General features: G+C 34.4%; 61 protein-coding genes, 1 tRNA gene and 6 pseudogenes (1 of these 68 running past the window's edge). 22 read left to right on the top strand and 46 right to left on the bottom strand.

Annotated elements, in window-relative coordinates:
* The first annotated feature begins 60 nt into the window (after window positions 1-60).
* Window positions 61-1,113: a dihydroorotate oxidase gene (locus GYW75_RS01900; protein WP_085164072.1), complete on the top strand. Its 1,053-nt coding sequence runs from the start codon at window positions 61-63 to the stop codon at window positions 1,111-1,113.
* A 177-nt stretch (window positions 1,114-1,290) separates the two neighbouring features.
* On the opposite strand, the gene GYW75_RS12670 is transcribed toward GYW75_RS01900, so the two are convergent.
* From GYW75_RS12670 to GYW75_RS01775, 23 genes and pseudogenes are all read right to left on the bottom strand, one after another.
* Window positions 1,291-1,428 carry a DUF454 family protein gene (locus GYW75_RS12670; RefSeq protein ID WP_411578473.1) on the bottom strand — a complete coding sequence of 46 codons (138 nt, stop codon included), beginning with the start codon at window positions 1,426-1,428 and terminating at the stop codon, window positions 1,291-1,293.
* Window positions 1,429-1,557: 129 nt separating this feature from the next.
* A pseudogene (locus GYW75_RS12665) lies at window positions 1,558-2,600 on the bottom strand (IS3 family transposase); the annotation flags it as partial.
* A gap of 91 nt (window positions 2,601-2,691) precedes the next feature.
* Entirely contained in the window at window positions 2,692-2,913 is a 222-nt protein-coding gene (locus tag GYW75_RS01875; protein WP_174798215.1) for a DUF6246 family protein, read from the bottom strand.
* A complete protein-coding gene (locus GYW75_RS01870; RefSeq protein WP_174798214.1) occupies window positions 2,914-3,396 on the bottom strand; it encodes a phage tail tube protein in 483 nt (160 codons plus the stop codon).
* Window positions 3,397-3,407: 11 nt separating this feature from the next.
* The gene (locus GYW75_RS01865) at window positions 3,408-3,791 is read right to left on the bottom strand and encodes a phage tail termination protein (RefSeq protein WP_091346942.1); all 384 of its coding nucleotides are present in this window, start codon (window positions 3,789-3,791) and stop codon (window positions 3,408-3,410) included.
* The gene (locus tag GYW75_RS01860) at window positions 3,788-4,165 is read right to left on the bottom strand and encodes a hypothetical protein (protein WP_202983898.1); all 378 of its coding nucleotides are present in this window, start codon (window positions 4,163-4,165) and stop codon (window positions 3,788-3,790) included. Before GYW75_RS01860 ends, GYW75_RS01865 begins: the two co-directional genes overlap by 4 nt.
* 23 nt (window positions 4,166-4,188) lie before the next feature.
* Window positions 4,189-4,542, bottom strand: a complete 354-nt coding sequence (locus GYW75_RS01855) for a hypothetical protein (protein WP_174798212.1) — start codon at window positions 4,540-4,542, stop codon at window positions 4,189-4,191.
* A pseudogene (locus tag GYW75_RS01850) lies at window positions 4,535-4,874 on the bottom strand (DUF7370 family protein). Before GYW75_RS01850 ends, GYW75_RS01855 begins: the two are co-directional and overlap by 8 nt.
* Before the next feature lie 38 nt (window positions 4,875-4,912).
* On the bottom strand, window positions 4,913-5,092 hold the full coding sequence (locus GYW75_RS01845) for a hypothetical protein (protein WP_065636185.1): 180 nt from the start codon (window positions 5,090-5,092) through the stop codon (window positions 4,913-4,915).
* A 3-nt stretch (window positions 5,093-5,095) separates the two neighbouring features.
* Window positions 5,096-6,166 (bottom strand): major capsid protein, encoded by a 1,071-nt coding sequence (locus GYW75_RS01840; RefSeq protein WP_174798211.1) that lies wholly within the window; start codon window positions 6,164-6,166, stop codon window positions 5,096-5,098.
* Window positions 6,167-6,175: 9 nt separating this feature from the next.
* On the bottom strand, window positions 6,176-6,604 hold the full coding sequence (locus tag GYW75_RS01835) for a hypothetical protein (RefSeq protein WP_174798210.1): 429 nt from the start codon (window positions 6,602-6,604) through the stop codon (window positions 6,176-6,178).
* Window positions 6,604-7,674, bottom strand: coding sequence for a DUF2213 domain-containing protein (locus tag GYW75_RS01830; RefSeq protein WP_342366950.1), 1,071 nt, complete (start codon window positions 7,672-7,674; stop codon window positions 6,604-6,606). The genes GYW75_RS01835 and GYW75_RS01830 overlap by 1 nt, the downstream gene beginning before the upstream one ends.
* A gap of 160 nt (window positions 7,675-7,834) precedes the next feature.
* Entirely contained in the window at window positions 7,835-8,008 is a 174-nt protein-coding gene (locus GYW75_RS01825) for a hypothetical protein (protein WP_174798208.1), read from the bottom strand.
* Window positions 8,005-9,651 (bottom strand): phage minor head protein, encoded by a 1,647-nt coding sequence (locus GYW75_RS01820; RefSeq protein WP_174798207.1) that lies wholly within the window; start codon window positions 9,649-9,651, stop codon window positions 8,005-8,007. Before GYW75_RS01820 ends, GYW75_RS01825 begins: the two co-directional genes overlap by 4 nt.
* The gene (locus GYW75_RS01815; RefSeq protein WP_174798206.1) at window positions 9,593-11,041 is read right to left on the bottom strand and encodes an anti-CBASS protein Acb1 family protein; all 1,449 of its coding nucleotides are present in this window, start codon (window positions 11,039-11,041) and stop codon (window positions 9,593-9,595) included. Before GYW75_RS01815 ends, GYW75_RS01820 begins: the two co-directional genes overlap by 59 nt.
* 2 nt (window positions 11,042-11,043) lie before the next feature.
* Entirely contained in the window at window positions 11,044-12,273 is a 1,230-nt protein-coding gene (locus GYW75_RS01810; protein WP_174798205.1) for a PBSX family phage terminase large subunit, read from the bottom strand.
* Window positions 12,274-12,278: 5 nt separating this feature from the next.
* Window positions 12,279-12,674 carry a DNA-packaging protein gene (locus tag GYW75_RS01805; RefSeq protein ID WP_174798204.1) on the bottom strand — a complete coding sequence of 132 codons (396 nt, stop codon included), beginning with the start codon at window positions 12,672-12,674 and terminating at the stop codon, window positions 12,279-12,281.
* Window positions 12,675-12,685: 11 nt separating this feature from the next.
* Window positions 12,686-13,411 carry a KilA-N domain-containing protein gene (locus tag GYW75_RS01800; RefSeq protein WP_174798203.1) on the bottom strand — a complete coding sequence of 242 codons (726 nt, stop codon included), beginning with the start codon at window positions 13,409-13,411 and terminating at the stop codon, window positions 12,686-12,688.
* A 221-nt stretch (window positions 13,412-13,632) separates the two neighbouring features.
* Complete coding sequence (locus GYW75_RS01795; protein ID WP_174798202.1) at window positions 13,633-14,097, bottom strand: hypothetical protein; 465 nt, start codon at window positions 14,095-14,097, stop codon at window positions 13,633-13,635.
* Between the two features lie 131 nt (window positions 14,098-14,228).
* The gene (locus tag GYW75_RS01790) at window positions 14,229-14,570 is read right to left on the bottom strand and encodes a hypothetical protein (protein ID WP_174798201.1); all 342 of its coding nucleotides are present in this window, start codon (window positions 14,568-14,570) and stop codon (window positions 14,229-14,231) included.
* An 82-nt stretch (window positions 14,571-14,652) separates the two neighbouring features.
* Entirely contained in the window at window positions 14,653-14,913 is a 261-nt protein-coding gene (lysC, locus tag GYW75_RS01785; RefSeq protein ID WP_174798200.1) for an Rz1-like lysis system protein LysC, read from the bottom strand.
* Between the two features lie 237 nt (window positions 14,914-15,150).
* A complete protein-coding gene (locus tag GYW75_RS01780; RefSeq protein WP_174798199.1) occupies window positions 15,151-15,594 on the bottom strand; it encodes a D-Ala-D-Ala carboxypeptidase family metallohydrolase in 444 nt (147 codons plus the stop codon).
* Entirely contained in the window at window positions 15,578-15,892 is a 315-nt protein-coding gene (locus GYW75_RS01775; RefSeq protein ID WP_174798198.1) for a phage holin, lambda family, read from the bottom strand. Before GYW75_RS01775 ends, GYW75_RS01780 begins: the two co-directional genes overlap by 17 nt.
* Before the next feature lie 485 nt (window positions 15,893-16,377).
* Between GYW75_RS01775 and GYW75_RS01770 the strand changes: the two genes are divergently transcribed.
* Entirely contained in the window at window positions 16,378-16,566 is a 189-nt protein-coding gene (locus GYW75_RS01770) for a ribbon-helix-helix protein, CopG family (protein WP_174798197.1), read from the top strand.
* A 17-nt stretch (window positions 16,567-16,583) separates the two neighbouring features.
* Here GYW75_RS01770 and GYW75_RS01765 read toward each other — a convergent pair whose 3' ends face one another.
* From GYW75_RS01765 to GYW75_RS01755, 3 genes and pseudogenes are all read right to left on the bottom strand, one after another.
* Window positions 16,584-17,162: an endonuclease gene (locus tag GYW75_RS01765; protein ID WP_174798196.1), complete on the bottom strand. Its 579-nt coding sequence runs from the start codon at window positions 17,160-17,162 to the stop codon at window positions 16,584-16,586.
* Window positions 17,163-17,251: 89 nt separating this feature from the next.
* Entirely contained in the window at window positions 17,252-17,554 is a 303-nt protein-coding gene (locus GYW75_RS01760) for an addiction module antidote protein (RefSeq protein ID WP_065561131.1), read from the bottom strand.
* Window positions 17,555-17,556: 2 nt separating this feature from the next.
* Window positions 17,557-17,849, bottom strand: a pseudogene (locus GYW75_RS01755) (type II toxin-antitoxin system RelE/ParE family toxin).
* Window positions 17,850-17,991: 142 nt separating this feature from the next.
* Here GYW75_RS01755 and GYW75_RS01750 point away from each other — a divergent pair.
* A complete protein-coding gene (locus tag GYW75_RS01750; protein ID WP_202983895.1) occupies window positions 17,992-18,240 on the top strand; it encodes a helix-turn-helix domain-containing protein in 249 nt (82 codons plus the stop codon).
* Between the two features lie 84 nt (window positions 18,241-18,324).
* Here GYW75_RS01750 and GYW75_RS01745 read toward each other — a convergent pair.
* The 3 genes and pseudogenes from GYW75_RS01745 to GYW75_RS01735 all read right to left on the bottom strand — a co-directional run bounded on the left by GYW75_RS01745 (window position 18,325) and on the right by GYW75_RS01735 (window position 20,259).
* Window positions 18,325-19,086 (bottom strand): annotated as a pseudogene (locus GYW75_RS01745) (IS5 family transposase).
* A gap of 37 nt (window positions 19,087-19,123) precedes the next feature.
* Window positions 19,124-19,936 carry an IS3 family transposase gene (locus tag GYW75_RS01740; protein ID WP_342366957.1) on the bottom strand — a complete coding sequence of 271 codons (813 nt, stop codon included), beginning with the start codon at window positions 19,934-19,936 and terminating at the stop codon, window positions 19,124-19,126.
* Between the two features lie 23 nt (window positions 19,937-19,959).
* Window positions 19,960-20,259: a transposase gene (locus GYW75_RS01735; RefSeq protein ID WP_174798194.1), complete on the bottom strand. Its 300-nt coding sequence runs from the start codon at window positions 20,257-20,259 to the stop codon at window positions 19,960-19,962.
* A gap of 167 nt (window positions 20,260-20,426) precedes the next feature.
* Here GYW75_RS01735 and GYW75_RS01730 point away from each other — a divergent pair, with 167 nt between their 5' ends.
* The 7 genes and pseudogenes from GYW75_RS01730 (at window position 20,427) to GYW75_RS01705 (ending at window position 23,262) form a co-directional block, all read left to right on the top strand.
* Window positions 20,427-21,056 carry a KilA-N domain-containing protein gene (locus tag GYW75_RS01730; protein WP_174798193.1) on the top strand — a complete coding sequence of 210 codons (630 nt, stop codon included), beginning with the start codon at window positions 20,427-20,429 and terminating at the stop codon, window positions 21,054-21,056.
* A 3-nt stretch (window positions 21,057-21,059) separates the two neighbouring features.
* Window positions 21,060-21,227 (top strand): hypothetical protein, encoded by a 168-nt coding sequence (locus GYW75_RS01725; protein ID WP_174798192.1) that lies wholly within the window; start codon window positions 21,060-21,062, stop codon window positions 21,225-21,227.
* A 51-nt stretch (window positions 21,228-21,278) separates the two neighbouring features.
* Complete coding sequence (locus GYW75_RS01720) at window positions 21,279-21,482, top strand: hypothetical protein (RefSeq protein ID WP_174798191.1); 204 nt, start codon at window positions 21,279-21,281, stop codon at window positions 21,480-21,482.
* A 56-nt stretch (window positions 21,483-21,538) separates the two neighbouring features.
* On the top strand, window positions 21,539-21,934 hold the full coding sequence (locus GYW75_RS01715) for a hypothetical protein (RefSeq protein ID WP_174798190.1): 396 nt from the start codon (window positions 21,539-21,541) through the stop codon (window positions 21,932-21,934).
* A gap of 78 nt (window positions 21,935-22,012) precedes the next feature.
* Window positions 22,013-22,162, top strand: a pseudogene (locus GYW75_RS12660) (helix-turn-helix domain-containing protein); the annotation flags it as partial.
* A 68-nt stretch (window positions 22,163-22,230) separates the two neighbouring features.
* Complete coding sequence (locus tag GYW75_RS12420) at window positions 22,231-22,425, top strand: hypothetical protein (RefSeq protein WP_238786375.1); 195 nt, start codon at window positions 22,231-22,233, stop codon at window positions 22,423-22,425.
* A 72-nt stretch (window positions 22,426-22,497) separates the two neighbouring features.
* Window positions 22,498-23,262, top strand: coding sequence for a tyrosine-type recombinase/integrase (locus GYW75_RS01705; protein WP_174798188.1), 765 nt, complete (start codon window positions 22,498-22,500; stop codon window positions 23,260-23,262).
* A gap of 49 nt (window positions 23,263-23,311) precedes the next feature.
* Here the strand turns inward: GYW75_RS01705 and GYW75_RS01700 are convergent.
* Both GYW75_RS01700 and dnaQ read right to left on the bottom strand, forming a co-directional pair.
* A tRNA-Asp gene (locus GYW75_RS01700) sits at window positions 23,312-23,388 on the bottom strand.
* A gap of 116 nt (window positions 23,389-23,504) precedes the next feature.
* A complete protein-coding gene (dnaQ, locus tag GYW75_RS01695; RefSeq protein ID WP_244178508.1) occupies window positions 23,505-24,239 on the bottom strand; it encodes a DNA polymerase III subunit epsilon in 735 nt (244 codons plus the stop codon).
* A 179-nt stretch (window positions 24,240-24,418) separates the two neighbouring features.
* On the opposite strand from dnaQ, the gene rnhA reads away from it, so the two are divergent.
* The 3 genes from rnhA to GYW75_RS01680 all read left to right on the top strand — a co-directional run bounded on the left by rnhA (window position 24,419) and on the right by GYW75_RS01680 (window position 26,982).
* Window positions 24,419-24,892: a ribonuclease HI gene (gene rnhA, locus GYW75_RS01690; protein ID WP_065589823.1), complete on the top strand. Its 474-nt coding sequence runs from the start codon at window positions 24,419-24,421 to the stop codon at window positions 24,890-24,892.
* Window positions 24,893-24,977: 85 nt separating this feature from the next.
* Complete coding sequence (gene gloB, locus GYW75_RS01685; RefSeq protein ID WP_174798187.1) at window positions 24,978-25,706, top strand: hydroxyacylglutathione hydrolase; 729 nt, start codon at window positions 24,978-24,980, stop codon at window positions 25,704-25,706.
* A gap of 40 nt (window positions 25,707-25,746) precedes the next feature.
* Window positions 25,747-26,982 carry a transglycosylase SLT domain-containing protein gene (locus tag GYW75_RS01680; RefSeq protein WP_065639678.1) on the top strand — a complete coding sequence of 412 codons (1,236 nt, stop codon included), beginning with the start codon at window positions 25,747-25,749 and terminating at the stop codon, window positions 26,980-26,982.
* Here GYW75_RS01680 and GYW75_RS01675 read toward each other — a convergent pair.
* From GYW75_RS01675 to rlmC, 3 genes are all read right to left on the bottom strand, one after another.
* Window positions 26,963-27,742, bottom strand: coding sequence for an endonuclease/exonuclease/phosphatase family protein (locus GYW75_RS01675; RefSeq protein WP_174798186.1), 780 nt, complete (start codon window positions 27,740-27,742; stop codon window positions 26,963-26,965). The two genes, GYW75_RS01680 and GYW75_RS01675, sit on opposite strands and share 20 nt — an antisense overlap.
* Entirely contained in the window at window positions 27,735-29,303 is a 1,569-nt protein-coding gene (gshA, locus tag GYW75_RS01670) for a glutamate--cysteine ligase (RefSeq protein WP_174798185.1), read from the bottom strand. The genes GYW75_RS01675 and gshA overlap by 8 nt, the downstream gene beginning before the upstream one ends.
* Window positions 29,304-29,555: 252 nt before the next feature.
* Window positions 29,556-30,698 (bottom strand): 23S rRNA (uracil(747)-C(5))-methyltransferase RlmC, encoded by a 1,143-nt coding sequence (gene rlmC / locus GYW75_RS01665; protein ID WP_085164076.1) that lies wholly within the window; start codon window positions 30,696-30,698, stop codon window positions 29,556-29,558.
* Window positions 30,699-30,919: 221 nt separating this feature from the next.
* Between rlmC and map the strand changes: the two genes are divergently transcribed.
* Window positions 30,920-31,708: a type I methionyl aminopeptidase gene (gene map / locus GYW75_RS01660; protein ID WP_174798184.1), complete on the top strand. Its 789-nt coding sequence runs from the start codon at window positions 30,920-30,922 to the stop codon at window positions 31,706-31,708.
* Between the two features lie 251 nt (window positions 31,709-31,959).
* Here map and GYW75_RS01655 read toward each other — a convergent pair whose 3' ends face one another.
* Window positions 31,960-32,829 carry a co-chaperone YbbN gene (locus tag GYW75_RS01655; protein WP_174798183.1) on the bottom strand — a complete coding sequence of 290 codons (870 nt, stop codon included), beginning with the start codon at window positions 32,827-32,829 and terminating at the stop codon, window positions 31,960-31,962.
* A gap of 27 nt (window positions 32,830-32,856) precedes the next feature.
* Window positions 32,857-33,627 carry an SDR family oxidoreductase gene (locus GYW75_RS01650; protein ID WP_174798182.1) on the bottom strand — a complete coding sequence of 257 codons (771 nt, stop codon included), beginning with the start codon at window positions 33,625-33,627 and terminating at the stop codon, window positions 32,857-32,859.
* 98 nt (window positions 33,628-33,725) lie between these two features.
* Between GYW75_RS01650 and GYW75_RS01645 the strand changes: the two genes are divergently transcribed.
* Window positions 33,726-34,418 carry a 5'-methylthioadenosine/adenosylhomocysteine nucleosidase gene (locus tag GYW75_RS01645; RefSeq protein WP_174798181.1) on the top strand — a complete coding sequence of 231 codons (693 nt, stop codon included), beginning with the start codon at window positions 33,726-33,728 and terminating at the stop codon, window positions 34,416-34,418.
* A gap of 27 nt (window positions 34,419-34,445) precedes the next feature.
* On the opposite strand, the gene rnd is transcribed toward GYW75_RS01645, so the two are convergent.
* Both rnd and GYW75_RS01635 read right to left on the bottom strand, forming a co-directional pair.
* Window positions 34,446-35,528: a ribonuclease D gene (gene rnd / locus GYW75_RS01640; RefSeq protein ID WP_174798180.1), complete on the bottom strand. Its 1,083-nt coding sequence runs from the start codon at window positions 35,526-35,528 to the stop codon at window positions 34,446-34,448.
* Window positions 35,529-35,556: 28 nt separating this feature from the next.
* A complete protein-coding gene (locus GYW75_RS01635) occupies window positions 35,557-36,702 on the bottom strand; it encodes a metallophosphoesterase (protein ID WP_143422002.1) in 1,146 nt (381 codons plus the stop codon).
* 72 nt (window positions 36,703-36,774) lie between these two features.
* Between GYW75_RS01635 and cmoA the strand changes: the two genes are divergently transcribed.
* From cmoA to argE, 4 genes are all read left to right on the top strand, one after another.
* On the top strand, window positions 36,775-37,506 hold the full coding sequence (gene cmoA, locus GYW75_RS01630; protein WP_065561420.1) for a carboxy-S-adenosyl-L-methionine synthase CmoA: 732 nt from the start codon (window positions 36,775-36,777) through the stop codon (window positions 37,504-37,506).
* 37 nt (window positions 37,507-37,543) lie between these two features.
* Complete coding sequence (gene cmoB / locus GYW75_RS01625) at window positions 37,544-38,512, top strand: tRNA 5-methoxyuridine(34)/uridine 5-oxyacetic acid(34) synthase CmoB (RefSeq protein WP_174798179.1); 969 nt, start codon at window positions 37,544-37,546, stop codon at window positions 38,510-38,512.
* Window positions 38,513-38,744: 232 nt separating this feature from the next.
* Complete coding sequence (locus GYW75_RS01620; protein WP_174798178.1) at window positions 38,745-44,765, top strand: alpha-2-macroglobulin family protein; 6,021 nt, start codon at window positions 38,745-38,747, stop codon at window positions 44,763-44,765.
* A 239-nt stretch (window positions 44,766-45,004) separates the two neighbouring features.
* Complete coding sequence (gene argE, locus GYW75_RS01615; protein ID WP_208610420.1) at window positions 45,005-46,168, top strand: acetylornithine deacetylase; 1,164 nt, start codon at window positions 45,005-45,007, stop codon at window positions 46,166-46,168.
* A gap of 57 nt (window positions 46,169-46,225) precedes the next feature.
* Here the strand turns inward: argE and rnz are convergent, their stop codons facing one another.
* Window positions 46,226-47,143, bottom strand: coding sequence for a ribonuclease Z (gene rnz, locus GYW75_RS01610; RefSeq protein WP_174798177.1), 918 nt, complete (start codon window positions 47,141-47,143; stop codon window positions 46,226-46,228).
* Window positions 47,144-47,149: 6 nt separating this feature from the next.
* Complete coding sequence (locus GYW75_RS01605; RefSeq protein WP_034910542.1) at window positions 47,150-47,377, bottom strand: YccJ family protein; 228 nt, start codon at window positions 47,375-47,377, stop codon at window positions 47,150-47,152.
* A 73-nt stretch (window positions 47,378-47,450) separates the two neighbouring features.
* Between GYW75_RS01605 and yaaA the strand changes: the two genes are divergently transcribed.
* Together yaaA and GYW75_RS01595 are read left to right on the top strand one after the other, a co-directional pair.
* Entirely contained in the window at window positions 47,451-48,224 is a 774-nt protein-coding gene (gene yaaA / locus GYW75_RS01600) for a peroxide stress protein YaaA (protein ID WP_174798176.1), read from the top strand.
* Between the two features lie 7 nt (window positions 48,225-48,231).
* The gene (locus GYW75_RS01595; protein ID WP_034910537.1) at window positions 48,232-49,188 is read left to right on the top strand and encodes an AEC family transporter; all 957 of its coding nucleotides are present in this window, start codon (window positions 48,232-48,234) and stop codon (window positions 49,186-49,188) included.
* A 13-nt stretch (window positions 49,189-49,201) separates the two neighbouring features.
* Here GYW75_RS01595 and GYW75_RS01590 read toward each other — a convergent pair whose 3' ends face one another.
* From GYW75_RS01590 to GYW75_RS01575, 5 genes and pseudogenes are all read right to left on the bottom strand, one after another.
* The gene (locus tag GYW75_RS01590; protein WP_174798175.1) at window positions 49,202-50,059 is read right to left on the bottom strand and encodes a carboxylate/amino acid/amine transporter; all 858 of its coding nucleotides are present in this window, start codon (window positions 50,057-50,059) and stop codon (window positions 49,202-49,204) included.
* Between the two features lie 213 nt (window positions 50,060-50,272).
* Window positions 50,273-51,055 carry an AraC family transcriptional regulator gene (locus tag GYW75_RS01585; RefSeq protein WP_085164084.1) on the bottom strand — a complete coding sequence of 261 codons (783 nt, stop codon included), beginning with the start codon at window positions 51,053-51,055 and terminating at the stop codon, window positions 50,273-50,275.
* Between the two features lie 25 nt (window positions 51,056-51,080).
* Window positions 51,081-51,635, bottom strand: coding sequence for a YbhB/YbcL family Raf kinase inhibitor-like protein (locus GYW75_RS01580; RefSeq protein ID WP_065589802.1), 555 nt, complete (start codon window positions 51,633-51,635; stop codon window positions 51,081-51,083).
* 101 nt (window positions 51,636-51,736) lie between these two features.
* A pseudogene (locus GYW75_RS12655) lies at window positions 51,737-51,823 on the bottom strand (riboflavin synthase); the annotation flags it as partial.
* Window positions 51,824-52,092: 269 nt separating this feature from the next.
* Window positions 52,093-53,853 carry a hypothetical protein gene (locus tag GYW75_RS01575; RefSeq protein WP_085164085.1) on the bottom strand — a complete coding sequence of 587 codons (1,761 nt, stop codon included), beginning with the start codon at window positions 53,851-53,853 and terminating at the stop codon, window positions 52,093-52,095.
* Between the two features lie 739 nt (window positions 53,854-54,592).
* Here GYW75_RS01575 and GYW75_RS01570 point away from each other — a divergent pair.
* The gene (locus tag GYW75_RS01570; protein ID WP_174798174.1) at window positions 54,593-56,185 is read left to right on the top strand and encodes an ABC-F family ATPase; all 1,593 of its coding nucleotides are present in this window, start codon (window positions 54,593-54,595) and stop codon (window positions 56,183-56,185) included.
* A 102-nt stretch (window positions 56,186-56,287) separates the two neighbouring features.
* On the opposite strand, the gene GYW75_RS01565 is transcribed toward GYW75_RS01570, so the two are convergent.
* Window positions 56,288-57,671, bottom strand: partial view of a hypothetical protein gene (locus GYW75_RS01565; protein WP_174798173.1) — the 3' portion only. 50 nt of this gene lie beyond the right edge of the window; the window shows 1,384 of its 1,434 coding nt (coding positions 51-1,434); its start codon lies beyond the right edge, outside the window; its stop codon occupies window positions 56,288-56,290.

The following is a 57,671-nucleotide window of genomic DNA, read 5'->3' as shown; positions in this document are numbered from 1 at the left end:
ATTTTTATTACAACTTAATACCCAACTTCACTTTAAGAACATGCATGACCAGGAGATAGTATGGAATCTTTAACACCTTTTTATAATCCTTCTATAAGCTACGAAGATAATTATGCTCAAGGACCATTTGGTCTTTTTACACAATTAGATAAAGCTGAGCAAATCCCAACAAAATCTTCAAAATTTTTAAACCATGACGTTAATTTACCATTTGGTATACCGGCAGGTCCTTTATTAAATGCAAACTACATTAAAGCCGCATTTGCCTATGGATTTGATTTATGCGTATATAAAACAGTTCGAACAAAACTACATAAATGCCATCCATTACCGAATGTGTTATCAGTTCATCCTAAAGGTAAATTATCGTGTAATTTAGATACAGTATTAGCAGATACTGCTTACAATCAACCTCTATCAATTACCAACTCTTTTGGGGTTCCTTCTTTTTCTCCAGATATTTGGCAACCAGATATGGCTGATGCAGTAAAATCTGCAGGTCATGGGCAATATGTAATTGGTAGTTTTCAGGGGACGCAAAGCAATGAAGCAATAGAAATCGATTATGCTTTAGCTGCAAAATTAGTTAGAGAAACCAATGCGCCTATTCTTGAAGCAAATTTAAGTTGCCCAAACGAAGGAGCAAGTAAACTACTTTGCTTTGATATAGATAAAGTCGAACGAATTGTTAACGCTATTAAAACAGCTGTTCCTGATCGCCCACTTATTTTAAAACTAGCCTATTTCCCTGATGATGAAAGGATCGTTTCTTTATTGACTCGTGTCGGTTCTATTATCGACGGCTTAAGTACAATTAACACACTGTCCGCTAAACCAGTTGATGCTAAAGGTAATCCTGCCTTAGGGGAAAATAGAAAAGAAGGCGGTGTCTGTGGAGATGCAATTCGTTGGGCTGGTTTAGATATGGTAAGTAGATTAGCTAAATATCGAAAAGAAATGGATCTAAAATTTGTTATTGTTGGTGTTGGTGGTGTTAGTTCTAGTGAGCATTATCGTCAGTTTATCGATAATGGCGCAGATGCGGTCATGAGTGCTACGGGTGCCATGTGGAACCCAATGCTTGCTATAGAAATTAAGAAAAATCTTAAATAAAATTATTTACAGTTAGGCTCACATTTGTTACAGGGTAACTTACCCTGTAATTTTTTACTGCCTATATACCCTACTGCATTCTTAATTTTTCCTAAAATAATAAAATAAAAAGTATTTACAATACAATTAAGGCCATTGCTAACATTTCAAACAAATTTATTTTTGTTGCTTTCTTTTTTATATATAAGTTTGATAGTAATGATTATCAGTAAAATAGCTATAAAGACGATCTGAGATATTGTTCAAAAAATAGGTCGTTAATAAATAAAAAAGCACTGTTGGTAGGAGCGGCACGAAAATACTAACTGTCCCAATAAAAATGAAGCACTACCTATAATTATAAAAAACCATTTTTTAAACATTATAAAATGTAACTTAGAAAGGTTTCATTATTCAATTCAATATGTAAATACCCCAAACTTAGTACACAACTCACGTAGAAAATCATGCTGCCTGTTTTAGTGTTTTATACTCAATCGGTGTCATGTTATTTAATACCTCATGCGGTCTTTCGGTATTATAAATCGTTAACCATTCTTCGGTTATTCTCCTTGCTTGTGCTAAGTTGTTAAAAAGATATAAATCGAGTACTTCAGTACGATAGGTACGATTAAATCGTTCAATATACCCGTTTTGATATGGGCTGCTGGGGTTGATGTAATCTATAGTTATACCATGTGATTTTGCCCAATTAGTAAACGTGTTTCTAGTGAATTCCGGTCCATTATCTACTCGTATTTTGAGTGGATAACCATGATATTCGGCCAGTTTATCCAGATAACGGGTAATCCTGCCAGCTGGTAAGCTTACTGCAATATCAATGCCTAGCGCCTCACGATTAAAGTCATCAATCACATTGAAAGTTCTAAAGCGTCGTTGATTGCGACTGCTGTCACTCATAAAATCCATTGACTAGCATTCACCTTGTTTATTGGGTACTGATAGTCTTTCCGGGCTTCATGGAGGAATGCGTTGTTTACGCTTTACCCTGAGATTAAGCTTCAATTCACAATACACCCGATACACACGTTTATGATTCCATTTATAGCCGAGCTTTCTGATGCGATTATAACACTTGGGAAAGCCACAGCGTAAATGCTTATCGGTGATCGCACTGAGTACCGACCTAATTACTGAATCATCTGGTAACTTGGGCTGATAATAGTAAGCACAGCGGCTTAAGCCAACAATAGCGCAGCTCATGGTAATAGTAACAGGATGATTTTCTTGTAACTCCAAAGCCCATGCTTTACGTGCCTTGGTAGGTACTATAGCTTTTTTATGATTTCCTCCTGAAGTTGAGATTTTAAACTGAGCTCAGCAAACACCTGCTTAAGCTTGCGGTTTTCAGCCTCCAGCTGCTTTAAACATTTGATATCGGAGGTTTCCATACCACCGTATTTATCACGCCATTTATAGAAAGTTGAATTCCCCATACCATATTTACGGCAAAGTTCTTTGACAGGAATACCGGCTTCAACTTTTTTTTAAAATAGCTACGAATTGATATGGTGTTATCTATTTCATGTTTAAATCCTCTGTTGGTTAATGAAGAGAATTTTCTACTTTTTTGCTGTACTATTTTAGGGGATAGTTACACGCTTCAAGTATTTTGTCAGCGCATTCTATGACAGATGTGAAATCGTCATTATTCATTTCGCCAAAAATGATAGAAAAAATCTCAACTATTTCATCTGGTTTACCTATCTTTGTCATATTAAGAAAAGATGGAATAAATAAATAATCAATTTCCTTATGATGAATTATAAATTCCCCAATGTCCTTTATTACTGGTTTCATCTACGGTTTTCCTGAGACTGGGATAACAGTTCTTGTTACATTGCCTGCACTTGTCCCCTCAATTGACCACGTGCAAACATCATCGTATGGGTATTCTTCCGTTAATGAAGACAATAAATAACAACCCTCAATCACCCTATTAATAATAGGATTTACAATTTTAATCCAAACATAAGGCTGTCCGTCAGTATCTTGCGATGGGCTTTCGATGTGGTCCAGCAAAACTCCTTGGTTTTGAATGTCATCACCACGGGATACACCATCAAACGATACTGTTTTTTCTTTAGTTGTAACCATTGATTCAGTTGTACCATCTTCAGATGTGTCGGCTGTAACATCAATGGTGTTCCAGTTCACGCCTCGTGACTTACCCCGAATCATTCCCAACCGCTTATAATCCTTTTCCGTAGGTCTTGTATCAGGGTTACCTATTTTGTAATAGACGGCAATTTTCCGTCCTGTTCCTGCATTACTTTTAGCCATAAATGTACCTCTTATCTTGATATAATCATTTGAGCGGTAAATTCGAAAATAAACCGCCCCTCTTCTGTATTTGCTTGGGTTATTCCTCCGACTGGACTCATTGAAATAACATTGTTGGATTCAAAATCATCTAGCATAAATTGCCTGATTTCATCTGCTTTATCATTAACCGCTACAACGTCCGAATCATTAATCGCTGAAATAATTACAATCCTAAAATAATCTCGCGTTATCGCCTCACTAGCATTACCGCCTCCAGCAGGGACAATTACAATATATCTATTGGATTTTGTGTTTTTTACTTCAACCCATTTCCGAAATTGTAAAATGTAATCATCAAGTAAATTATGTGAATTCAGCCAGCTTTTTATTGAGTTATATGTATCAGAAATCATATTTTGTAACTCTCCCTAATAACCTGCTGTATGACATCCTTACCGTCCCGTTCAAACCCTTTTTTGATAAAATCAGGCTCAGCATTAGGAGACCAGTAATTACCCTTTGATTTTTTACCCGTTCTCGGTTTCCCTCTTAATTTTGCTTTAGCGCTATTAACGAAAGCAGCATAATTAGCCGTATAACCAACTCGACCAACCCAACCTTTTGGGATTGGTTTTAGCTCTCTATACTGCGAATTAATAAGATTGGACGTGTCGATTGGAGTAAGTGAAGCAACAAAAGACATACCAACAATCATAACTTGCTGGATAATCCTTTGAGTTCTGATGTTGGCAATTTCATTAGTTATCCTGTGAATATTTCTATTCACCTTTGAAACGCCTTTAATCGCCATTAGGTAACCACCTCATAATCAGGGATTTCACCAAAAGCGCTCATATCATATTCAAGCACAAACTCCACTTTTTCAGCGTTTGAAGCTTCTAACGATAACGAAGTTTTATCACCTTTTGCTATGAAGTCGCCCTGTTTAATTCGGTTATCTTCGGTGTAAAAAGTTGTTTTTCTTACCCTTTCAACACCTAGAGAATCAATGTAAGCACCCAGTGCGTTTGGTGCTTCATCTTTCCATGTGCATTTCACCAAATAAGGTTGACCGTAAGTATCAACATTGTTTTCTCCGTCGTATCCCATGTGAGGATATACTGTTGCAACATTTGTATAGCTCCAATTCGCTGTATTACTCATCCCTACCTCCAACAACTAAAAAAAATGGTTTCTTTGAGCAAGAAATACCTAGACAATCAGTACATCCGTGAACGTCAAGATTTTTTAGTAATGAGTACATAGATTTAAAGCCCACATCATCATATTTAAATGACCTTGACGCACCGCTTGGTGCTGATTGTGATGCGATTTTTCTTGCTCCCTGCATTTGAGCCAGTAAACAAGCTGAGTAAATCAGTATCAAAAGCTGGTCGGCTTCTGAATAACCATGAGCAACCACTGATTGAATTCACCTTGTTAAGGATTGCGTTAATAACAATGCTCGGTACAGAATAACCAAGCTCTGATAACATTTGATTAACGTCTTCTGCGGTTACCTGTACTGACATGATTATTTACCCTTTTTCTTTTTGTCTGCTTCAACTTCAACAGATTGCTGCTCTAACACAATTACACGCCCAATAAAAGCAGTAGGAATGTCTGTAGCATGGAATTCATACCCAATAGGTAGTTCAGTTACCGCGCCATCAATGCGGCCGAAACAGCCGCGTTTAGTTACCCGTAATTTCATCAATTATCCCCGAGCGTTAAAGACTTTGCTTTTACCGTTAAAGTCACGTTTGATTTGCAAACCAAATGCCGACCAGACCAATGTTTGATAGTTGTCATGTGGGTTAATTCGTTGTTTCATGAATGAGCCAATCGGTGCAGCAATACGGGTTTTAATGTACTGAGCATTGCGAACGTAACCAATGAAGTGGTTGCCTTTTAACTCAAATGTTTTAGTGAATGAACCAATGTGCGCTGAGTAACGTAAAATATAGTCTTTTACTGTCCCCTCTTTAAATCCATTTGAATTAGAGTAAGGAAGATTTAAACGGCGCTCAATTTCGGGAGAGATAAAGACTTTTAATTGTTCTGACACTAAATTAGCATCAAGAATAACAACAAGGTCTTTTGTGAAGAAATTAATAATATCGTCGTTACTTGTGGCTGTTGATGTTAAATCAATATTCAAACCAGACGCACTTAAATCCACTTGATTGGTATGTGGATGGTTAGTGATACCTTTGCCTTCAAAGTTTTGTACTTTGATTTTTTCATCACCTGTTAAAATGTATTGCGCCATATCTTGGCGTAATGCTGCCACTGCCGCTTCTTGGTCATCTGACATTGCGTCGATGTTTTCAGTTTGCAAACCTAACCATTCACGCCATTCACGAGCATAACCTGTTTTAAAGATTGGCACAGGGTCGCCGTAATGGTCATAAACAACCTTATCTAGCGTTTCTGGCTCTTGCCCTGACATTGAACGATTAACATATCCTGCATCGCTTGAAACACGGTATAGCGCAGCTGTTTTACCAATGGAGATAGGCGTACCTAATGATAATAAATCATCAAGTAATGGTGCGCCTTCATCATCACGGATAACACGGGTGGTTACGTTATCCACTTCACGCCAGTAATCTTGGGTTAAGATTGCGGCTTGATTAACTTCAATAGCATTACCATGCGTTGCACTCATTTGGTTTTGAGCATTGTTAAAGATTTGACGGCTTGCTTTTAACTGATTCCAAGCCTGTGCTACTTGAGCGGAATTGGTAATTAATTTTTTATTAAAAATAATCTTTTCGTTCTTCATTATTGCTCCTTAAGCTTTACGAACTCGAACTTGTTCAGCGGTCGCGCCAACGGTATAGGTTTCAAATGCATAGAACAGCACCGCATCAGTACCGCTTGCTTTTTTTAGTGTTCCGTCACCGTTAGATGCTAATTTGTCACCAACTGTTAACGCTTCACCTGCTTTTACTAAAACATGGTAAGTAACATCATCTTCACAAATAATGGCGATACCTGATGTGTCATTCGGTACATTGTCACGGATATCATGACCACCTAGATAATCATTTGTGATGACTAAGGCTTGGGTTTGCTCACCTGCTGCCGAATGTTTCATTAACTTATTGTTAACCACAGCAACCAAAGAGCATGGCGCAATCGCTTCACCTGTTTTTAAGTCAATTGTTTGTAGGTCGTTTTTGCGTGCAGGACCGCCAATCACGGTTTTAAATCGAATCATTACTCTGGAGCCTCCATGTTTAATAGTGAATTATCTGAATTATTAGCAAAACCACCGCTAATAGGCGCTGTTTTAACGCACTGTGCGTATAAGGCATCTAATGGCTCACCAGATAGCGCATTGACTGCGGTTTGTGTCATGTTGAACTTGGCTTTTACCGCTTCTCGTTTAACGGAGAGCTCTTTTTCTGTATTTGCATTTACCGCTAATTCCAGACTTGTAACCTTGTTCATTAACGCCTTGGCCCACGCTGGTGCATCTTCGGCATTAGTTGCGTTTTTCTTCTCCTGTTCAGCTTTTTTCTTTTCTTCTTCCTCAGAAGTTTTCTTTTTTTCAATCGCTTCTTTGGCTGTTTGCTCGTTATAAGCTTTTAACAGTTGCTCATCTGATAAGCCGTCAGTCTTAATACCTGCAGCATTTAGAGCTAGTAAGATTTTTTCTTTCATTAAGTCTTCTTCCTCTTTTTGATTAAATTTAAATACGCTTAAAACCTCTTTAATGGTTTTACTAATTACATTGCTTATTGAATCTTCTGAACACTCAACAAGACTTACGTTTTCAATTGGCGATTTTTCACCATTAGAGTTAACAAAAATACCGACCCCGTCATCTGGCGTGGCTGCACCTTGTTTATCTGGAAGTATTGCGACATGATCGAACTTCATGTTTCGAGCTATTGAGTTGTAGCGTTTGCCTTTTGATGTACCTGATTGATTATCGGGCGTGTAAGTTAGCCCTGTTGATACATGAATTGGTGTGGTATTTTTCCCACTCATCATGTCATCAAGCCGATTCACAAGCATTCGCCCCTTTTCGGTACTTTCAGCAAATTTTCTATCGATATAGGCATCCATTAAGACTTTATCGTTAGATTTACGAACATTTCTGCCCCAAGCACCAATATAGAAGTTATTAATAGCTTGTGGATTTAATGCGGAAACGTGCTCGTTATTTATGCGCGGATGGTCAAGCGGCATTAAATTATCATTCAATGTCATGTACGATTTATTAATTTCATCTGCCGGATAGAAAATGCCATTCATGACAATATCATCCACGATAGGGACCACATCATTGATAACAATGTGCTCTTTACCGTCGATGATTTGCGTTGATATTTTGGATTTACTATTAACGACAGATAAAACATTTACACTTTTAAGTGTCATGCTTTACCTCGAGTGAATTTTAGATATAAAAAAACCGCCAGAGGGCGGTTCAGTGAATTAATTACTCATTCCTTATAACAAACAGAGATTCAGCAAAACTCGCTAACATGCGCCTTTCCGTTTTGTCGGCAGCTTGGTCGATAATTTGTTGCAATTGTTCCTCTGCGTCATCAGGAAGTGGCTCGGTGTTAATCAGTTTAGTTGCTTGCTCAACTAATAAATCAAACTTATTCATTTAATGCCCTTATCTAACGATTGGAAAAATTTAAATAGTTCTGCATGTAGTCTTTTTTTAGCTTCTATGCGATTTTCAATATACAACGAAAACGCCTCAGCGACAAATTCTCGTTTGTTACGTTGAGCATACTTGCTAATTGCGTGCGCCCAACCTCGTCCCCACAATTTCTTAATGATATTATCAATTTCTTCCTGGTGTTGATAATGTAATGCGTGTCCCATCTCATGAGCATAAACGCCTCTTGGAGTTGATACCGCTATCCACGGGATGTAATCCATTTCATGAATTATTTTAGCTAATTCTTCGTTATTAGTCTGACCAATCATATTTATAGAGCTTCGTTTATATCCATTTGCTTTACTTTTTAAATCCTCTTCTAACAACGCTTTTTTATCAACGCTATCAGATGTAATAAGCAATGCATTAGCTTTATGTGAATAAGCAGCCAACATCTCTTTTGGAGATTCTGGATATTTATAAATATCACCTGTTATTGTTCCAGCATACCTAAATTGAGGTAAATCAAATCGTTTCTGTATTTCTGATACCAACTGTAAGCAAGGAGCCAACTCTTTGGTATCAATATCCTGTGGTAGGTTTGAGGTTTCAGTAATGTGTTTCCTTGCCCATTCATTAGCATCTTCAACAGAATTTAAACTTTGTTGTTTCGGTCTGTTTTGCTCACGCCAGTCATCAGATTCTTTTAATAATCTATCAATACTAGCTTGATTATATGGCTCACCTTTTTCATTAAGCAGTACCGTTACTTGAGCGCAATAACAATTAAATCGGTTGCCATTCTCTTCATACCAATCTGCCACTTGCTCAACAGTATAAACCTTACCGTGCCTATCGACATGTGTTGACCTAGAATTAGGCTTTAAAGCAGACATATGTAACAAGCCTGTTTTTAACCCTAACTCCTCTTGTGTGCGTTTAGTTTCATCCCACGTTGCTTGACGAAGTGCACCTACTTGTTCAGTTTGCGCTATGGCTTTAGCTCTGCTATATGAAACATCAATACGCTTACTGATAATATCGGCCGTTTCTCGTGGATTAATCCCTCGGGCTACAGCGCTACTTAAAACCGTACCTAAATCACTCTTTAGATTATCTGCAAGCCCTTTCCAGTCGTTGAATGTTGCTGTATATGCAAGCCCAATTCGACGAATGTAAGCATCACTAAATAACAGTGATTCCAATGATGTAGCTTGTGAATAAAGTGGTGATTGAGTGGATAGATTATGAAAAGTGCGATTAGTCCCCATTTGATACATATCAGCAACAAACTTACCTGCCCAAAACTTCTCAATACCGCCATCAATTAAGTTTTCATCAACAATTTCTTGAATGCGAGTTAACACCCTAGCAAGTTGATTGCCGTCAACAGTGTAATTAACACTAGCATTAACGACATAGAGTGTATTATCAACGAATATCGCTGTTTTAATCGGCTCTTTAGCATAGTAGCCTAAGCTTAATTCGATATGCTCAATAATTGATTGTTTGATTGTTTTGTAGCGTTTTTGTATTTCGCTACGCATTTGGAGAATTTGTTTGTTGGTGAGTGTAGGGTTGTTTTTACTTTTCGGTAGTATCGGATTCTTTGGAATCGGCTTTATTATCTTCGGTCTTTTCAATATCGATATCCTCTAAATCAGGATCGGGCTCATAACCACCAGCTTCTCGTATTTCATTTGGTGTAAACACAGGAATACCCATCGATTGCTGCGCTTTAACATTAACATCTGACATCTTGAGCATAAGCTCAATTCGTTCAGCTTGACTTGGCGCTAATAAGTCGGACCATTTAAGTGTGAGCGTGCCGTTAACTAGTGGCTGAATAACTTTTAGCGTAATAAGCTGATTAACAAACTCTTTGATTAATGTGCTCAAAAAACCATTACGTCGAGACATTCCTCGTTTTGCGTAATCTGTCTTATCTTCATCTGATGCTAACCGCCCCGTTTGTTGGCCAAAAATAATGGTAAATGGTATTCTGACCGATGCTGCAAAACTATTGGCGGATACTGACCATCCTGAACTCGGATCGGCAGGAGCAACAGATAAAATATTCGCTGTCGCACCTGCTGTAATTAGCGCGCTGTCTGTACCTGAGTTTAACAATGCGATTTGTCGGTTTAATGCATCAGCAGGCTTTTCAAAGCCTCGCTTTCTTAACTCTCGCTCCAGTTCTTCCATGTCTGTATCAGCGTCATAATTCAGATGAACTTGCCTACTAGCATTCTTTAGGAAGCCCTCTGCGCTACCGCCTGAGTATTTCATCATATCGATTAAATCGTTATAACCAACTTCAAGCTGTGATTCGCCATCATCCATTGAATTAATCACAGATGTCTCATTTAGAATGATTACGCGATCAGGATGTATCCTGCGAGAGATATTGGGCTTACCTGACTTGTCACCTACCGCTATTTCATTAAACTGGTACATTGTGACTTGGCCATAGTTTTCGTCGGCTACGTCATTATTCCATTCGCAAGCCGTTAACTGAGCTTCCCAAGCAGGGATTAGCTTAACAATGGCATCTTTTGGTTCAAGTCGGTTCAATACGACCGTATCAACTGGTTCTTCCCATTTTCTGCTATCTCGTAATTGAATAATGAGTCCTGAATATCTACCCACAATTCCACGCTTATCCGCTTCGGTGATAGCTGACCACAATTTATCGTTAAATAAATCAGTAACTATTTGCTCCCAAGTTGTTAGCTTTGAGTCTTGTTCTCGAATATCGCCATCTATAAATTTAGGGTAATCTAGCCAACAAATATCACTCAATCGCTCAACAAAGCCACGGGCTGCGCTGTTTCGCTTATATAGTTTATAGAAATCTGAGAAAGTGAGATTTTCTGGATAACCAAACTCGCGATCGATAAATGCCCTTTTAGTGTTATTAACCAATCCTTGTGATGCATACGCTAACCGTTGTCTACTTATATCCTGATTGCTATTAATTGCTGTTTGGGCAGTATTTAATAACTGTTCATCTGTTAAATTCGAATAACCCATTGTTACCTCATAAATAATCCTGCTGAACGTTTATGTTTAATATAACCATCTAGGCTATATCTGACCGCATCCCAACAATGATTGTTTTTATCTTCAATGATGGGCAACACTTCACTTGTTACCCTATCAGTTTTATAACTATATAACCGCGCTTCTGTTGCAGTATGTTTACAACGAGGATGAATAATAATTCTCTTAAATCCTCGCAGATATGCGATACCATCCTCCACGCTACCCTGCCATTTTTTTGCGGCTGAAATGTTAAAACCCTTGCGCTTGATATGGCTAATTGTTTCAGGTCTTGAGCAGTCACCTTTAATCGTCCATTTTCTCGATTCTGGTACTGAATCATAAAAAGTTGGCATTTCGTCAAGCTCGATATTAACGCCGTACGCTTCGTATTCGATATACAGACAATCATTAAGAATAAATGAGCGGATTAATGTATTCGGGTCATTAGCAAAGCCGAAGTCAGCGCCAAATAGTAAACGGTCTGCTTGTTTGTGCAGGTTGTCGTCAAATTCTTCAACAACATATCGACCACTTAACACCTGTTTATCTGAGTTTTCGAGATAAGCACCCTCCCACACCCAAGCATATGATGCGTAATCAAGTCTGGCCAAGTCGTTTAATCGCTCTTGCTCTAAAACGTCTGGGAAAAATGGGTTATCGTTATAATTCATCTCAACGATAATAGCGTTATCTGGCGGGGTTTGTCTGAATCTTACATCAGTCGGACTTCCCTCGGTTTCAGGGTTCCATGTTACCCATATTTCGGAGTTAGTCTCACGAACTGTTGGAGTGAGTTTTCGCCACGCTATTTCGGATACGTTTTCCGCTTCATCAGCCCAACACAGCAATATTCGCGCTTTTGATTTAATGCTGTCGAGATTATGACGTAAGCCACAAAACACATAGCTAACTAATCCGTTTTTGGTCCTGATATAGTTTTGCCCGATATCATAATAATCAGCTAACCAATCAACCGAGCGAATAGCCTGCTTTACTTCTTCCATAGAAGAATCAGCTAACGAATTCATAAACTCACGAGCGCACAGTATTACACCGCTTACTCCTGCTTCTGCAAATTGATAACCCTTGATCGCTGTCATCAATGCAAATGAACGAGTTTTAGCACTACCTCGACCGCCGTACGCTCCCCGATATCTGACATTTTCGGCTACAAACACAGATATCAATTTTTTAGGTAACTGTATTTGTGCTGTTGTCATAATATTTACTCTTTTGGTGTGACTAACTCTATTCGTGTTGGTTTTGGTGACATACTGCCATCGGATGACTGATGATCGATTTCTTGTTTTTCGCTATAGCCATGATTAGATAGCATCAGCTTTGTAATAGTTGGATTGAATGAGCTAGTTAGCCCACCATTTATTAGTTTATTCTCTTGTAGTGTTTTAATTGCTTCTAGCGTGTCGGAAAACTCTTTGTTTTGTTTTGCGTATTCATACATTGATGACTTGTGCTTACCGAGATAACAAGCTAAGCCTGCAACACTTGGCACTACATCCCCAAATGTTTCATAGCCCCCAAGTAAGTATTCTTTAGCCTTGATTAAACATTCGGCTAGTTCACTTGGGCGACCCATTTTTTTCTTTTCGCCCTTTTTCATAATCTTTCCTTTTATGCAGCCAGAATAAATTTAATCTGACCTTTTGTATTAAATATTGTTGAGCATCGAGCCTCAAAATCTTTGTAATCAATACAACCTTTTGCGATGGTTGTTATTGCTATTAACTGGTCTTCTACTGCTTTTAGTGCATCTGGTTTTAAGAATTGATGGATTTTTTCGCCTTTCTTAGTGCGCTCTTTGATGCTTTGATAAACCTTTTTAGGTAGCACGACACCATAAACCCATTTTTGCGTTATCAGCCCAAATAATGATGGACAACCGCCAATATGATTATTGAATGGCAAGTTAGTCATTTTTGATAATGCCTGATAAAAAGGTTGTTGGAATCGCTTTTCCCATGTTTGCGGTTGACTATAAGTTAGTATTGCTAATACTTGCTCATCTGTATAAGTAACAACTTGAGAACGAATAAGCCTATCAATTTGCTCATCACACCATATCTCAAAGTCAACAGATAACCAACGTGCAAATCTAACCGCCAACTTTGGATGAATCCAAGTACCACCACCACGGTCCTTTCTGGCTCGGCTCGTTTTTACATACGGGATTTTCTGGTATGTAGATTCTAACGCATTGATATAATTAACTGTATCAGGAAGAATTAGCCAGTCATTTGGACGTTTACCAAATCTTGATGCCGCTTCTGTTGCGTTAATCCATCCATCATCATTGAAACCAACTTGATGACCCTTAAAATCGAATTTAATAATATTCATATTATGTCCTTTATAGAATGAGCCTAAGTCACACAGAATAAACAGCCCCAAGAGTTCAGACATTAGCTGTCATTCTCTCAGGCTCATTCTGTAAAGCTCTTGGTTAATATTTGCCGTGTGATGGCATTATGATTGATTGAAAATTGAATTGGGTTTGTGGTGTTTCAAACATTTCAGGCATAAAAAAACCGCAGTTACGCGGTTATTGGGGTATTCAAAAGTTACTCAAAATGGTGAAATATAGCATCAAATACTATTTCACTATCTATTTTATTGTATTTCTTATTGCGCTTATTACACTCTTCTTTATTCATCTTTTGTTTGATTGTTAAAGACTTCTTAATCCTATCTAATTTATATTTATTATTTTCACAAAATGTGTTCACAACTTTCACAGTTGCTCCTTTACTCCTTGTCGCTGTTATTATAATGTTACAACCTTTGTTTAATAATTTAGTTATGCAATCTTTAACCCCTTTTCCTCTATCTCCACCAGTAGATATTCCAACTTTCACCCCATCAATATCAACTGTAACTAGTCTATCATTTGCTACAAAAAATTCGCCTTCCACATCGTTTACTTTATACTTTCTTTCTAATTTATCTATTACGTTTTTTAATGTTGTCGTTTTCCCTGTGTTACTACTTCCACACAGTGTGATAACAATTTTGTTTGTAGGTTTCATTATATTCACTAATTTAGCTAATCAAATTATGGTTATTTATTATACTAAACATTATTTATTTTTGTAACCTTAAATTAGATAAATTAAATCTACACCCAAAAACCGGCTAACGCCGGCTTAGAAAAAATAATCTAAGAAAAATAGGATTCTAATGTCAGCACTTCACAAATAAATGAAGTAGAAAAAATAATATTTATAAGAACTGAATTTATAAATATAGATAAAATATACCATAACATGTTAAAACTTATTAGTTTATCATTTTTTCTTATAAAGTTTTTATCGCTTAAATAAACAACCGATATAAGTAATACCGCGTATAATATTGTAAACATATAAAATAATTTACTATTTCCTTGCATATGAGCAAAAGCAAGAGGCAACGAGAAAATAGCAGCAAAAGGGATTACTTTAGCCGATATAGTTATCATTTTTTCTAACACAATAAATTCAGAAACATTTTTACATTTCATTTTGTTCTCCTTTTTGTTAAAAAGAAGAAATATCATACTATATTCAGTTAAAAAGTAATCGAAATTTTACATCTACTTTCAATTATAATTTATTTTCACCACTAATCTCTCTTATCGCCCTTTTATCTGCATTACACTGCCTAAGCTCGTTCAATAATTCAGTGTAAAGAACTGGACATTGTCCCCAAGTGATTCGTTTATCAATATGAGGCTCGTTATTTGGCTGTGTTAGTGATGCAGGAATATTGCATTGATAAACGTACTCAGTTTTTACCGCTCCGCATCCGGTCAGACACGTTACTAGGCATAAAATCATTAGCACATTGATTATTTTTAAGTGCATCTTTTATTTGCTCTTGAAGTTGTTTAATTGACATAGCGTCTTGAGCTTTCTCTTGCTCTCGTTGCGTTATAATTTGATTGTTTTTAGCAATATCCTGGTTCAACTGTTCGATTTTCTCAGATAGCTCAGTGTTATCTTTTTTGAGCTACTTTTTTTCTTGATAATTGTTGTAACCGAAATAGACAGCAAAGACAAAAACAGCAATGGTTAATGCGATACTTAATATCTTTTCTTTACTCATACCAAACCACTTAAATAAACCGTTTTACCGCCCTGCTTAACTGCTGTTAACACTATTTGACGATTGTTAGTTGGGCTAAATCCAATATGGACCCATTGGTTGTGCTCTTGAATTAATTTATCGAACTGTACACCGGAATCAATTAATCGTTGGCAAATCTCTTTAGGCGTACCGAATGACGATTTAAAATCAACAGCCAAGCCTTTCGTATGAGCGCTTGTTGCTACACCGCCAACTTTAGCATTTAGTGCAGGACAGCGGTATCCAGATGTAATAATAATTGGACTACCTAAAGCCTTTCTTACTAGCTCAAGATGAGTAGCTGTTAATTGCACGTTAGGCATTAAATCGGCAGGCATAAAGTTATCAATTTTTAATCTGCTGGCTGTCGTTGAGCGCGTAAATTCTTCTAGTGTGAAATATTCAGTTAGCTTGGTCATCGTTGTTATCAATCCTTTTTCTTAACATTGAATTTGATATTTGACGTAATTTATCAACCCCTAAAAATCCAATTGCACCACCAATAAAAGGATTCATGCTAACGGGTAAGCCAAAATAATCTAATCCATTGCTAGCGGCTAATGACAACGCACCGCACAATAACGCTTCTACCCATTTACGACGTCCACCCACACCATCATACGTTAAACGACCGTAGGCGATGATAATGGACAAAACGACGCCATAAATTAACGGCGCATTCGATTGCAACCATTCCATGATTGATGATTTATACATGTTATTATTCTTCTTGTTAGTTAATGATGTGACAGCGTACTAGCTAAATGTTAGTTATGTGTGTGTCTAGCTTTGCTGTCGATTCTGTAGAAGGCCCCAAACGTATCTATAAATCAATTGTTAGATTGACTTATAGAAAGTGGCGTAGGGGTAAATTTGGACATAAAAAAACCGCAATTAAGCGGCTTCATTCAATAATTTTATTCGGCAATAAATCTATAAAAAATTAAAATTTTTAGATAAATAGTGTTGACCTTTATTATAGGTTAACCTATAATAATAACCATCAAGTGAGGGACTTGATAAGGTAAACCCCCGACCTAAGACGAGGGCTTAAGGAGAAGTAAAATGAAGTTCAAAATATTCATTTTAATTCTGCTACTTTTGATTAGCTCCCCAGCATTCTAAAGTAGTTCAAAGGAGAGGGAAACCTCTCCGATGACCTTAAATATATCAATTGACACTTAATAAATCAAGGTGATTTTATGGCAAAATCAATGACAGAAATTCAAGCAAAAAGTGACCAAAAACGAGGTGTTAAAGTAAAAGGCTTCAAACTACACGTTGATGATATCGCATTAATTGAACAGGCAAGTAAAAGCTTAGATGTACCACAAGCTCAACTTATTGTTGATGCTGTTAAATTCTATCTTGATAACAAAAAAGCCTCTTAATTGAGGCTTATATGTAACTATTTACACTGTTGAGTAATGAATTTATTATCATTACCCTGAATTTTTTCTATCAGTTTGTTACGCTCACATTCCCATTTTTCAGGCGGAAACATTTTATCCCACGCTGTCATCAGCTTTTCTTCTTGATTAGATAAATTAATTTTGTATTTATCAGACATATATAGATATGTGCGCGCTATCATCCCGCGAATTTCATCGCGCGGCTGAAATTTTCTTTCTTTGAAATCTACAGCAGTTTTACACTGCCCATACTGATTAAATTTGTCCGTAAACTGCGAATAACGATAGTTAGAACGGTCTCCATTTACTTCGCCAATAGCGGGTTGTAGATTGTGCATATCCCCCTCCATCAAGTTGAACGTAACATCTTTTTTACACGCTTTACGCCCACCGTCTCGCCAACATTGTAGATGACGTCCGAAATTCTCAGCGGCAAACGACGCCCATCCATCAGGCGAAATATTATGAGCATGAAATCTCAGCACTTCATCAAGACCAAATTTTGTGCCATCCACCTCTATTAGTTGTATAAGCTGATTACCCTCAAGGGTTTGTAAATCTTGTGTTATTGGCATGGTTTTCTCCAGACATAAAAAAAGCCCGCAATAGCGAGCTTTAGGTTTGATTTTATTTTGTATATCTACATTAGATTTTCCATACTCAGTTAACAACAATCAGCATGTTTTTGTGAGGAAAACTGCATTTGCAAACCTAATGCTTGAACAATTTTAAAGATTGTATTAAAAGTGGGGTTCCCCTCACCTGATAACGCTTTATAAATACCCTCACGACTTATACCTGTATCACGTGAAAGCTGACTGATGTTTTTAGCTCTAGCTATATCACCAAGTGCAATAAATAAAAATTTAGGGTCTCCTTCTTCTATTGCGGCATTTAAATATTCTTGCATTTCTTCATCAGTATTTAAAAAATCAACCACATCAAAAGTTTTTAGTTTTGTAGTCATAATTAACCCCATTTATTTGCTAATTCTTTAGCAATTTTAATATCTGTTTGTTGTGTATCCTTGTCACCGCCACACAATAAAATAACAATTTCATTATTGGGTTAACAAAATAAACCCTATACCCTTTTCCACAGTGAATACGCATTTCTGATACACCGCTGCCTACAGGCTTAACATCACCAAAATTACCTTCTTGCATGCGACGAATTCGAACTTTAATTTTAGCTGCTGCAGTTTTATCTTTAAGCGACTTCAACCATTTTTCCATTTGCTGTGTATAACTTACAGTAATCATGCTTTATTCCTGTTTTAATTTAAAACTATTATATCTTACACTGTTAGAATGTCAACTGTGGTTATCAATTATAATTATTTATATTTATATTTTTACTAAAACTTATATAATGCTTATATTGAGGTTAATCATAAAAATAATAATGAATAAAACAATCGATGTTGAAACAGGTGTACCAAACGAAGTTGTTAATATGGTTTTTGATAATAACTATTCTCCTGCACAAGCATGGCGTGAGTATTTAAAATTATATCAAGTTGAAGTTGCGAATAAAATAGGTATTAGCCAATCAGCTTATTCTCAATATGAAAAAAGCCAAAAGCTAAGAAAAGCAACACGGATTAAAATTGCCGAAGCACTACAAATCGAGCCTGAACTGTTAGATTTTTAATAAAAACCCGCCGAAGCGGGTTAGGATCTAATAATATTTAAATCAAAAATTAGGGGCTGTTGATCTTTGCTGTACATAAATTACTCAACAATACATTGGCAGCCACATTAACATAAATGCCAGTGATACCATACTGGCATAATTCCTTTCTAACTTATCGTATCTAGTTGATATTGAACGATATTGCTTGATTCTAGCAAAGGCATTCTCGACTAAATGACGATAGCGATAAAGGCACCTATCCATACTGCTTTTATCTATATCCTTACCATAATTACGTTTAGCAATCACCGTTCGTCCGCCTTTTTGACGAACAAAGCACCGAAAAGGCTCGCTGTCATAACCTTTATCGGCTATCACTGTATTGACTTCATCGAGCTTTTCAACTAGGTTTTCTGCATAAGTGATATCATGTCGTTGTCCTTCAGAAAGCTCAAAACAAATAGGCAAACCACCACTATCAACCGCAAGATGAATTTTAGTTGAATTACCACCACAGCTCTGACCTATTTGCTCACAATGCTCCGTTGCAGCGCCTATACTATGTTGATGAGCCCTGATAATCAAGCCATCTAGGAACACCCATTCAAAATCCGCTAGTTGTGATAAGCGTTTGAAAATATCAACTAATATTCCTTTTTTAGACCACAAATTAAATCGTCTATAGACGGTGCTCCATTCACCAAACTCTTCTGGCAAATCTCGTCAAGGAATACCGGTTCTCATTCGGAAAAGGCTCCCTTCAAACGTCATCCGATGCTCGGATTTATTATAAACTCGGCCGGTATTTTTCATTATTTGTAGTAGCTTTTCCCACCGTTTATCTGTTAGCATTGTTCTTGGCATGATGAATAATGAGGTAAAATGGAATGGCAACACATTTTCAAACAAAAAAATTAAGGGGCAAGTGTTTTTTAAATTCAACGGGAGGCAAGTAGCCTAACGAAGAATGTAATCGTTTATGATTATACCAATAGGCATAAGCCGAAAAAGCGCGTTGTAACTCAGCCGTTGAGTTGAAACGTTGGCCTTTTACAAATTCCGTTTTAATTGTTTTAAATGTCGCTTCCGCTACCGCATTGTCATATGGACACCCTTTCTTGCTTAATGAATGCGTGATATTAAATGTCTTAAAACAATCCGCTAATAACCGATTATCAAACTCTTTACCGCGGTCTGAATGAAATAAATCTAATTTTGATAATGGTTGTTTAATTTGGCTTAATGCCGACATAACAAGCTCTGCTGTTTTATGTTGACCAACATGGTAACCGACAATTTGCCTATCGGATAAGTTCACTAAAACACATAAATAGTTCCAACGTTGCTTAACTTGAATATAGGTTAAATCCGCAACAACAATTTGTTTTTTATCACCTACATCAAATTGTCGTTGCAGGTGATTTTCTGTGGCGGTTTCATTCACTTCCGTATTGTGAGATTGATAACGTTTAACGGTGTATTTTGATACCAGCAATAAGGCTTTCATCACCCGAGCAATGTAACGGCGTGACACCCAAATATTCTCTTTGTGTAAATCAAAACGAATTCGTCTTGTACCATAAGACTGATAGCTCTGATTAAATAGCGTCACGATTTTATCGGCATAAAGCCCTACTGATTTTTGTCTATTCAATTTACACTGATAATAAGCGTAATGTATTGATAATCCTAAATATTGACATAGTTTTGTTATGCTATAACGATGTCGATTTGCTTTTAGGATAGCGATTTTCGTCCTATTATCAGTGCTGCTTGCTTTAAAATATCGTTTTCCATACGCAGCTGTTTAAGCTCTTTACGCAATGCGATTAACTCTTGTTCTTGTGGACTGCGATTATCTTTTGTTTTAAATGAGCCGCTTTGGCTTGCTTGCGTTATCCAACGGTCCAAAGCTGATGGTGTCAAATCATATTCTGCAACGATTTCACTACGTGATTTACCATGTCGATAAAGACTGACCATTTGCTGTTTAAAATCATCTGTGAATGTTCGTCTTTTGTGTTTAATCTTATTCATATTTGTTCCTTTTTTAGTTGTGATAAGTTTACCTTACCCCTTAAAAAAGTTGTATGAATTAGTGTAGCCGATCCAACCAATAGGCATAAACGATTACATTCTTCGTTAGGCTACTTGCCTCCCGTTGAATTTAAAAAACACTTACCCCTTAATTTTTTTGTTTGAAAATGTGTTGCCATTCCAAAGCATGGTTAGCAACAAAGTCCACTCAAGAACTTATTGAAGAGCTAAGGCAGAATTCTGCCTTTGGTCAAGAAATAATCACTATCACAAAAGGCGGTATTTCTTCTGGTACATTCGCCCATGAACTTTTGGCCATTTCTTATGCCGGTTGGATCAGTCCAAAATTTCAGTTGACGGTTAACCAAGTATTTTTGGATTACAAAAAAGGAGAGCTTACACCTACGCCGAAAATTGATAACTCAGGATTACCGGAGTTAAGAAAAGCAAGAGCGATAAAAGAAGTTTATAACGTTGCTGAAAAATTATGTGGCCACTTATCTAATTTGAGTTCGCCATCAAAACAAGCTATCTATGCTAAGTTAATTAATCCAATCGCAGGTTCTGTTGTCCCCTATCCTATTCTAGATGGTCAAACTTATTCAGCAAAAGAAGTCGGCGCACAACTGGGAATATCAGGTCACAAGGTGGGACTAATTGCTAATAAGTACAATTTGAAGACAGCGGAAAATGGCATCTTTGTGCTAGATAAAGCTGAACATTCAGATAAGCAAGTCACTAACTTTCGTTACAACGAAAATGGAATAAAAGCCATTAAATCACATATGGAGGTATAACCCATGTATAACCCAGTTAATTATTTATTATCAACATCTGCCTCTAAAGAAGAATTAAGAGAAGTGCTTAGTATCGCAAATGACGGTATCGGCGCTATTGCTGACACGCTTCGTTGTGCCGATTTAACTACTGTGGATGATGAAACCATGAATCAATTCGGTTGTTACTGATATTAAAAGGTGTTATAGAAAATGCTTTTATAAAAATGGAGGAATCATCCAATGAATAATCTTATGTTTACTGTTCACACTTGTTTTGAAAAGTTTGTTGTTAAAAATAAACTAGATTTTTCATTGGTTCGAGACCCAAGCATCAAAGCATTAAACAACTATGTTGAAAACGATACGGCACAAATCTTTGATGTGTTTGCGCAAGGATTCCGTTCTGCTATTGAGTATCAATTAACACAAGGTAAAAGCAACTAATGGAAAAATACAAAATAACAAACTTGATGCGTACATATTAAATAGGAGGCATAAAGATGAGCTTAACTAAAATGATTATTAACAGTGAATTAAATGAAGTTGCGGCAAATGCGGTAAGACAGCAATTTATAGTGTTAGCAAAAAAGCATAACCCAAATGCAGATTTTTCAGTTACAAGCGATTCTAATTTACTTAATAACTTTTCTAATGAAGATATACGTAATCAATTCAGCTCATTTATAGCTGGTGCGCTTTTAAATCAGTCAGCTTTAGCTGCTAACGCATTCGGCATTATTGCAGATGAGGTGCATGCCGCGCTTGATAGCTGGGATGAAGAAAGGCTTGGGATGGCTAACGAAATGCTCTTTTTTATTAATGATCTTTATATTAAGTATTTCGGTGTTGGATTTATGAAGATTGTTGAAAAGAAACCATCAGAGTTAAACAAATAAACAATATCCCCCATTGGGGGATAATTCTAATGAATTAACGCCAAATTTGGTGAAAATATTAAATTTAGATAAAAAATTATGTATTACACAACAAAAGAAGCTGCGAGTTATTTAAAAGAACATCCAACTAATGTAAGAGCTAAAGCATCAAAAGGAATTATCAAGGGATACAAACGTAGCGGTAAAAAAGGACACTGGTTTTTTGAGAAAGAAGATCTTGATAATTACATAAAAAGAAATCAAAATGACACCTCGCAAGAGGTGCTGCGACATAATGAGTTTGAGGAGTTAAAAAAATGTCAAAGCAACCAATTAAATTATACAAACAGGGCGAAATCTGGCACTACGCGTACAGCTCACCGAATGGTACCGGAAGAGTACGCAAAAGCTCTGGGACTAGCGATCAGCAAAAAGCATTAGAGCTAGCTGCTCGAGAATATGATACAATCTGGCGAGTGGCAAAATTGGGTGAACGACCAGAATATACTTGAATAGAAGCTGTTGTTGTCTGGTTAAACGAGAAACCAGAAAGAAAGGAAAATAAAAATTACGATCTAATTTGGTTGGATAAATATTTAGCTAATAAATATATTTCAGAAATTGATCGCAATTTAATAAATTTTATCAAAAAAGAAAAACAGGAAACAGGCGTAAAAAACAGAACTGTTAACGGTGTACTGCAACAGATTAGAGGCGTACTTAATTGCGCATATGAGAATGATATCCTTGATAAAGTACCCGCTATAAAAATGTTACCAGAACCACCACCAAGACAAGTTATGCTAACACCGAATCAGGAAAAAAGGCTTGTTGATGAATTACCTGCTCATTTAATACCTATTGTTCTTTTTGCACTAGCAACAGGTTTAAGAATGAGTAATATCACAGGTCTTTTGTGGGAAAATGTTGATATTAAAAATCGTCATGCATGGGTTAACATCGGTAGTGGGAAAGTAAAGACCAAAGGTATTGGTATTCCATTAAACAGCGTTGCATTGTATGTTTTAGAAAATTTGCAAGGCAAACACCCAACCAATGTTTTTACTTACAAAGGTAATCCAATAAAGCGTGCTAATTCAAAAGTATGGAGAAACGCTCGTAAAAGAGCTGGTCTATCCCATCTTAGATTTCACGATTTAAGGCATGTTTGGGCAAGCAGACACTCCATGAATGGCACTCATCCACACGCACTACAAGATTTAGGAGCGTGGAGTAAAGCTGATACAGTTAGAAGATATGCCCACTTATCTTCTAGGCATTTTCTAGTAGCTTCGGAAAATGCGTTATCAGAAAGTGCCACAAATTTGACACAAAGAGTATTGCAATAAAAAAAGCACTTTCGTGGAGTGCTTTAATCGATTGATATTCTTAATGAATTGGCGGAACGGACGGGGCTCGAACCCGCGACCCCCTGCGTGACAGGCAGGTATTCTAACCAACTGAACTACCGCTCCGCTTTATTTGATAGCTTTAACGTCGAAACGTTAAAGTAGGCGTGATATTAAAGATTATTTTTATTCTCGTCAATAAAATTTTTAAAATATACGATCAATTGAATACAAAACAATCATTAATTTATATTCCACAATGCTCCCCCACTTTTTTTGTCAATTTTTTTTAAAATAATCTCATGTTCAGAAAGTTCATGTCCTGTGGCTCTGATTACTTTCAAAGGCACACCATTACGTTCTACTCTTTTAATTGAATTAGATTCTGATAAAGATGAGTTATTATCTTCAGAACTAAAAGACAATGTCGTTTGCCCACCTGTCATAGCTAAATAGACTTCAGCTAAAATCTCAGCATCTAATAATGCACCATGCAATGTTCGGTGGGAATTATCTATCTGATAACGTTCACATAACACATCTAAATTATTACGTTTACCTGGAAACAAACGCCTTGCCATAGCCAAGGTATCAGTAATAATACAATGATCAGCTGTTTTAAAATCCAGACCACAAAGACGAAATTCATAATCCATAAAACCTACGTCAAATGATGCATTATGGATAATTAACTCGGCACCATCTATAAATTTAATAAAATCGTGAGCAACATTTTTAAATATAGGTTTATCTTTAACAAAATCATCACTGATTCCATGCACTTTAAATGCATCTTCATCAATTAAGCGTTCGGGGTTTATGTAAACATGAAAATGGTTACCAGTTAAACGTCGATTAATAATTTCAACAGCGCCAATTTCAATAATCTTATGTCCTTCATAATGATTATTACCTTCTTGGTTCATACCTGTCGTTTCAGTATCTAATACAATTTGTCGTGTAGAATTATGGATCACTTTCTTCTCTTTTATATCAATCGTTGGGAAAAACTTTTATTTAGTGGTATAGTCTAGCACCAAAATTCCTTAAAGTTGATACATTCAAAAATTAATATAGTTCTTAATTTACTTAAGTCACAGAATTACAGTAAATAAATTAATAAAAAATTTAAATAGTCATAAATGAAATTAAAAAGATGTTAAAAAAAATTGAAATATATACTGATGGCTCTTGCCTAGGTAACCCCGGTCCTGGTGGTTATGCTGCAATTTTAAAATATAAAACAAACGAAAAAATATTATCAGAAGGTTTTTTTAAAACTACGAATAATCGTATGGAATTATTAGCTGCAATTGTTGCTTTAGAGCAATTAAAGCAGCCTTGTCAAATTGAATTATATTCTGATAGTCAATATTTGCGAAATGGAATTATTAATTGGATACATGGTTGGAAAAAAAATGGTTGGAAGACCGCCAACAAAAAACCAGTAAAAAATGTTGATTTATGGAAAAGGCTTGATCAAGTAGTACAAACTCACAAAATTGAATGGATTTGGGTAAAAGGTCATGCTGGGCATATTGAAAACGAGCGTTGTGACATTATAGCTAAAACACAAGCTCAATCCCCTACACTACAAGATACTATATTTGAACAATGCATAAATGGTTAATGTATTAATTAAATATTTTTATTCAATTTTAAAAAGTTTATTTGCTTTTAACGACATAATTTATAATTAATGGTAAAAAATTAAAATGTATAAACTACATAGCATTGCATCCTTAAAGGATAATTATATTTGGATTCTAACCAATGCCAGTAACCAAGACATAATTATCGATCCTGGGGAAGCCGAACCTGTTATTAATTATATTAATAAGCATAAATTAATACCCCTTGGAATTTTACTTACTCATCACCATATTGATCACACTGGAGGAGTAAACGAATTAAAAGCTCAATATCAAGATATTGATGTTTACGGTCCAAGTGAAATCAATTTACCAATTAATTATCTTATCAAACAAGATAAAGTATGTATTGGTGATTTTAGTTTTGAAGTTATAGAAGTACCAGGGCACACTCTTGGTCATTTGGCATATTATTGCAGGCCCTATTTATTTTCCGGAGATACTTTATTTTCAGCCGGTTGTGGAAGGATTTTTGAAGGGACTCATGAACAAATGTTAAATTCTTTAAAACAATTAAAACAACTGCCTAATGATACTTTAATCTGTGCAGGTCATGAATATACTTTATCAAATTTAGCATTTGCGTCCCAAATGCTGCCCGATGACAAAAATATCGAAAGCTATTTAGATTCGATTTCTAATAAATTAATAACATTACCGTCTAATTTATCTGACGAAAAAAAAATTAATTTATTTTTACGATGTTATGAAACTAAATTACAAAATAAGTTCAAAATTAATAATGAATTAGAATTGTTTGTTTTTTTTAGAAGCCAAAAAGATATTTTTTAGGTATAATGCTAATCTTAATTTAGGTAAAATTTACGGACTAATGAAAAAGTTATTAATATTTACAGCGTTATGTTTGTTTTTAATCGCATGTCAGCATCATGGACCACGATATAATCCTGTTGTTAGAATAAAGTATTCAAAAAACACAGCTAATAATACAAATAGTTCCAGTAATTATGTATCTATCACTCAAAATCCATGGCAATATATGCTGAATCAGATTGAGGCTAATGTTCCAGAAAATAGTCGCGTTAGCGCGGAAAGAGAACGATTATTACGTAATCCTAAAGGTTTTGAAGCCGTTGCGTTACGTTCAGAGCCTTATGTTTATTACATTATTAATCAGCTTCATAAAAATAACTTACCTGCTGAGCTAGCTTTAATTCCTCTTATTGAAAGCGCTTATGACCCACTTGCTACATCCTCTGCTCAAGCTGCAGGATTATGGCAATTTGTTCCTATTACAGCTAAAGAGTATGGACTACAGCGAAGTAGTTCGTTTGATGCTCGTCGAGATCTAATTGCATCGACTAATTCAGCTATTTCACTTTTACAAAATTTAAATAAGCGTTTTGATGGTGATTGGCTATTAACCTTGGCTGCTTATAATGCAGGTGAAGGTAGAGTAAGAAAAGCCATTGAGAGAAATCAGGCTAAAGGTTTACCAATTAATTATTGGTCGCTAGACTTACCAACAGAAACTATGCACTATGTGCCTAAAATTTTAGCAATTATTGATATTGTTAAGAATAATAAACGATATGGAATTAAATTACCTGATTGTAATTATGAAAATTCACTCGTTAGAATTGATATATCAAAAAATATTTCTCTTGCTAAAATTGCTAAATACTCAGAACTATCACTTGATGAGTTAGCTACTTATAATGCTGGATATGTGCAACAAACAGTAAATGGCCCTTTCCATTTGCTTGTTCCTTATGCTCATGCTAAAAGTTTATTCAAAAAGCTACAAGCAGAAAACCTTGTTGTGAATGAAATTACAGAACTTTTACAAGATACTCCTCGTTCTAATATGGCGTTTGAATTTAGAACAAGTTTTATTCAAAGTAACAGTATAGTAAGTAAGGATAGTTTTTCCAAAAATGTAAAAAAGATTGTTTATCTTGTTAAAGCAGGAGATAGCCTCTACTCTATAGCTCAAAATTATCGTGTGAAAATTACCGATATCTTGCAATGGAATAATCTAAAGAATTCTAGAGTTCAAGAAGGTGATATGTTGACAATTAATCTTGTCAACGCAAATCCAATCTAAAATTTACTAATAAAGGATTATGATCTGATGCGGTTGTGCTAATAATTTCAGCCGCATTAAGTTGTAATCCTCGATAAAAAATAAAATCAAGTGGTCTGCCCATAAATCTCTTTCGAACATCTACTGAAAAATTAACCGGCTTAAGTTCAATTGAACGGACAAAATGATACAACAAATTTAATCGTTGCCGACTCCATGCATTAAAATCACCGGCCAAAATCACTGGACCAGTATGCTCTTTTATATGATTTAATAGCATGTGTATTTGCTGGCGATAAACTTTTACGCCAATACTAAAATTTACAGCATGAATATTAGCAACTAATAACTGTTGTTTGGAATTGCTAATAGGATAAATAGTAATTAAAGCAGATTTAGGGACACGGATTAATGGTTCTTTTTCTCTAAAAGAAAAAAGTGAGGTTGGCAAAGTGTCTGAAATTGTCATGACTCCAGCATAAATATCGTTAAAACAATATGCTGGAACATGATCCGCAATTTTATTGTGTTGTGAAATAAAATTTAGTAATGGCGATGTTGTTTGAGCTTCTTGTAACAAAATAAGTTTAGTCTTATCAACATAGTTTTTGAGTATATCAATGCAATCAGCCCTTTTTAGTTTAAAAATATTCCAAACTAAAATAGAAAACGATGTTTGATCAATTAATGGCGTATTAACTACTATTGATTGATTAGGTAAAACCAACTCAACTTTGTTATCTGCCTGATAACGTAAAGTATAACAGCGCTTTTTAAACATTTTTGGCGTTCAATTTTTCCAAATATTCATCAAAAGATAAAGTATCTCCTTGCTCTTTCTTTATCTGTTTCTCAATAGATAAATGTCGTTGTTGTACAAAATCACCTTCAGTTAATAATGCTAAAGGTTCTACCATAAGTTGTTTTTTATATTGATTTGCTAAAGCTAAACCAAATTCTGCTGTACCTAAATCACTTATTGCTTGCAATGTTCTTGCTGATAAAGTTAATTCAGGTTGATCAAACATTAAATCTAGACGTTCACAAACATTACGATAACGCTGCATATCATCTTGATGATCTAAAACATCAGCAACACGTAACAAATCTTTAAATAATTCGTGACCAACTTTAGATAATGGCTCTCGATTACTTTCACAGCCAATACCAATCTCAAGTCCTGGTTTTCGCCCTTCTATTATGACTCTATTCCAATTCAATTTAGCACATTCAAGTTCTTTACTACTCATCTCTGGGGCTGGTGCTAGTGCACACCAAATTAAAAATAGATCTATAAAACGTATTTGATCTTCAGTGATTCCTATTGGCGAAAATGGATTAACATCTAATGCTCTTACTTCAATATACTCAATACCACCACGCAAAAGTGCATCCGATGGAGATTCCCCTGCCATTGGTACTCGTTTAGGTCGAATAGGTGCGTAAAACTCATTTTCAATCTGTAATACATTATCATTTAATTGGCGATAATGCCCATCCGCTTTAATTCCCAACTTAGCAAAATCTACAGACTTTGTGCGCGTTGCACGTTTTAGTCCCTCAACATATGTATTTAAATGGTTAAAAGTAATACCAAGCTGTTTTTGAGCATTATTGGTGTATCCAATATCACTTAATCTTAAAGAAGTTGCATAAGGCAAATAGCAGTTGCCATTTGTTTGTTCAATAAAGGCTTGTGCTTTAACTGGATCTTGAATAAATGAAGAACACATTGATGGCGATGCACCAAATAAATAAGGAATAACCCAACCAAAACGATAATAATTTCGTATTAAGGTAAAATAACCTTCAGAAATTACAGCTTTGCCTTCTTCGGTATTTTTAACCCCTTCTCTTGCTTGCCAAAATGCAGTTGGTAGTGAAAAATTATAGTGAACACCTGAAATGGTCTGCATCATTGCACCATAGCGGTTTTTCAATCCTTCACGATAAATTGTTTTAAAGCGACCTTCATTAGAAGTACCATATTGAGCAAGAATAATATCTTTTTCGTTTGCAACAAAACAAGGCATACTTAAAGGCCACATCATTTCATCACCAATATTTACGCTAGCATAACGATGCAAATCGCGCAAAAACGTCAACATATAATCAATATTAGTATTAACTGGCGTGATAAATTCTAACATTGATTCGGCAAAATCAGTTGTTATCCAAGGGTGGGTTAACGCAGCACCAATTTTTGAAGGAAATGGCGTTTTTGACAATGATCCATCAGGCAAAATACGTAAAGTTTCTCGTTCAATACCACGTTGAATACCTTGTAAAATGGTGTAGTGTTTTTCTAACCAACTAAGTGCTTTTGAGACATCAGGAATCATATTTTGCGCTTCCTTAAAATGTAGTTATTTAATATTTATATTAACATAATTTAAAATTATGCGATGGGCTAATTTATGACAACACTTGGAATAAATTAGTATTATACGCCGTAACATAGCAATCCTAAAAACTATAATTTACTATTTTTATTACAAAAAATTCGATCTTAAATACATGGCAACTTAAAAAAATAACAGCTATTTCATGGATAGGAAATAGCACATATAATATTTATCATAAATCTATTTTATTTATAATCGTTGCAATAAAACTAATACTTCCATATGTGAAGTATGCGGAAACATGTCAAATAATTTTACTTTTTGGATTTGATAATTTGGCAGTAACATTAAATCATCAACTAATGAAAATAAGTTACAACTTGAATACATAATATAATTAGGTGCCATTTGTTTCAAATACTGCATAAGTACTTTACCTGCCCCTCGTCTTGGGGGATTTAGTAAAACTAAATCCGGTACATTTTTTTGAGCTGTAGCGTATTGTGTTGCGTCAAATGCTTTAAAGTTTAATTGTTTAAAACCTAATTTTTTTGCTGATTTAGTTGCACACTCAATTGCGTCTGAATTAATTTCAATACCTGTAAGGCTAATATTTTTCTCAGCAACAAGGTTAGCACAACTTAACCCAAAACCACCTACCCCACAAAACATATCCCAAATAGAATGAATAGGTAAATCTGTGATCCAGTCACTTGCTGTTTTATAAAGGCTGCTGGCAACATATGGATTTGTTTGAAAAAAGCTTTTAGGTTTAATAAAAAGAGGAGTGTTATTTAAAGTTATCGGAAGAAATGAATTATCAGTTAAGACTATTTCTTCTTCACCTTCTAAAATAGCCGCATGATTTGGTTGAATATTTATCGAGATTACGTCTAAGTTTTGAATTTTGTCTTGTAATTGTTTAATAGAATTATTTATTTTAGCAACAAACTTGTGTGATTTTAAAACAAATCGCAACATAAAGTTGCTCGTACTCTCAATTTTACTTTCAGTAATTATAACAAATTTCAACTCCCCTTTACGCTTATTAATATTATAAGGAATAAGCCCTTGTTTACGAATGAAAGTTCGAACAAGTTTTAAGATATTTTGCATACTGTTTGAGTAAAGAGGACAATCGCATAAATCGACGGCCTCATTCCCCGTTTGTATACCTAAAACGGGCTTTTCGACACTACCTAACACTGCCATCTTTGCTTTATTACGAAAAGCGGTTTCATGACTAGCAAAAGGTTCTTCAACCTTGTTTGGTTTAAATTGGATTAATTGTTGTAATAACTTATTTTGTTTTTCTGCCAGTTGTACATGATAAGGATGTTCAATCCATTGACAAGATAAACACTTTTTTTGTTGGTAAAAGCGACATTGCATTGCGATTAAAGCCTTTTTTATAATGGGTATAATTATATACAGAATATCGAACGAATATAACAATAGTTTTGAATTTTATACTAAAACATATATTTTCCTGAAACTTTTTTACAAAAAAATTATAGGAATATAAGAAAAAGGTATAATTAATTCTCTGGTATAATTTGACGAAATAGTGCTGTATGATAGGATATTGTCATTAATATTAAAGGAAAAAATTAATGTCTATAAAGTTAAAAACCCCTGCTGAAATTGAAAAAATGCGTATAGCAGGCAAACTCGCTGCTGAAGTTTTAGAAATGATAGAGCCTTATGTTAAACCAGGTATTACTACAGGTGAACTAGACAAGATCTGTTATGAACATATCGTCAATGTCCAAAAGGCTATTCCGGCTAATATTGGTTATCATGGTTATCAACACACCAGTTGTATTTCAATTAATGATGTGGTTTGTCATGGTATTCCAAGTTTTGACAAAAAGTTAAAAGATGGCGATATTCTAAATATTGATGTGACAGTTATTAAAGATGGCTATCATGGCGATACATCCAGAATGTACATAGCAGGTAAACCGACAATTGTTGGTGAAAAACTGTGTCAAGTAGCGCAAGAAAGTCTATATGCAGCAATTAGAATTATAAAACCAGGTATCCGTCTAAAAGAAATTGGTAAAACCATTCAAAAACATGTTGATAAATTTGGATTTTCATCTGTTAGAGAATACTGTGGTCATGGTATTGGTGAAGTCTATCATGACGAACCTCAAGTTTTACATTATGATGCTGATGACGGCGGTGTAATTTTAAAACCAGGAATGACCTTTACCATTGAACCAATGATAAATACGGGTGATTGGCGTACTCGTACCATGAAAGATGGCTGGACAGTTAAAACCAAAGATCATGGACTTTCCGCTCAATATGAACATACTATTTTAGTTACTGATAATGGAGTTGAAGTCTTAACATTGCGTAGTAATGAAAACTTCCCTCGAATTATTGAACACTAAATAAAAACGATTCAACAATAGCTTATTGTTGAATCGTTTAACTTTATAAGTCTCTATCAATAATTTTTATATTCGAATTTTTTTGTGCTAATTTTTTATTTAGTTCATCGATTTTACTTCTATGTATATCTTTTTTTAGAGAACGAACATAAGAAGCACATATAATAGCAAACCCACTGTTTATACTTAGCAAAAACAATAAACCTATAAGTAAACGCTTAAAATTTGTTCCAGTTTAAATTTCATAAATCTTAATATAATAAAGTATACAATTTACGTCGATAACTACTAGCTAACGGATTACTTGTTCCTAATGCCGCCAATAAATCGAGTAATGTTTTCTTCACTTGCCCGTCACCAGCATTAAGATCTTTTGTCAATGGTTTGAATAACAACTCTAATGCTTCCTCATGACGCCCTACATGCATTAATTGGGAAGACAATTGAATCATTAGTTCAACGTTATCAGGATGTTGAGCAAATTCTGCCTGTAATTGTTGTAGTTCTGGTGAATTAGCCGCTTGTTCAAGTAATTCAATTTCGGCTTGTAATCCATGATAGCTTGAATCTTGATCTTGTAGCGGAATAGTTGCCAGCACTTCTTTTGCTTCACTTAGCTGTTTAAGTTCAATTTGTGATTTTATTAGCATTAATGCAATATCGGTTCTTGGTTTACCCAAATGATCGGTTAGTGATTTCCAGGTTTGCCGTAACAGTGGTAATGCTTCTTCATATTTAGCCTCATGAAATAAATTTTGAGCTTCAATTAATTTAAGCTCATCTTCATTTGGTAGCACTTTTTCTAAAAAAGTTTTAATGGTTTCTTCGGATTGAGGACCTTGAAAGCCATCAACAGGTTGACCATTTTGAAATAAATAAACAGTTGGAATGGCCCGCAAACCAAATTGAGCAGCCAGCATTTGCTCTTCATCGCAATTAACACTTGCCAAAATAAATTGACCATGATGTTCATTAGCTAATTTAGTTAAAGTTTGAGTCATTGCTTCATAATTGGGACTTCTTGATGACCAAAAATAAAACAACACAGGGGATTGAGAAGATCTTTTTATAATCTCTTGAATATTTTGTTCACTAACATCAAAAATAAATTGATTTTGCATATTATGTCCTAAGAATACTTTGATTCATTATTTATTTTTTAAAATTCTATCCATTAATCTATCAGGAAGCAAACGTTTAGCAATAGCCGCTATTTTTGTTACTTTTGTTACCCTGTAACGTATTTTGGGTTTTTTATGTTCAAGTGCATGGAATAAGTAAGGCAACACAGCCTCAGGCGGTAACGTAAATCGTTTGGCAATAGGTGGATTTTTTACAATATTTTCTTTTTCTATTTGATTAACATTATTTGAAAAATACGTTTTTAATGGCCCAGGTTCAATTAAACTAACTTTGATATTGGTATTAGCTAATTCTAATCTTAGTACATCAGACCATGCTTCTAAAGCATATTTACTTGCTGAATAAGCTCCTCTACCAGGAGTGGCAACAATGCCAACAATTGAGCTGGTTTGAATAATACGTCCTTCATTTTCTGTAAGCATTGCAGGAAGTAGTAACTGAGTTAACTGATGTACACCAAAGAAATTGGTTGAGAATTGTGACTCTAACTGCTCTCGGCTAATTGTTGCTAATCGCCCATATACTCCAAAGCCGGCATTATTAAATAATGCATATAATTGTCCGCCTGTCATAGTTAACACTTCTTTAGCGGCTAAATGAACAGAATCAGGATCATCTAAATCAAGTAATACGGTTTCAAATCCTTGTTCAATTAATTTTTGCTGGTCAGACTTTTTGCGACAAGACGCAATAACACGATAACCACGTTTTTTTAATGCAATGGCTGAAATAAGTCCTATTCCACTTGAACAGCCTGTAATAAAAATTGTTTTCAATTTTTATCTCCGTTTTATTCATATATTGTCAAGCTAATCTTCTGCAATTATGATATCACACTTAAATAGAAGTTACCCAAACTAAGCCAGAGGATCGTATGAAAATCGCTATTATTGCTGCAATGGAAGAAGAAGTTGCCATATTAAAAAGTAAAATTACCCATTATCAAGTTGAACGCCATTTAGGTTGTGATTTTCACCTTGGTCAAATTGCCGGTTGTGAAATAGTTCTACTTCAATCAGGCATTGGTAAAGTAGCCGCAGCTTCAGGCACAACATTATTATTAAATAATTACAAGGTTGATGCCGTTATTAATACGGGTTCAGCTGGAGGACTTTCAACTGAACTCAATATTGGTGACATTATCGTATCAAAAGACGTATTTTATCATGATGTCGATTTAACCGCTTTTGGTTATAAACCAGGGCAAATGTCCGGTTGCCCAGTTGTATTTGAAGCAAGCCAACAATATCAATCATTAGCCAAATCATGTATAAAAAAACAAGGTGTTAATGCAGTTGAAGGATCAATTGGTAGTGGTGATGCATTTATTAATGGTAAAGATACATTAGAACGAATCAAACAAACCTTTCCAAATGCCATAGCGGTAGAAATGGAAGCCGCAGCAATTGGGCATGTCTGCTGGCTATTTAAAGTACCGTTTGTAGTGGTAAGAGCAATCTCAGATAATGGTGATAATGAATCTGCAATGGATTTTCAGTCATTTTTAAAACTTGCAGCCACACAATCGTCCTTAATTGTTGAATCAATGTTAAGCGAGCTAACCTAAACTCTTTTCAAAAAGAGCATACTGATGTCACAAACAATATTCACTAAACAAAGGTTGACGCCAACCAGTTAGTATTTCTGGTACGTCACCTTTTTTATCAATTTTCCATTTAATATATTGATTAATTAATCGCCGTGAAAGTAACAAATCTTGATTAAGCCCTGTTTTTAATGAAATGATTTGAGCCGCTTTTTTTAATTCATCCGAGATCTTCTTGAAATCGGGATAAGTATTAATTCTACGAATAAGTGGTACCTCGGGTATCGGTTCAGATAAAATATCGAGAATTTTTTGCCCATATAAACGAATTTCTTTACCTTTCATCCCTAATTTATCAAGTTCAGCTAATGAAGAGGGTAAATAACGTGCTATTTTCCACAAAACTTCTTCACGTATAACAAAATTTAAAGCGATATCCTGCTCTTTGGACAATTTATATCGCCAACTTGCTAATTTATACAATTGACCTAGACTTTTCCCTTTCAATTGCCAACTATTTTTAATATTTAGATAAGCATTGTTTGGATCTATCACTGTACATTTACGAGCCACCGCCATTTGGCACTCTTGATAAGCGGCTTGCAAATAATCATTTTCGGTTAATTGTGATTTTAGAATGTTTACCAATGGAAAAAGATATAACACATCATTAATAGCGTACTCACACTGTTTTTCGGTTAATGGTCGTTTTAACCAGTCTGTTCGAGTTTCACTTTTATCTAGCTCTACTTCTAAATATTTTTTTACTAGACTGGCATAACCAGAACTTAACGGATTATCTAAAAAAGAAGCCAATATTTGGCTATCAATAATAGGAGTCGGCACCATTCCAAAGTAATAAAGGAAAACCTCGATATCTTCACTGCACGAGTGGAAATACTTTTCAATTTTAGGATTTTTTAAGATCGTTAAAAAATCTTGCCAATCACTAATAGTGATTGGATCAATTAATGCAGCATGTTTTCCATCAAAGACCTGCAATAGCCCTAAATGTGGATAAAATGTACACGTACGTACAAATTCTGTATCTAATGCAATCGCTGAGCTTTTTTCGATTTTTGAACAAAACTCAGCTAGCTGATCATTATTAACAATAAGTTGATAAGACAAAGTAAAATTCCTATTTAGATAAATCTATTTATTGTGTACTTTTTTTAAATACAACATCAATCACCACAATTTCAGAGCGAGTCATTAAGCGAATAGGTGGTCCCCAAAAACCATATCCACTACTTACTATGCTAGTAAAGTTATTATCTTCATTTTGATACAAACCATAAGCGTTTTTATACATTAATTTTTCAATAAGGTTAATTGGAAATATTTGCCCAGCATGAGTATGCCCAGAAATCATTAAATCAACACCTAACTTTGCTGGTTCAGTAAGATCTTTGGGTTGGTGATCTAATAAAATAACGGGTGTATTTTTATCTGCAAACATCATCAAATCAGCTAATGTGGATCTTTTCACATCATAAAGCACAGAAGAAAAATCATCTCGCCCAATTAATGTAATTCCTATATCATCAAGATATACAATATCATCTTTTAAAACCTTCATTTTTGCTTGCTTAAAAGCATTAATAATATTCTCTTCACTATTATTTTGATTTCTAATATTTAAATATTCGTGGTTTCCAAAAATAACGTAGGTACCATGTTTCGATTTTAACTGCTGAAATTGCTTATCAAAACCTAGTTCTGTAAAGGGCGCCAAACGTTTATCTAATGTATCACCTGTAATTACAATAAAATCTGCATTTAATTGATTTACTTTATCTATCATTTGCTGAATAAATCCACTCGAAGTTAATTCATTAATATGAATATCACTAAGCTGCACAATACGCAGATTTTCAACATGAGCAGGTTTATCTATTTTTACTTGATAATAAACGGTTTTCGGACTAATTGCCATTTCATGGCTGTAATAAAATAGTGAAAAAACTAAACTTACATAAACAATTCTAAGCAGTAAGTTAGGCTTTAATTTTTTTTTGCAGAGCAAATAGATCGCATCAAAAATCAATAAAATAAAAATACTACACAAAAATCCAGCAAAAATAATATTAAAAATCAGAGATAGCTTATTAAAAATACCATCTAATGCCCTAGAAAGCACCAGTGATAATCCAGCAATTGCAACAATTAACCAATAGATGATTTTAGAATAACCAGTAAAATGAAAATTGAACCAAAATGCCCATCGTTTACCTAAATAAGCAATCATTAAAATACTGATCACTATCATCATAAATAAAATAGAAAAATAAATAAAACTCATAATTATCTGAACAATTGAAGACGAATAATGATATGATAACAAAATTATTTTTTTTCGTACCAATAACTTTTTATGGATATTAAAAAAGACCAATTATTCATCACACCTATTGAAAAATTGGGGGATTGGACTTTTGATGAGAAAGTTGCCGAAGTTTTTCCTGATATGGTGCAGCGATCTGTTCCTGGTTATTCTAATATTATCTCGATGATCGGCATGCTAGCTGGAAGATTTGTACAACCTAATTCAATGATTTATGATTTAGGTTGTTCATTAGGCGCTGCTACATTATCTATTCGACGCAATGTCAATCAAGAAAATTGCCATATTATTGCGGTTGATAATTCTCAGCCAATGGTTGAACGTTGTAAGCGGCATATTGAATCCTACAAATCAAGCACACCTGTAGACGTAATTTGTGATGATATTTGCCATATTAACATGCAAAACGCATCAATGGTTGTACTCAACTTCACCTTACAATTTTTAACTCCTGAAAATCGTCAACGTGTTTTAAATAATATCTATAATGCGTTAAAACCAAATGGCATTTTAGTCCTATCTGAAAAATTTAGTTTTAGTGATACCTGCATTGATGAATTACTATTTAATATGCATCATGATTTTAAACGTGCTAACGGCTATAGTGAGCTTGAAATCAGTCAAAAACGTAACATGCTGGAAAACGTCATGCTAACAGATACTATCGAAACACATAAACAGCGACTATCTAAAGCTGGTTTTAAACACATTGACACTTGGTTCCAATGTTTTAATTTTGGTTCTATTATTGCCATAAAATAACAGATTAATTTAAGCGTAATTGATAAAGGATAACAGAATGATTGATTTTGGTGATTTTTACCAGATTATCGCAAAAAATAGACTTAGTAGTTGGCTTGAAGTATTACCTGCACAACTCGCAAATTGGCAAAAACAAAACATAGATAGTCGCTTTAATCAATGGCTAAACAGTATTAAACATTTACCATCCATCTCACCTTATCAAATTGATTTATTACATAGTGTCACAGCGAAATCAAAAGAGCCTCTTTCTACGGGTGAACAGCAGAGGATAACACAATTATTAAAAAATATGATGCCATGGCGCAAAGGCCCTTTTCACTTGTATGGAATTGATATTGATACAGAATGGCGTTCAGATTGGAAATGGGAACGCTTAATTAATCATATTGATTGTTTAGAAGATAAAATTGTTTTAGATGTGGGTTGTAACAGTGGTTATCATTTATGGCGAATGATTGGCGCTGGAGCAAAACTTGCTGTCGGAATTGATCCTATGGCGCTTTATCTATGCCAATTTGAAGCTATTCGTAAACTACTAGGTAACGATCAGCGAGCACATTTATTACCACTTGGAATTGAACATCTCCCTAAACTTAATGCTTTTGATACCGTATTTTCAATGGGGGTTTTATATCATCGCCGCTCGCCACTTGACCATTTATTCCAATTGAAGGATCAATTGGTTGAAGGTGGACAACTAGTACTTGAAACTTTGGTTATTGATGGAGAATTACATCAAGCGTTAATGCCAGGTGATCGTTATGCACAAATGCGTAATGTCTATTTTATACCTTCTACTCCTACAATGATTAATTGGCTGGAAAAATGTGGGTATTCAGATGTAAGAATGGTTGATATATCATTAACTAATTTTGATGAACAACGCAAAACTGAATGGATGACATCAGATTCTCTGGCCAACTTTTTAGATCCAGATGATTCAACCAAAACAATTGAAGGCTACCCTGCCCCAATGCGAGCTGTTTTTATCGCAAAAAAATAATAATATAATAAAAAAAGCGTTATTAGCTTTATGAATTAAGGTTCCGCTACAGGTTGCCTTGAAATGTAAAAAATCATAGTATCTTAAGTTATATTTGGTTTATTTTTTAATTGACTAACATCTATCACTAAAAGACAAAAAAAGTGTTGTCAAAAACTTTCAGGTAACTATGTGTTTAAATATAATTATTTTATATAAATCATTAATTTTTTTTAGAAATAGGAAATAAACAATGGAGTTGTTCAAATTTATTTTGCTGTTACCTTTTAATATACTGCAAAAGGCTTGGGAAATAATTAGTACCTTTCTTATTTTTTTATTTATTTTAATAAAAGGAATTTTTTGGCTATTTAGCCCAATTATTGGTGATATTAAATGGTCAACACCAAGTTGGTTACCTGATGCAAAAAGATTTTACTATGCGACAGGTTCTGTATTAAAAAAAATAAAAACTATAATTAGCGCAAGTATTATTTTAGGATTTATTGCTTATTTTTCAGGAAATTATGCCTATCATTGGTATTTAAACCGCCCAAAACCGATTGAACCAGCACCTATAGTAATAAATACCTATTCAGCTAAATTAGTCCCACCAAGTACAAGTAACGATATAATATATATCCAATTCACCGGTGCTAAACGCCCACCAATTCCCCTAGAATCAATCAATAAAGATGAAATAACAGAAGGTATTAGTATTTCACCAAACATTGAGGGAAAATGGATATGGTCAAATGATTCAACAATAAAATTCACACCAAAAGAGAGAAAGTGGCCACTTGGTATTGAATATACAGTCATATTGGATAAGTCAAAATTATTGGCTGAAAATAGCGAACTAGAAAAAAATAGTGCAACTTTTTCCTTTATTTCTCCTAATTTTGAATATAATTTCAAAAATCGAGGTGAGCTTTATTCCAACCCTACAGAAACAAATATTAGGAACGTCATAAATACAATCAGATTTAGTCATCCTGTTGATAGGCAAAGCTTTGAAAAAAATATTATTTTATCGCTTTATGAAAAAGAGAAGAAATCTGACAATTCATACAAAAAAAACGATGATGAATTCTTAAACCATGTCGATTTTACTATAACCTATGGTGATAATGACAAAATCGCATATATAAAGAGCGCACCTATTCCCTTACTTGATAAAGAAGGTTATTTAAAAATAACAATTAACAAAGGGGTTAGATCAACTTTAGGTGGTAACTCAATGAATTATGATATAACTAATAGTGTAACTGTACCAGATAAATATCATTTAAGTGTTACAAGAACAGAGCTTACATTGGTTGAAAAAAGCAATGAAAAAATACAGCAGGTATTAGTTTTATCATTAAGTCATGCCGTAAGATCTGAAGATGTATCGAAAGCAATCAAAGTTTGGCAATTACCTGAAAATAACAATGGTTCTTATAGTGAAAGCTATTACAATAGATCTTCTGGTAGATACGAAACAAAATACAATGTAACACCAGAAATACTCGAAAGAGCAACTCCAATATCAATAAAACCAATTGATACTGAACTTGCTTATCAGAATCAAATTAGCTTTGAATTTAAAACTGAACAAAACTCAAAGGTATATATTGAAGTTAATCAACCTTTATCTTCTCAAGAGGGGTATTTTTTAAAACAAGATTATCAGACAATATTAACAGTTCCTAGTTACCCAACTTATCTTGATTTTGCCGCATCAGGTTCTTTATTATCTTTATCTGGCGAGAAAAAACTACCTATAGTATCGCGCAATGTAGAGCAGATGAAGTTAGAAATAGATCGCGTTATCCCTTCACAGCTTCAACATTTGGTAGCTTTTAATCAAAGTTACGAATTTAGCGATATGAATTTTGGCGAATTGGATAATGATCATTTTATTGAAAAATACAGCATAACTAAAGACGTTACAGGTGCTCCTGAAGAAGTTAAATACACAAATGTCGATTTAACTCGTTACTTAACTGCTAACACAAATGGGAATAAGAATCGTGGTGTCTTTTTGTTAAGACTTTATGGAAAAGATAAAAAAGATACTAAATATGAGTTCATGGCTTCACGCTTTATTGTCGTTACTGATTTAGGAATTATCGCCAAAAAGTCACTTGATCAATCCAATGATCTCTTTATTCAATCAATAAGTTCAGGCGAACCCATTAGCGGTGCTAAAGTTTCAGTTCTAGGCATGAATGGGATTGCTATTACGTCTAAAAATACAGATGATAATGGTCATGTTCGTTTTGCACCATTGTCTGAATATTATCAAGGCATTAAGCCTCTTTTATATGTTGTTGAAAAAGACCGTGACCTATCATTTTTACCAATCAAAAGTTATGAAAGAAATTTAAATCTATCTCGTTTTGATATCGGCGGCATTCGTGAAACTCTTGAAGGTGGGGAGTTACGATCTCACATCTTTTCAGATCGAGGTGTTTATCGCCCTGGCGACACATTCCATATAGGTACCATAGTTAGAGCTCAAAAATGGACTAATTCCTTAGAGGGTATCACCGTAGAAGCAGAAATTTACGATCCAAAATCCAATCTAGCACTCAAAAAATCGATTGTACTAAATAAATCAGGTTTTAATGAACTTAGCTATAAAACTAACTATGAATCCCCTACTGGTGATTGGTATATTAATTTATATTTAAAAAATGATGATGAAGAATCGCGAATCCTATTAGGCTCAAGTTCGGTTGTAGTTCGTGAATTTGAACCAGATAAAACTGCTGTTTCTCTTAAGTTGTTGCCAGAAATAAAAGATGGTTGGTTAAAACCTGAAAATATCCAAGCTGAGATTAAAGCCAAAAACCTAATCGGTACTGATGCAACTAATCGTCGAGTCACAAATACATTAGTTCTTGAACCATCAACACCTTATTTCAAAAAATATGAAGATTACTATTTCTACCAAAATATTTCTGGTGAAAGAAATAGTTTTAAAGTTGAATTAGATGAAAAAACAACAGATGAAAACGGTATAGTAAAACTCAATCTCAATGACAATATACAAAGCTTTGAAGGAAACTACACGCTAAGAATGTTAACCGATGTTTTTGAGCCTGATAGTGGACGAAGCGTTGCGACAACTGCAAGCACCTTTATTTCACCAAATGATTATTTAGTCGGAGCTAAAGCGGATGGCAATTTAAGATATATTAACAGGGATTCAGTTCGTCATATTGATTTTATAGCGATAAATCCGACTTTAGAAAAAATAGAGTTATCTGATCTAAAACTTGTTTTAATTGAAGAAAAATATCTATCGGTATTAGTTAGACAATCTTCAGGAGTTTATAAATATGAATCACGCCGTAAAGAATCGGTTCTATCTGAACAACCATTTAAGATTAATCAAGATAAAACTAGGTATCAATTAGATAGTAAAAATCCTGGTAATTATATTATTCAAATCAAAAATAATGATGACAAATTACTTTACCAAGGTAAATACTCTATTGTAGGTAAAGCGAATGTTACTCGTAATTTAGACCGTAATGCAGAGCTTTCATTAAAAATTAAAGACGCACAATATAATCCAGGTGATGAAATAGAAGTCTCAATCACAGCTCCTTATGTAGGTAGTGGTATTATTACTATTGAGCGCGACAAAGTGTATGCTTGGAAGTGGTTCCACACAGATACAACAAGCTCAATACAAAAAATAACCCTACCAAAAGACATTGGTGGTAATGGTTATATTAATGTCCAATTTATTCGTGATCCAAATTCAGATGAAATTTTTATGAGTCCACTTAGTTACGGTGTTATACCTTTCAAAATTTCAAATGATCAATTTAACGATAAAATCGTATTACAAGCACCATCACTGATAAAACCAGGAGATACACTACCAATTACAATACACACAAATACGCCACAAAAAGCAGTTGTATTTGCCGTAGACGAAGGGATTTTGCAAGTCTCAAATTATAAACTGAAAGATCCATTAAATAGTTTCTTACGCAAAAAAGCACTATCTGTAAGAACGTCGCAAATTTTAGATCTTATATTGCCAGAATTTCGACATTTAATAACAGCTTCAGCACCTGGTGGTGATGGTGATAATGATGATGTCTTATCAAATCATTTAAATCCATTTAAACGGAAAATAGATGAACCAGTAGCTTATTGGTCAGGTATTATCGATGTCGATGGCGATAAAACCATTGAATATAAAGTGCCTGATTATTTTAATGGCAAAATTCGTATCATGGCAGTATCAGTTGGTGACAAAACAATGGGACATACTCAAATGTCAACAACAGTACATAATGATATTGTTTTACAACCTAATGTCCCATATTTTGCTGCACCAAATGATGAGTTTGAAGTTTCCCTAAACGTAACTAATCTTATTGAAAATATTGGTGATAAAGTAATTCCTATTAATGTTAAAGTTTCAACCACTCCTAATCTATCAATCACGAGTGATAATAAAAAAACCATCGAATTGGCTAATGGCAAAGATGGGGTTTTAAAATTTAACTTTAAAGCAACAGATCAGCTTGGTAATGGCGATCTTCACTTTTCCGCCAACTATAATGATATAACAATTACTCGTGATATTAGCCTTTCAATACGGCCATTAACTGAATACAGATTAATCACAAGAATGGGAAGAATGGCAGATCATAAACAAACGTTTACTGATTTTAGAGACATGTATAATAATTTAAGTAAACGTGAAGCTGCTGCAGCTTATTCACCATTCATACTAAGTAAAGGCCTAAGTACCTATTTGCAGGATTACCCTCATTATTGCTCTGAACAGATTGTTAGTCGCGCGATTCCTATTTTGATCGCTAGTAAATATAAGGAATTTGATCTGGCCTCAAAAGAAGGAATAGCTCCATTATCAGAATTATTCCAAGTGCTGCAATCTCGCCAAAATAGTGAAGGTGCAATTGGTTTATGGTACTCAACTTATAATGTTGATCCATTTATTACATTATATGCAGTAAACTTTATGCTTGAAGCAAAAGAAATGGGTTATCAAGTTCCCCAAAAAATGCTTGATAATGCTAATAAATATTTGCAAACAATTGCTGAATCTAGTGATACTAGTACTTATGGTTTAAGAGTACGTGCTTATGCTATCTATTTATTAACAAGGCAAAATCAAGTTACAACAAGCTATTTAGCCTCTACCATTAGCAATCTTAATCGAAAAGATGATTCATGGAAAAAAGATATAACAGCAATGTATTTAGCTTCATCATATAAAATGTTAAAGATGGATAAAGAAGCAAATAAATTAATCAAACCTGTTTGGCAACAATTAGAAGCTGCATATGATCGTGCTTGGTGGCTAAACAACTATTATGATCCACTGGTCGTTAATGCAGGAAAAATCTATTTAATTAGCAAACATTTTCCTGAAAAAGCAAAAGATATTCCTGCACAAGCATTAGAAAATATGGTTATCATGCTAAATAAACAAAAATATACTACTCAATCAGCAGCAATGACAATATTGGCTTTAAGTAGTTATTCGCAGAGCATTGAACAATCAAATTTATCTAAAGATACTCTTGAAATTAATGCAATATCAAAGGATGCAGAAAAACAAAGAATTATTGCAAATTTAAGTGGAATTTTAGCTAAAGGCAAGTTTAATGATCAAGATGCACAATTAAATATAACTAATAAATCAAACTTTCCTGCTTGGTATATGATTTCTGAACAAGGATATGACAAAACTCCACCTAAAGAGCCAATTAAAAGGGGGCTTGAAGTATATCGTGAATTTACTGATCTTGATGGCAAACCTGTTGAACAAGTCAAACTTGGCGATAAAATTAACGTAACAGTTAGAATCCGAGCACTAGCAGATGAAGGTGCAACTAATATTGCCATTGTTGATTTACTACCAGGTGGTTTTGAAGTAGTACAACAACCAATAAATTCTCAGGAAAAAGATTATGACGAATATATTCAAGATAATGAAGAATATGATGACTATGAAGAAGATGATTATGATGAAAATTATGGCTGGGTTTCTCCAATTAGTATAAAAACAGGAAAACACACTTGGTATCCTGAATATACAGATGTACGTGAAGATCGTGTTATTATTTATGGTTCAACTTATAATAATAAAATACAAGAATTCACCTATCAAATAAAAGCAACTAATGTAGGAATCTATAGCATTCCACCTGCATTTGGTGAAGCAATGTATGATCGTGATATTCAAGCGGTATCAAAAGGTGGGCAAAAGATAAGAATCATCCCACAACAATAGTTGTTTTTACAGTTAATCAATCACTGAAACGGGCTTATAGCCCGTTTTTATCAAAGATAACGATAATAATAAAAAACATATTCTAAACCTTGCTTTTAATATTCAAACGATTAAATTAATTTTATGCTTAATATAAAACAGAAAATGAAACAATAAGGTTATTGATAGGCAAATGAAAAGGTAAATGCTATGCTTATAGCATTATAAAATAATATATTTTCGTTTAACATTTAAAGGTAATTTTTATGGCCCTACCGTCTTTTTTAACAATATATAACGAACTAATTTCAATACCAACAATTAGTAACGTTACTAACAAGAAATTAGATTATTCTAACAAAGCACTCATCGACAAGTTAGCCTGTTGGTTTGAAGATTTAGGTTTTGCTATTGATATCCAACCTGTTCCTAATACTCGTCATAAATATAATATGTTAGCTACTTATTCAAATACCGAAAATAAAACCCAAGGTGGTTTATTGCTAAGTGGACACAGTGACACTGTTCCGTTTGATGATGGGCAATGGAGTAAAGATCCCTTTAAATTAACGGAAGAAAATAATAAGTTATATGGACTTGGCACCGCTGATATGAAAGGCTTTTTTGCCTTTATTTTAGATGCGCTGCGTGATATTGATCTTAAAAAGTTAACTAAACCCATTTATATCCTTGCCACCGCCGATGAAGAAACTTCAATGGCTGGTGCCGCATTTTTTGCGAAGAATACTAAATTACAACCCGACTGTACTATTATTGGCGAACCAACATCGTTAATCCCCATCAGAGCACATAAAGGATTTATCTCTAATTCCATTAAAGTCATTGGTAAATCAGGGCATTCTAGCGATCCCGATAAAGGTATTAACGCTATCGAAGTGATGAATTTAGTCATTGAACGCTTGTTAGTACTAAAACAAAAATTTAAAGAACAATATCATAATGACGGGTTTAGCGTTCCTTACCCTACTCTAAATTTAGGTGTTATTCACGGGGGGGATGCGGCCAACCGTATTTGCGGTTGTTGTGAGCTAGTGATTGATATTCGTGTATTGCCCGATAACGATGTTGATTCACTTTATCATGCGCTTTGTGAAGCACTGCAACCCGTTATGGATAAATATCCAAATCGAATTGCTATAGAATACGAAGTTGCCCCAATTCCGGGCTATGAGTGTAAAAAAGATCATCCAGCATTACAACACATTGAAAAATTAGTCGGTCATAGTGCGCAGACAGTCAACTACAGCACAGAAGCCCCCTACCTAAACCAAATTTCACCAACGATTGTATTAGGACCTGGTTCAATTGAACAAGCACACCAGCCCGATGAGTTTATTTCAATGGACTTTTTAAAACCAACTAAAATAGCAATAGAACAACTAATTAAGGATTTTTGTCTTTAATCTGTTTTTTATTCGCCGATAAAATAACATCGGCGAAATCTTATAAAATAAATCTAACTAAATGGAAAAAGTTGCAAAATCGGTAGCGATTTCAGTATTTGCAAAAACACTTTTTGCTTCATTAACTAACTTTTTATTGTTATTCAAATTATATCTTGGGCTTATATGAGTCATTATAAGTCTTTTGGCATTAGCTTGTTTGGCAATCGTTGCCGCATGTATAGTGGTGGAATGACCACGTTCAATAGCCTTATCAACTAAAGCATGTTCTTGGGTTGCTTCATGAACAAGCAAATCAACATCATTAGCAAGATCAATTGAGGTTTGGCAAGGAATAGTATCACCTAAAATTGCTAACTTTCGGCCTTTTTTAATTTGACCTAAGTAATCTGTGCCATTAATTATTCGCCCATCATCAAGTGTAATTGTTTTACCATTTTTAAGATCGTTATAAAAAGGACCAGCCTGAATATTATCTTGCTTTAATTTATCGATATTAAGCTGAGCTGGTAGATCTTTTTCGATAATACGATAACCAAAACACGGCACACGATGTTGTAATAATTTTGCTTCTACTTGAAACTGATTATCTTCAAAAACGATACAATTTTCTTCAAGCTCAATGATGTTAAGAGGATAGGTTAACCAAGAATAACTAATTTCAATAACAGTTTCGATAAGGATTTTAATTCCTTTCGGAGCGATCAATGTTAAAGGAGATTGATTCTGCATCAAGGAACGGGAAGTTAAAACACCTGGTAGTCCAAACAGATGATCGCCATGTAGATGTGTTAAAAAAATGATCTCAAGTTTAGCAAGACTAAACTTGGCTTTTTGCATTTGCATCTGAGTTGCCTCACCACAATCAAAAAGCCAGAACTTACCCCGCTCTTGCCTAAGATCCAATAAAATACTGCTCACATTACGTTGTAATGTTGGGGAACCAGCACTTGTCCCTAAAAAAGTCAAATTCATAAAGATTTAAACATTTTTACGTTCAATAGTCTGTTCACCCCAGAACAACTTATCCGCTTTGGTTTTAGAAAACGCAATTTTCAACACTTCATCACTACCTTCTGACCAAATTTGTTCGGCAAGTTTTTCATCATGGTTAGCTAGCTCAAAAATAGCCTCAGCAATTTCAATCGAGGTTTCACGAACAGAAGCCCAAGATTTAATATCATGTATTTCTTTTTTATCGATGTTCATTTTGCTACTCCTTTGAGTTGAATTAGAGGTAAAATAAACCTATTTACTGCAAAACACAATAGGCTAAATACGTATGATAACAATTATTTCTCCGGCGAAAACTTTGGATTACCAATCTCCATTATTAACCCCAAATTACACACTTCCTCAATTTATTGACTTAACTAAAAAACTTATTCAAGATTGCAAAAAACTAAGTGTTGAGAATTTAGCTAACTTAATGTCTATTAGCAAAAAATTAGCCGAACTTAATTATGAGCGATTTAAAGATTGGCATAGTGATTTTAATCTTGAAAATGCAAGACAAGCTATACTTGCTTTTAAAGGTGATGTTTATGAAGGATTACATGTTGAAGATTTTACTGATAAAAATCTAAAGTTTGCACAATCCCATTTAAGAATATTATCAGGCCTTTACGGTATTTTAAGACCACTTGACCTAATTCAACCTTATCGTTTAGAAATGGGGATCCGCTTAAAAAATGGCGATAACAGTAACCTTTATCAATTTTGGGGCGATAAATTAACTCAACACCTTAATAGTGAACTAGCCAAAACATCACATCGCACATTAATCAATTTAGCCTCAAACGAATATTTCAAAGCGATCAAACCAAAACAATTAAATGCAACTATAATTCAGCCTATTTTTTTAGATCAAAGCAAAGATACCTATAAAGTTATCAGTTTTTATGCAAAAAAAGCACGCGGACTAATGAGCCGATACATTATAAAAAATTGCATTGAAAAGAGTGACGATATTAAAAGTTTTAATCTAGAAGGCTATCAATTTGATTCGAAACGATCAACTGACTTAGAATGGTACTTTATACGCAATCATCAATAAAATAATAATGATGGAATTTCTTACTACATTATGGGCACAGTTTTTATCTACTTTGCCTTTATTTATCTTAATTTTATTAGGATATTTAGCTGTTAAAATTGGTCGTTGGCAAAAAACAGTAACCGATAGCTTAACTAAATTTACTTTTTATATTGCATTCCCCATAATGCTGTTTCAGATTATGAGTCATTTTTCTGAACAGTCGCAAATCGATATAAAAGTGTTATTTGTCTTTTTTGGTGGATCATTTATCGTCTTTGCGTTTGGTTGTTTGGTTGCATCAAAATTATTTAAATTAACAGGTTCAGAAAGTACACTTTTTGCTATGGGTGGTATTTATACTAATACCGTCTTTGTTGGCATTCCCATCATCAAAATGCTACTTGGCGAGAAAGCAATCCCCATTGTAGCCATTATTGTTATATTTAACGCTCTGATTTTATGGACACTTGCTACCGTATCAATTGAATTTGTTCAAATGGGTAAATTTTCTGGACGGAGCTTTATCAAAGCATTAAAAAACGTATCAAAAAATCCTATTATTATAGGTATTTTCACTGGGATTGTCGTAAATTATATTGGATTACCTATGCCCAAATTTATCAATCAGTCAACAAAAATGGTCAGCGATATGACTGCACCACTCTCATTAATTGTGCTAGGTATGGGACTGGCTGAATATAAAATTCGCGACAAATTACTTATTACGACCTCTATCTGTATTTTAAAATTAGCTGCATTGCCAATTGTTACTTACATTATGGGTAAACTATTAGGTTTACCAACTTTGGAATTACAGGTAGTGGTATTACTTAGTTCGGTTTCAATTGCAATAAATTGTTATATGATGGCAAGACAGTTTGAAGTGTTACAAGGACCTATTGCTTCAAGCTTACTAATATCAACGACGCTGTCTTCTATTACAACACCGCTAATTTTATCGATTATGACACATTTACCTTAACTGCTTATTGTGCTTAACTCAATGATCGATTTTTAATTTTGTAGTGTAGCAATAGTGCCAACACAATAACTACACTACCTAATATAAAGCGTAACCAGTCTAATGATTGATGCCAAATAACCACATTCACTAAAATCCCTGTTGGGATAACCACATTATTCATAATAGCCAAAGTACCCGAATCAACTTTTGTCGCGCCAAAATTCCATAAAAAGTAACACACACCAGAAGCCACTATTCCAAGCCAAATAATAATTCCCCATTGCAAATTAGTTGTTGGTAATTTTGATGCATCACCAAACAGCAGCCAGCCAAAGCTGGCAACAATCACTGATCCAAAATAAACCCAAGCAAAAGCTTGATGTTGGGGCATTGGATAAACCTCCATAATCCTTTTATACCCTACTTGACCTAAGGCAAAAACAATATTAGCCCCTTGAATTAATAAAAAACCAATAATAAAGTTTGTACTAATATGATCATAACGAATAATAGCGGCACCAATAACAGCTATTATTGCCGTAAAAAGGTAACTCAATCGTAATGGATGACGTTGCAGTAAATCATAAATAACCGTGACATAAATTGGTGTAAAAATGGTAAACAACAGCACTTCAGGTACTGAAATATATTGGAAGGAATTATAATAAAAAAAGTACATAACCCCTAATTGACAAGCCCCAACCCCCATTAAAAGAAATAGGGTTTTAAGCTTAATATTTCTAAAGTGTAAAAAAGGCAAAAAGGTAATAAATGCTAACACAACACGCATAACCACAGCAAACCAAGTATCAACCTGTCCACTGATATAAACACCAATAAAACTAAACGAAAACGACCAAATAATTGTTACAAAAATAAGATAAAGCATAATTGATGGATATAAAGAAAATAATAGAGACGCATCGTATCAATTGGCTTAACACTTGTAAACTTTATATCATAAAAATTGATTACTATGATAAAATAATTGACAATCTTTAGGAATTGCTAACGCTATATACAATAGTCTGAGAAACCATGGTAATGGACATGCATAAAAAAATTTAATAAATAAAATTAAATGTTAGTGATAAAAAATTGACTAACGTAGCCTCTTTGGTGAAAAACCAAAACGTTGTTTAAAGTAAAAAGCAAAACGAGAGCCTGATTCATATCCCACTTCTTGGGCAATTTGTAGGATCGTTTTTTGGGTAGTTTGTAACAGCATTAAACCAAAATTCATTCTTATATCTAAGATAATTTTGGATAAATTATATCCTTCTAAAGCAAGATGTCGTCGTAAAGTTGATTCGCTCATAGCAAATTGTTTAGCAATTTCTGCTGCCTGCCACTTTTTGTCTGGCTGCTGGTTAATAATTTCGCGAATTTTTTGGCTAATTTTTGGGTTATTATTCAGGGGAAAATACACACCAAATGCAGATAATCTAATTAATAATTCAATAAATAAATGTTTAACAAGATTAGAATTGCATTGGTTATGGGTCAATAATTCTGTTTTAATCTGTACCAATCGAGTAATAAAAGTTTCAGGTAATATTGTTTCAACTTTAATTTTTTTAAGAATTTGACTATTCTGATAAAGATGAGATAAAGCAAATTGGTCTATTAACTGTGCATGCCAAGAATAACAGATGGCTTGATAATCCTTATCATCAATATAAAAATTATTTATATTCATTAAATTACCTGCTGGAATCAGGACTAATTGACCTGTTTTTACCTTAAAATATTCGCCCTCACATTCAATCTGTTTTTCGCCATTTATGACATAGACAATCATTGGATCATTGCTTTGAATCTGCTTTAGGGTTTGATTACAACGTTGTGTTATATAAGTCACTCGACCAATTGAAGCAAAATCCATAATCCTAATAGCCTATTAACCAATATCAACGTGAGTAGGAGTAAATCATATCTGCCTTCGCTATTTGATGCGAATTAGCAATAAAACCAATTAGAGCTGGTGTGGTTTGTTCATCAACCTCAATGTGATCAATGTCTAGTGCATAAAGTGTAAATTGATATCGATGAGTCGAATTTAGCGGAGGACATGGACCACCGTAATTTATCACGCCAAAATCATTACGTACTAACCTACTTCCTTTAGGTAATAAATTGGGATTATTTCCTGCTGATTGTTTAATAAACGGCGTTTGTACAGGAATATTAACAATCACCCAATGCCACCAACCAGAACCCGTTGGTGCATCAGGATCATACATAGTTAATACTAAACTTTTTGTCGCTTTGGGTAGATTTTGCCATGAAATTTGCGGAGATATATTTTCGCCTTGACAACCAAATTGATTGGATATAAACCGAGCAGTAAACCCGCTATCGACAAGATCAGTGCTAGTTAATTGTAATTGTGCCGCATTACTGCAACTTGTACTCAATAATAATGTACTATAAATAATGGCTTTCGCTTTGTACAAAATACGCATGTTAACCTCTTTTAACTATTAAATAAAAGCCATCATAAGGAATTTTCAATCTATAATCAGCACAAATTAGCTTAAATATGACACAAATTCGATTAATATTATCATTCTCTTGCGGCTAATACTCGTTCAACCATATCAACAATGGCTTGAGTTTGTGAGTCAATTTCAATTTTGACTTTGTCTCCTACTTACTTGTCAAAAAGGCAAAAGCTTCAATCGGGCTTTCTTTAATACGTTAAATGGTTGGGCGAATGACCATAAAGCTTTTAGCCAAATCAGTGACCGTTTATGATATAAGCGCCATATCTCTTGTCTGTAATAAGGCGTTAGTTTTGTTTTTTATGTATATCCATTACAGCAATTTTTCAAATTACTGTAAACAATGCTAGTAAATCCTAGAGATAAACAGATTTCACCAGCAACTATCCTGTGCAAAGGATTTGCCATTAATGTCTTTTTATGGTGTAACACAGACAGCGCGATAAGTTGAATAGGAAAAATCCCCGAAAACACGAGGTGCACCAACATTCGATATTACCCACATTCCTTTACCTTTATAATCACCACTTAATGACACATCTGCACTCCAATACATATAGCTATCCCAATCGGTTCCAGTATAACCATTGCATTTGGATGCACCACCAGAGCCTGCAGCATTCCAGTCATTGACTATACATCCCCATTCATTCAATATTCCCCCTATCCATCTTCCTCCAGTTTGGTAACTCAATTGACGAAGAGCAGCCCATTTATTCCGTCCAGGTATCCCACCTGACCAACCTCTCCTATTAGTGTTCGTATAATCATTCATATCAGGTATTCGATAACCGCTTCCTAAACTGTGACAATAATTCCTTACAGCTGTTTGAGCATCTGTGCCATTTCCTGTTCCATTATACACAACATTAGGCTGTGCTATATACCAACGCATTAGCCTGAATTCATATAATAATTTGTTCTTACTGCTATCAGCATACAGTTTAAAAGTTACAGGGTTAAAACTTTTATCATTTGAGTTATAACGCGGCCCTTTTAACGTTATCTTCAAACCTGGCTCGCTATACCCATATGGTTTAGGTCCATAATACTCATGCCTCCATCTTGGCGTATTTTCGGTGCTTAATATTAAACTGACATTTCCCCCCTCTTCTGCACTAACTAGATTACCATTGGCTGCTAATACTTCGGCTGGCGTTATACCTTCAAATAACAAATAAAAATACAATCCATGCGATCCTGTACTTGGAAAGTTATTTTCTTTTATGCTTGAGTCATTTTCGTAATTTCCATTATTTGATGCACTCGATACTTTGTACCCCTTCCAAGCAACCCATGTCTCACCATTTGAATTTTCATTATAATAGTCGCCATAAGCAGTGTCATCATGGGCCAAATTGGGTTGTGCATATAATACAGAACAAGGGGTTATATTATTTTTATGTGGTTTAATATAATAAGTGTGCTCTATTGCATTAAAAGTACTTTTTTTAGGTGAACCATACCGTGTTGATAATTCGCCTGAGGTTGCTTTTATCGTTAATTGATAATTTGCAGCACATGAAGTACTTAATAATTCGGTTGGGTTTGCTTTTACGTTTGCTGTTATATCGTTACCCATATTATCTTGCCACTTTACAGTTATACTTCCAGTGGCACTTATATCACCATCGCCATCATCATCGCCCCAATAATTGTATGGAGTACCAATTAAATTATTTAAATCAAAACTTGGATAATAGCTATTCCCTGATGTTGGGAGTGGCACCACTGTTTTTATATCACTAAACTTTTTTATACTTTGTGGTAGCTCTATCGGCTTTATGAAGCTTGATACATCTTCATTTGCTTTTATCTCCATTTCATCTGCTAAAGTTATTGCAAGTAATGCTTCGGTATTTTCTGCCTTAGTTAATCCACCATCAAAGGTTAGATATGGTGCACTACCATTGATTACATTACTGGTTGTCGCACTTAACGCATTTGCTATATTGATATTGGCAGTTAATAATAGACTTATAACAATAAATAATAGTGTGATGGAAAAATGAGATAATAAAAACCTTGAAGATTTTATAAGTAAATTAAAATTCGAATTTAATCCTAAATGAAAAGGCATTAGCGAATTGGTAATGCTTACCATCAATAAATTACGTCTTGTTTTCAATCCAAAAAATAAACTCAAGTGATAGCTAGCTATTAAACAACATGTTAACATGCTTCTAATTCCTTTGTTTCAATATATATTTATTTTAATTTTATATACTCAATATAAAGTATAAATAGGTTAAACGGTTTTTTCAAATTTGAAATTAGGGTATTTGTTAAGGAGTGTAAAAAGATAATTATTGATTCATTAGGGCGCTTTTGTCTGCGATGAAAACCCTGAGAATGTTGTCAAAAAGTTTCAGGTAACTATGTGTTTCAGTATAAAAAGTAATTAAGTATAAAATTTAAATTTTGTTGGGATTGATTTGTCGATAGTTTTCAACGACAAATCAATCACTTCAGATGTTTAAAAGATTAGTGCATGTTACAATAAAAATCTCTCAGATAGAATGTTGATTTAAATGAATTTTTCACTCAAAAGGTTTTAAGGGAAATCAATGAGTTATTATGGTAATATCAAGTGATGATATTTTTCCGCTATTAACCTGGAAACAAAAATAAAAATAAATTTTAGAAATGATTCACGTTGTTTAAAGCAATTTGATAAACGGTTAACATCTTGTAGAATTTAGGGAATTATTTTAATCATAAAGAGTAAATATCACTGATTTTCCATATGCCTTACAATATATTAAATATATCCTCCTTAAATGCCGTTATCTAAAACAAAGATCCTCAAAAATGATTAATTATGGCATAATATGCGCCAATTCATATTTCCGCGACTTCACTCAAAGGCTAATTATTACTTATATGAGTGAAACGCATGTTAAAGAGAGTAAATTCTAGTGTTAAGTACAAATAACATCACAATGCAATTTGGCAGTAAGCCATTATTTGAAAATATCTCAGTTAAATTTGGTAATGGCAATCGTTATGGTTTAATTGGCGCCAATGGCAGTGGTAAATCAACTTTTATGAAAATTATTGGTGGTGATTTAGTGCCAACCTCTGGCAATGTTGCTTTAGATCCTCATGAACGATTAGGTAAGTTACGCCAAGACCAATTTGCTTTTGAAGAGTTTACCGTGCTTGATACCGTAATTATGGGGCATACCGAATTATGGCAGATTAAGCAAGAACGTGATCGCATTTATTCACTTCCCGAAATGAGCGAAGAAGACGGCTTTAAAGTTGCTGATTTAGAAACCCAATACGCCGAAATGGATGGTTATAGCGCTGAAGCTCGTGCGGGTGAATTATTATTAGGTGTTGGTATTCCAATTGAGCAACATTATGGATTAATGAGCGAAATCGCACCAGGCTGGAAATTACGAGTATTATTAGCCCAAGCCTTATTCTCAAATCCCGATATTTTATTGCTTGACGAACCGACCAATAACTTGGATATCGATACTATCCGTTGGCTTGAAGACACCTTAAATCAACGCGAAAGCACCATGATTATTATTTCGCATGACCGCCATTTTTTAAATATGGTCTGTACCCATATGGCAGACATGGATTATGGTGAGCTTCGCATCTACCCTGGTAACTATGATGATTATATGACAGCATCAACGCAAGCGAGAGAGCGTTTATTAGCTGACAATGCCAAAAAGAAAGCACAAATCAGTGAGCTACAATCTTTTGTTAGTCGATTTAGTGCCAATGCGTCTAAATCAAAACAAGCAACTTCGCGCGCAAAACAAATTGAAAAAATTAAACTTGAAGAAGTCAAGGCCTCTAGTCGTCAAAATCCATTTATTCGTTTTGAACAAGATAAAAAACTATTCCGTAATGCGCTTGTTGTTGAAAACCTGACCAAAGGTTTTGATAATGGTCCACTATTTAAAAACTTAAACCTAATGGTCGAAGTGGGCGAAAAAGTCGCTATTTTAGGGACTAACGGTATTGGTAAAACGACATTAATAAAAACACTAATGGGCGAGCTTACTCCCGAACAAGGCGATATAAAATGGTCTGAAAATGCCAATATTGGTTATTATGCACAAGATCACGAATACGAATTTGAAGGCGACTTAACTGTATTTGACTGGATGAGTCAATGGAAGCAGCCAACCGATGACGAGCAAGCCGTACGTAGTATTTTAGGCCGATTGTTATTTTCACAAGATGATATTAAAAAGCAAGTCAAAGTACTATCAGGTGGTGAAAAAGGACGTATGTTATTTGGTAAATTGATGATGCAACGCCCAAATATTATTGTTATGGACGAGCCAACCAACCATTTAGATATGGAATCTATCGAATCACTCAATATGGCATTAGAGCTTTATCAAGGCACGCTATTTTTTGTTTCACACGATCGTGAATTTGTTAGTTCGTTGGCAACACGAATTATTGAAATCACACCTGAAAAAGTGATTGACTATACAGGTAATTATGAAGATTACTTGCGTAGCCAAGGGATTGAATAATTAACCATACTAAAAATAGCCACAAATACGAATGTGGCTATTTTCTGTATGTTAATAATTTTTATTGTTTTTATACAATGCTAAAGTAGCTTTTTATCGATGCTATTTTCGACAAACAGGAGTGCATCCATCATATTTAAGCAAATTATAACCAACATAACCATTTTGGATATCAATGCCAAATATAAGTTCATTTGTATACGCCTGACTACTCCAAGTGCATCCTTGAGATAAATCAAAACCATTCTTAGGATAACCTTTATATAAATTCCCCCATTCACCATAAAACGTCCCATCTATATCTCGAGATAATCGGGCTTCTCGATTATGATACCATTCAGGAAATGATCCAGTTCCATTCCCGCTTACAGCTGTTGCTGCACTTGGAGCATTGCTGAGTTCCATTGGTGAATAAAAATAACTTGCCGCTTCTTCTGCACTAATCATCCCTAAATCACGTCCAGCACAAGCATTAGCTGCAGGGAAAATACCATTTCCAGTATTTAAATACTCCTCTGTTTTATATTGTGTTGGAGGAAGTGCTCGTATCCATTTTTTAATGGTAAAAGAATAAATAAACGTTTTTGAAGGCCTTATTGTATTGGGTTTTGTCTTTGCTGTTAAAATTACATTAAAAGGTAAATTGGGATGAACGGATGAATTAAAGGTAACAACACCTTCACTTCCCGCTACATTACTTATTGAGACTAAATTTGGATTACTTGATGTATAAATATAATCACTTTGTTCATTACTCATTCTTAAAGTAAATTTTGCTTTATCAAAAGCCGTTGTGGGGAATTTAGTAGGAGCCAAAGCCGAAAAACCCTCATTAGGGAAGAAAACTCTAGGATTATAACCACCAATAAATTTGCAATTTGTTGTATTGGTACAAGTGTTTTTGTTAACGCCAGAAGCATCATAAATTTGTAAACTAGCAGGCTTTATATAGCAAACTTTGAAATCATCAACTTTTATTGTATACGTTTTACTAAGACTACCATAAGCATGTTCAAATGGTATACCATATTGAGATTGCGCTTTAACACCATTAGCGCTAATCGTCAATTGATATGGGCTTTGGCATGAATCTAATTTGTTTTTTAATTCATCAGCAGATAACGTTCTTATCGTACCATCTGACTGTCGATAACGCCAAGTAGCAGTTAATGTACCTGTTATTCCCATAGTTGAATGAGCGAAATCACCATCATCATCACCATAACTTACTCCCACAATATTTGATAAACGTTTTGGTTGTCCATCAGCAACAACTTTTGTAATAAATTGATTAAATTTGTCCCCATTATGCGCATAAATTACTTTATTTATCGATGGATAAATTACTACATAATTAGAGGAACTATCAGGTTTTTGAAAACTCAATAAATCAGCCAGTTCATTAATAGCAGAGCCATTTAATTTGATATAAGGGGCTGAACCTTCAATTGTTTTTATTGTCTTTGCAGATAAAGCAGCATAACTA

It is taken from the genome of Gilliamella sp. ESL0232 (assembly GCF_013346885.1).
GTDB classification, from domain to species: Bacteria; Pseudomonadota; Gammaproteobacteria; order Enterobacterales; family Orbaceae; genus Gilliamella; species Gilliamella bombi.
The sequence above is the reverse complement of the archived record's forward strand: the minus strand, read 5'-3'. Positions and strand labels throughout refer to the sequence as shown.

What these genes read in the sequence shown, in the direction of transcription:
- GYW75_RS01780 (WP_174798199.1), bottom strand. Translation starts at nt 15,594, where the DNA reads ATGACCAAGCTAACTGAATATTTCACACTAGAAGAATTTACGCGCTCA.
- GYW75_RS01760 (WP_065561131.1), bottom strand. Translation starts at nt 17,554, where the DNA reads ATGACTACAAAACTAAAAACTTTTGATGTGGTTGATTTTTTAAATACT.
- lysC (WP_174798200.1), bottom strand. Translation starts at nt 14,913, where the DNA reads ATGCACTTAAAAATAATCAATGTGCTAATGATTTTATGCCTAGTAACG.
- GYW75_RS01795 (WP_174798202.1), bottom strand. Translation starts at nt 14,097, where the DNA reads ATGAAACCTACAAACAAAATTGTTATCACACTGTGTGGAAGTAGTAAC.
- GYW75_RS01675 (WP_174798186.1), bottom strand. Translation starts at nt 27,742, where the DNA reads ATGTTTAAAAAGCGCTGTTATACTTTACGTTATCAGGCAGATAACAAA.
- GYW75_RS01585 (WP_085164084.1), bottom strand. Translation starts at nt 51,055, where the DNA reads ATGGATTTTGCTTCAATTGGTCGAGTGACTTATATAACACAACGTTGT.
- GYW75_RS01800 (WP_174798203.1), bottom strand. Translation starts at nt 13,411, where the DNA reads ATGAATATTATTAAATTCGATTTTAAGGGTCATCAAGTTGGTTTCAAT.
- yaaA (WP_174798176.1), top strand. Translation starts at nt 47,451, where the DNA reads ATGATAACAATTATTTCTCCGGCGAAAACTTTGGATTACCAATCTCCA.
- GYW75_RS01805 (WP_174798204.1), bottom strand. Translation starts at nt 12,674, where the DNA reads ATGAAAAAGGGCGAAAAGAAAAAAATGGGTCGCCCAAGTGAACTAGCC.
- cmoB (WP_174798179.1), top strand. Translation starts at nt 37,544, where the DNA reads ATGATTGATTTTGGTGATTTTTACCAGATTATCGCAAAAAATAGACTT.
- rnhA (WP_065589823.1), top strand. Translation starts at nt 24,419, where the DNA reads ATGTTAAAAAAAATTGAAATATATACTGATGGCTCTTGCCTAGGTAAC.
- GYW75_RS01635 (WP_143422002.1), bottom strand. Translation starts at nt 36,702, where the DNA reads ATGAGTTTTATTTATTTTTCTATTTTATTTATGATGATAGTGATCAGT.
- gloB (WP_174798187.1), top strand. Translation starts at nt 24,978, where the DNA reads ATGTATAAACTACATAGCATTGCATCCTTAAAGGATAATTATATTTGG.
- GYW75_RS01875 (WP_174798215.1), bottom strand. Translation starts at nt 2,913, where the DNA reads ATGAAACCAGTAATAAAGGACATTGGGGAATTTATAATTCATCATAAG.
- GYW75_RS01605 (WP_034910542.1), bottom strand. Translation starts at nt 47,377, where the DNA reads ATGAACATCGATAAAAAAGAAATACATGATATTAAATCTTGGGCTTCT.
- GYW75_RS01750 (WP_202983895.1), top strand. Translation starts at nt 17,992, where the DNA reads ATGAATAAAACAATCGATGTTGAAACAGGTGTACCAAACGAAGTTGTT.
- GYW75_RS01840 (WP_174798211.1), bottom strand. Translation starts at nt 6,166, where the DNA reads ATGAAGAACGAAAAGATTATTTTTAATAAAAAATTAATTACCAATTCC.
- GYW75_RS01620 (WP_174798178.1), top strand. Translation starts at nt 38,745, where the DNA reads ATGGAGTTGTTCAAATTTATTTTGCTGTTACCTTTTAATATACTGCAA.
- GYW75_RS01790 (WP_174798201.1), bottom strand. Translation starts at nt 14,570, where the DNA reads ATGAAATGTAAAAATGTTTCTGAATTTATTGTGTTAGAAAAAATGATA.
- rnz (WP_174798177.1), bottom strand. Translation starts at nt 47,143, where the DNA reads ATGAATTTGACTTTTTTAGGGACAAGTGCTGGTTCCCCAACATTACAA.
- GYW75_RS01720 (WP_174798191.1), top strand. Translation starts at nt 21,279, where the DNA reads ATGAATAATCTTATGTTTACTGTTCACACTTGTTTTGAAAAGTTTGTT.
- GYW75_RS01855 (WP_174798212.1), bottom strand. Translation starts at nt 4,542, where the DNA reads ATGAGTAATACAGCGAATTGGAGCTATACAAATGTTGCAACAGTATAT.
- GYW75_RS01845 (WP_065636185.1), bottom strand. Translation starts at nt 5,092, where the DNA reads ATGAAATTACGGGTAACTAAACGCGGCTGTTTCGGCCGCATTGATGGC.
- GYW75_RS01735 (WP_174798194.1), bottom strand. Translation starts at nt 20,259, where the DNA reads ATGAATAAGATTAAACACAAAAGACGAACATTCACAGATGATTTTAAA.
- GYW75_RS01580 (WP_065589802.1), bottom strand. Translation starts at nt 51,635, where the DNA reads ATGCGTATTTTGTACAAAGCGAAAGCCATTATTTATAGTACATTATTA.
- GYW75_RS01590 (WP_174798175.1), bottom strand. Translation starts at nt 50,059, where the DNA reads ATGCTTTATCTTATTTTTGTAACAATTATTTGGTCGTTTTCGTTTAGT.
- rlmC (WP_085164076.1), bottom strand. Translation starts at nt 30,698, where the DNA reads ATGCAATGTCGCTTTTACCAACAAAAAAAGTGTTTATCTTGTCAATGG.
- map (WP_174798184.1), top strand. Translation starts at nt 30,920, where the DNA reads ATGTCTATAAAGTTAAAAACCCCTGCTGAAATTGAAAAAATGCGTATA.
- GYW75_RS01595 (WP_034910537.1), top strand. Translation starts at nt 48,232, where the DNA reads ATGATGGAATTTCTTACTACATTATGGGCACAGTTTTTATCTACTTTG.
- GYW75_RS01680 (WP_065639678.1), top strand. Translation starts at nt 25,747, where the DNA reads ATGAAAAAGTTATTAATATTTACAGCGTTATGTTTGTTTTTAATCGCA.
- GYW75_RS01775 (WP_174798198.1), bottom strand. Translation starts at nt 15,892, where the DNA reads ATGTATAAATCATCAATCATGGAATGGTTGCAATCGAATGCGCCGTTA.
- gshA (WP_174798185.1), bottom strand. Translation starts at nt 29,303, where the DNA reads ATGATTCCTGATGTCTCAAAAGCACTTAGTTGGTTAGAAAAACACTAC.
- GYW75_RS01865 (WP_091346942.1), bottom strand. Translation starts at nt 3,791, where the DNA reads ATGATTTCTGATACATATAACTCAATAAAAAGCTGGCTGAATTCACAT.
- GYW75_RS01645 (WP_174798181.1), top strand. Translation starts at nt 33,726, where the DNA reads ATGAAAATCGCTATTATTGCTGCAATGGAAGAAGAAGTTGCCATATTA.
- GYW75_RS01575 (WP_085164085.1), bottom strand. Translation starts at nt 53,853, where the DNA reads ATGTTAACATGTTGTTTAATAGCTAGCTATCACTTGAGTTTATTTTTT.
- GYW75_RS01835 (WP_174798210.1), bottom strand. Translation starts at nt 6,604, where the DNA reads ATGATTCGATTTAAAACCGTGATTGGCGGTCCTGCACGCAAAAACGAC.
- GYW75_RS01765 (WP_174798196.1), bottom strand. Translation starts at nt 17,162, where the DNA reads ATGCCAATAACACAAGATTTACAAACCCTTGAGGGTAATCAGCTTATA.
- GYW75_RS01770 (WP_174798197.1), top strand. Translation starts at nt 16,378, where the DNA reads ATGGCAAAATCAATGACAGAAATTCAAGCAAAAAGTGACCAAAAACGA.
- GYW75_RS01815 (WP_174798206.1), bottom strand. Translation starts at nt 11,041, where the DNA reads ATGGGTTATTCGAATTTAACAGATGAACAGTTATTAAATACTGCCCAA.
- GYW75_RS01825 (WP_174798208.1), bottom strand. Translation starts at nt 8,008, where the DNA reads ATGAATAAGTTTGATTTATTAGTTGAGCAAGCAACTAAACTGATTAAC.
- GYW75_RS01810 (WP_174798205.1), bottom strand. Translation starts at nt 12,273, where the DNA reads ATGACAACAGCACAAATACAGTTACCTAAAAAATTGATATCTGTGTTT.
- GYW75_RS12420 (WP_238786375.1), top strand. Translation starts at nt 22,231, where the DNA reads ATGTCAAAGCAACCAATTAAATTATACAAACAGGGCGAAATCTGGCAC.
- GYW75_RS01655 (WP_174798183.1), bottom strand. Translation starts at nt 32,829, where the DNA reads ATGCAAAATCAATTTATTTTTGATGTTAGTGAACAAAATATTCAAGAG.
- GYW75_RS01870 (WP_174798214.1), bottom strand. Translation starts at nt 3,396, where the DNA reads ATGGCTAAAAGTAATGCAGGAACAGGACGGAAAATTGCCGTCTATTAC.
- GYW75_RS01715 (WP_174798190.1), top strand. Translation starts at nt 21,539, where the DNA reads ATGAGCTTAACTAAAATGATTATTAACAGTGAATTAAATGAAGTTGCG.
- cmoA (WP_065561420.1), top strand. Translation starts at nt 36,775, where the DNA reads ATGGATATTAAAAAAGACCAATTATTCATCACACCTATTGAAAAATTG.
- GYW75_RS01725 (WP_174798192.1), top strand. Translation starts at nt 21,060, where the DNA reads ATGTATAACCCAGTTAATTATTTATTATCAACATCTGCCTCTAAAGAA.
- GYW75_RS01730 (WP_174798193.1), top strand. Translation starts at nt 20,427, where the DNA reads ATGTGTTGCCATTCCAAAGCATGGTTAGCAACAAAGTCCACTCAAGAA.
- GYW75_RS01900 (WP_085164072.1), top strand. Translation starts at nt 61, where the DNA reads ATGGAATCTTTAACACCTTTTTATAATCCTTCTATAAGCTACGAAGAT.